At 45.0% G+C, this 57,671-nt stretch carries 46 protein-coding genes and 1 pseudogene (2 of these 47 cut by a window edge); 24 read left to right on the forward strand and 23 right to left on the reverse strand.

The window, feature by feature from the left end; translation table 11 throughout:
- From DRW07_RS01590 to DRW07_RS01605, 4 genes are all read right to left on the reverse strand, one after another.
- Positions 1-211, reverse strand: the beginning of a protein-coding gene (locus tag DRW07_RS01590) for an ankyrin repeat domain-containing protein (RefSeq protein WP_124026133.1). Its footprint begins 506 nt before the window's first position; the window shows 211 of its 717 coding nt (coding positions 1-211); the start codon lies at positions 209-211; its stop codon lies off the left edge, out of view.
- A 496-nt stretch (positions 212-707) separates the two neighbouring features.
- On the reverse strand, positions 708-2,189 hold the full coding sequence (gene ppx, locus DRW07_RS01595; RefSeq protein WP_124026818.1) for an exopolyphosphatase: 1,482 nt from the start codon (positions 2,187-2,189) through the stop codon (positions 708-710).
- Positions 2,190-2,243: 54 nt separating this feature from the next.
- A complete protein-coding gene (gene ppk1 / locus DRW07_RS01600; protein WP_124026134.1) occupies positions 2,244-4,310 on the reverse strand; it encodes a polyphosphate kinase 1 in 2,067 nt (688 codons plus the stop codon).
- 80 nt (positions 4,311-4,390) lie between these two features.
- Complete coding sequence (locus DRW07_RS01605; protein ID WP_124026135.1) at positions 4,391-4,900, reverse strand: glycine cleavage system transcriptional repressor; 510 nt, start codon at positions 4,898-4,900, stop codon at positions 4,391-4,393.
- 89 nt (positions 4,901-4,989) lie between these two features.
- On the opposite strand from DRW07_RS01605, the gene DRW07_RS01610 reads away from it, so the two are divergent.
- From DRW07_RS01610 to DRW07_RS01635, 6 genes are all read left to right on the forward strand, one after another.
- Positions 4,990-7,047 (forward strand): ABC transporter permease subunit, encoded by a 2,058-nt coding sequence (locus DRW07_RS01610; protein ID WP_124026136.1) that lies wholly within the window; start codon positions 4,990-4,992, stop codon positions 7,045-7,047.
- Positions 7,040-8,584 (forward strand): phosphate ABC transporter permease PstA, encoded by a 1,545-nt coding sequence (pstA, locus tag DRW07_RS01615; protein ID WP_124026137.1) that lies wholly within the window; start codon positions 7,040-7,042, stop codon positions 8,582-8,584. The genes DRW07_RS01610 and pstA overlap by 8 nt, the downstream gene beginning before the upstream one ends.
- A 6-nt stretch (positions 8,585-8,590) precedes the next feature.
- Positions 8,591-9,397: a phosphate ABC transporter ATP-binding protein PstB gene (pstB, locus tag DRW07_RS01620; RefSeq protein WP_124026138.1), complete on the forward strand. Its 807-nt coding sequence runs from the start codon at positions 8,591-8,593 to the stop codon at positions 9,395-9,397.
- A 29-nt stretch (positions 9,398-9,426) separates the two neighbouring features.
- Entirely contained in the window at positions 9,427-10,143 is a 717-nt protein-coding gene (phoU, locus tag DRW07_RS01625; RefSeq protein ID WP_124026139.1) for a phosphate signaling complex protein PhoU, read from the forward strand.
- 110 nt (positions 10,144-10,253) lie between these two features.
- Positions 10,254-11,522, forward strand: a complete 1,269-nt coding sequence (locus DRW07_RS01630; protein WP_124026140.1) for an inorganic phosphate transporter — start codon at positions 10,254-10,256, stop codon at positions 11,520-11,522.
- Between the two features lie 5 nt (positions 11,523-11,527).
- Positions 11,528-12,436: a hydrogen peroxide-inducible genes activator gene (locus tag DRW07_RS01635; RefSeq protein ID WP_124026141.1), complete on the forward strand. Its 909-nt coding sequence runs from the start codon at positions 11,528-11,530 to the stop codon at positions 12,434-12,436.
- Here the strand turns inward: DRW07_RS01635 and DRW07_RS01640 are convergent.
- Both DRW07_RS01640 and DRW07_RS01645 read right to left on the reverse strand, forming a co-directional pair.
- On the reverse strand, positions 12,417-13,340 hold the full coding sequence (locus DRW07_RS01640; RefSeq protein ID WP_124026142.1) for a universal stress protein: 924 nt from the start codon (positions 13,338-13,340) through the stop codon (positions 12,417-12,419). The two genes, DRW07_RS01635 and DRW07_RS01640, sit on opposite strands and share 20 nt — an antisense overlap.
- A 217-nt stretch (positions 13,341-13,557) precedes the next feature.
- Positions 13,558-14,574, reverse strand: a complete 1,017-nt coding sequence (locus DRW07_RS01645; protein WP_165870360.1) for a metal-dependent hydrolase — start codon at positions 14,572-14,574, stop codon at positions 13,558-13,560.
- A 132-nt stretch (positions 14,575-14,706) separates the two neighbouring features.
- Here DRW07_RS01645 and DRW07_RS01650 point away from each other — a divergent pair, with 132 nt between their 5' ends.
- Entirely contained in the window at positions 14,707-15,486 is a 780-nt protein-coding gene (locus DRW07_RS01650) for a HesA/MoeB/ThiF family protein (RefSeq protein ID WP_124026144.1), read from the forward strand.
- 52 nt (positions 15,487-15,538) lie between these two features.
- Here DRW07_RS01650 and DRW07_RS01655 read toward each other — a convergent pair whose 3' ends face one another.
- The 4 genes from DRW07_RS01655 to pdsO all read right to left on the reverse strand — a co-directional run bounded on the left by DRW07_RS01655 (position 15,539) and on the right by pdsO (position 22,357).
- Positions 15,539-18,802, reverse strand: a complete 3,264-nt coding sequence (locus DRW07_RS01655) for a S41 family peptidase (protein ID WP_124026145.1) — start codon at positions 18,800-18,802, stop codon at positions 15,539-15,541.
- A 146-nt stretch (positions 18,803-18,948) separates the two neighbouring features.
- Complete coding sequence (locus DRW07_RS01660) at positions 18,949-19,554, reverse strand: class GN sortase (protein ID WP_240630476.1); 606 nt, start codon at positions 19,552-19,554, stop codon at positions 18,949-18,951.
- Positions 19,524-21,602, reverse strand: coding sequence for a marine proteobacterial sortase target protein (locus tag DRW07_RS01665; protein WP_124026146.1), 2,079 nt, complete (start codon positions 21,600-21,602; stop codon positions 19,524-19,526). Before DRW07_RS01665 ends, DRW07_RS01660 begins: the two co-directional genes overlap by 31 nt.
- 11 nt (positions 21,603-21,613) lie before the next feature.
- On the reverse strand, positions 21,614-22,357 hold the full coding sequence (gene pdsO / locus DRW07_RS01670; protein WP_124026147.1) for a sortase-associated OmpA-like protein PdsO: 744 nt from the start codon (positions 22,355-22,357) through the stop codon (positions 21,614-21,616).
- A 204-nt stretch (positions 22,358-22,561) separates the two neighbouring features.
- On the opposite strand from pdsO, the gene pdsR reads away from it, so the two are divergent.
- The 3 genes from pdsR to DRW07_RS01685 all read left to right on the forward strand — a co-directional run bounded on the left by pdsR (position 22,562) and on the right by DRW07_RS01685 (position 26,027).
- A complete protein-coding gene (pdsR, locus tag DRW07_RS01675; protein WP_124026148.1) occupies positions 22,562-23,254 on the forward strand; it encodes a proteobacterial dedicated sortase system response regulator in 693 nt (230 codons plus the stop codon).
- On the forward strand, positions 23,254-25,419 hold the full coding sequence (pdsS, locus tag DRW07_RS01680) for a proteobacterial dedicated sortase system histidine kinase (protein WP_124026149.1): 2,166 nt from the start codon (positions 23,254-23,256) through the stop codon (positions 25,417-25,419). The genes pdsR and pdsS overlap by 1 nt, the downstream gene beginning before the upstream one ends.
- Before the next feature lie 272 nt (positions 25,420-25,691).
- Positions 25,692-26,027: a hypothetical protein gene (locus DRW07_RS01685; RefSeq protein ID WP_124026150.1), complete on the forward strand. Its 336-nt coding sequence runs from the start codon at positions 25,692-25,694 to the stop codon at positions 26,025-26,027.
- Positions 26,028-26,030: 3 nt separating this feature from the next.
- Here the strand turns inward: DRW07_RS01685 and DRW07_RS01690 are convergent, their stop codons facing one another.
- From DRW07_RS01690 to DRW07_RS01730, 9 genes are all read right to left on the reverse strand, one after another.
- Positions 26,031-27,041 carry a LacI family DNA-binding transcriptional regulator gene (locus DRW07_RS01690; RefSeq protein WP_124026151.1) on the reverse strand — a complete coding sequence of 337 codons (1,011 nt, stop codon included), beginning with the start codon at positions 27,039-27,041 and terminating at the stop codon, positions 26,031-26,033.
- A gap of 124 nt (positions 27,042-27,165) precedes the next feature.
- Complete coding sequence (locus DRW07_RS01695) at positions 27,166-28,704, reverse strand: MFS transporter (RefSeq protein ID WP_124026152.1); 1,539 nt, start codon at positions 28,702-28,704, stop codon at positions 27,166-27,168.
- A 17-nt stretch (positions 28,705-28,721) separates the two neighbouring features.
- The gene (locus DRW07_RS01700; RefSeq protein ID WP_124026153.1) at positions 28,722-30,077 is read right to left on the reverse strand and encodes a GH1 family beta-glucosidase; all 1,356 of its coding nucleotides are present in this window, start codon (positions 30,075-30,077) and stop codon (positions 28,722-28,724) included.
- 273 nt (positions 30,078-30,350) lie between these two features.
- The gene (locus DRW07_RS01705) at positions 30,351-31,031 is read right to left on the reverse strand and encodes a hypothetical protein (RefSeq protein WP_124026154.1); all 681 of its coding nucleotides are present in this window, start codon (positions 31,029-31,031) and stop codon (positions 30,351-30,353) included.
- A gap of 1 nt (position 31,032) precedes the next feature.
- Positions 31,033-32,568, reverse strand: coding sequence for a tryptophan halogenase family protein (locus tag DRW07_RS01710; protein ID WP_124026155.1), 1,536 nt, complete (start codon positions 32,566-32,568; stop codon positions 31,033-31,035).
- A 13-nt stretch (positions 32,569-32,581) separates the two neighbouring features.
- Positions 32,582-34,147: a tryptophan 7-halogenase gene (locus DRW07_RS01715; RefSeq protein ID WP_124026156.1), complete on the reverse strand. Its 1,566-nt coding sequence runs from the start codon at positions 34,145-34,147 to the stop codon at positions 32,582-32,584.
- Between the two features lie 6 nt (positions 34,148-34,153).
- The gene (locus DRW07_RS01720; RefSeq protein ID WP_124026157.1) at positions 34,154-35,704 is read right to left on the reverse strand and encodes a tryptophan halogenase family protein; all 1,551 of its coding nucleotides are present in this window, start codon (positions 35,702-35,704) and stop codon (positions 34,154-34,156) included.
- 93 nt (positions 35,705-35,797) lie between these two features.
- Positions 35,798-38,776, reverse strand: coding sequence for a TonB-dependent receptor (locus tag DRW07_RS01725; RefSeq protein WP_124026158.1), 2,979 nt, complete (start codon positions 38,774-38,776; stop codon positions 35,798-35,800).
- Positions 38,777-39,206: 430 nt separating this feature from the next.
- On the reverse strand, positions 39,207-40,961 hold the full coding sequence (locus DRW07_RS01730) for a glycoside hydrolase family 9 protein (RefSeq protein ID WP_205665343.1): 1,755 nt from the start codon (positions 40,959-40,961) through the stop codon (positions 39,207-39,209).
- 314 nt (positions 40,962-41,275) lie between these two features.
- On the opposite strand from DRW07_RS01730, the gene DRW07_RS01735 reads away from it, so the two are divergent.
- The 3 genes from DRW07_RS01735 (at position 41,276) to DRW07_RS01745 (ending at position 43,755) form a co-directional block, all read left to right on the forward strand.
- Positions 41,276-41,491: a hypothetical protein gene (locus tag DRW07_RS01735; RefSeq protein WP_124026159.1), complete on the forward strand. Its 216-nt coding sequence runs from the start codon at positions 41,276-41,278 to the stop codon at positions 41,489-41,491.
- 105 nt (positions 41,492-41,596) lie between these two features.
- The gene (locus DRW07_RS01740) at positions 41,597-42,577 is read left to right on the forward strand and encodes an aldo/keto reductase (protein ID WP_124026160.1); all 981 of its coding nucleotides are present in this window, start codon (positions 41,597-41,599) and stop codon (positions 42,575-42,577) included.
- Between the two features lie 32 nt (positions 42,578-42,609).
- Entirely contained in the window at positions 42,610-43,755 is a 1,146-nt protein-coding gene (locus DRW07_RS01745; RefSeq protein ID WP_205665344.1) for a glycoside hydrolase family 5 protein, read from the forward strand.
- A 92-nt stretch (positions 43,756-43,847) separates the two neighbouring features.
- Here the strand turns inward: DRW07_RS01745 and DRW07_RS01750 are convergent, their stop codons facing one another.
- A complete protein-coding gene (locus tag DRW07_RS01750; RefSeq protein ID WP_205665345.1) occupies positions 43,848-44,123 on the reverse strand; it encodes a hypothetical protein in 276 nt (91 codons plus the stop codon).
- A gap of 221 nt (positions 44,124-44,344) precedes the next feature.
- On the opposite strand from DRW07_RS01750, the gene DRW07_RS01755 reads away from it, so the two are divergent.
- A complete protein-coding gene (locus tag DRW07_RS01755) occupies positions 44,345-45,304 on the forward strand; it encodes a hypothetical protein (protein ID WP_124026161.1) in 960 nt (319 codons plus the stop codon).
- A 302-nt stretch (positions 45,305-45,606) separates the two neighbouring features.
- Here the strand turns inward: DRW07_RS01755 and DRW07_RS01760 are convergent, their stop codons facing one another.
- Both DRW07_RS01760 and DRW07_RS01765 read right to left on the reverse strand, forming a co-directional pair.
- On the reverse strand, positions 45,607-46,935 hold the full coding sequence (locus tag DRW07_RS01760; RefSeq protein WP_124026162.1) for a HAMP domain-containing sensor histidine kinase: 1,329 nt from the start codon (positions 46,933-46,935) through the stop codon (positions 45,607-45,609).
- Positions 46,936-46,946: 11 nt separating this feature from the next.
- Positions 46,947-47,645: a response regulator transcription factor gene (locus DRW07_RS01765; protein WP_124026163.1), complete on the reverse strand. Its 699-nt coding sequence runs from the start codon at positions 47,643-47,645 to the stop codon at positions 46,947-46,949.
- A gap of 148 nt (positions 47,646-47,793) precedes the next feature.
- Between DRW07_RS01765 and DRW07_RS01770 the strand changes: the two genes are divergently transcribed.
- The 3 genes and pseudogenes from DRW07_RS01770 to DRW07_RS01780 all read left to right on the forward strand — a co-directional run.
- Positions 47,794-48,519, forward strand: coding sequence for a hypothetical protein (locus DRW07_RS01770; RefSeq protein WP_124026164.1), 726 nt, complete (start codon positions 47,794-47,796; stop codon positions 48,517-48,519).
- Entirely contained in the window at positions 48,519-49,181 is a 663-nt protein-coding gene (locus DRW07_RS01775; RefSeq protein ID WP_124026165.1) for a DUF2306 domain-containing protein, read from the forward strand. The genes DRW07_RS01770 and DRW07_RS01775 overlap by 1 nt, the downstream gene beginning before the upstream one ends.
- A 44-nt stretch (positions 49,182-49,225) precedes the next feature.
- Positions 49,226-49,381: pseudogene (locus DRW07_RS01780) on the forward strand (IS30 family transposase); the annotation flags it as partial.
- Positions 49,382-49,468: 87 nt separating this feature from the next.
- On the opposite strand, the gene DRW07_RS01785 reads toward DRW07_RS01780, so the two are convergent.
- Positions 49,469-50,074: a hypothetical protein gene (locus DRW07_RS01785; protein WP_124026166.1), complete on the reverse strand. Its 606-nt coding sequence runs from the start codon at positions 50,072-50,074 to the stop codon at positions 49,469-49,471.
- A 91-nt stretch (positions 50,075-50,165) separates the two neighbouring features.
- On the opposite strand from DRW07_RS01785, the gene mobA reads away from it, so the two are divergent.
- From mobA to DRW07_RS01820, 7 genes are all read left to right on the forward strand, one after another.
- Positions 50,166-50,702 (forward strand): molybdenum cofactor guanylyltransferase, encoded by a 537-nt coding sequence (mobA, locus tag DRW07_RS01790; RefSeq protein ID WP_165870361.1) that lies wholly within the window; start codon positions 50,166-50,168, stop codon positions 50,700-50,702.
- 193 nt (positions 50,703-50,895) lie between these two features.
- On the forward strand, positions 50,896-51,414 hold the full coding sequence (locus DRW07_RS01795; RefSeq protein WP_124026168.1) for a hypothetical protein: 519 nt from the start codon (positions 50,896-50,898) through the stop codon (positions 51,412-51,414).
- A gap of 18 nt (positions 51,415-51,432) precedes the next feature.
- A complete protein-coding gene (locus DRW07_RS01800; protein WP_124026169.1) occupies positions 51,433-52,692 on the forward strand; it encodes a hypothetical protein in 1,260 nt (419 codons plus the stop codon).
- Between the two features lies 1 nt (position 52,693).
- On the forward strand, positions 52,694-54,121 hold the full coding sequence (locus DRW07_RS01805; protein ID WP_124026170.1) for a hypothetical protein: 1,428 nt from the start codon (positions 52,694-52,696) through the stop codon (positions 54,119-54,121).
- 3 nt (positions 54,122-54,124) lie between these two features.
- Positions 54,125-56,122: an SUMF1/EgtB/PvdO family nonheme iron enzyme gene (locus tag DRW07_RS01810; protein WP_124026171.1), complete on the forward strand. Its 1,998-nt coding sequence runs from the start codon at positions 54,125-54,127 to the stop codon at positions 56,120-56,122.
- Between the two features lie 130 nt (positions 56,123-56,252).
- Positions 56,253-57,023 carry a MotA/TolQ/ExbB proton channel family protein gene (locus tag DRW07_RS01815; RefSeq protein ID WP_124026172.1) on the forward strand — a complete coding sequence of 257 codons (771 nt, stop codon included), beginning with the start codon at positions 56,253-56,255 and terminating at the stop codon, positions 57,021-57,023.
- Positions 57,024-57,030: 7 nt separating this feature from the next.
- A protein-coding gene (locus DRW07_RS01820) for a VWA domain-containing protein (RefSeq protein ID WP_124026173.1) crosses the window boundary here: on the forward strand, positions 57,031-57,671 show its 5' portion. It continues 427 nt past the right edge of the window; 641 of the gene's 1,068 nt are visible here — the first part of the coding sequence; its start codon is at positions 57,031-57,033; the stop codon falls past the right edge of the window.

Raw genomic sequence — 57,671 nt, forward strand, 5'->3', positions numbered from 1 at the left:
TAAATCGGCCGACAGTAGTGCCCGCCTCGCGATTTACTTCAGCGCCATGATCAATCAGTGCTCTGAGTGACAATAAATCCGCCTTCATTGCTGCAACGTGAATTAACGGTAAATTACTATTTTCAATATAAAACGCATTTGGATCTGCACCGTCATTAAGCGCTTTACGTATCTCAAAATCGTTTTCTATGGGGCCTTTGGCCAATGACATTCGCAGGTTATGCAATGGTGGATTTTCTAGTATTACAAATTGACGCGTAACACTTTTATAAACAGAGTCAAAGAACCCTGAATAGTTGGCTAACAGTAAATGCCCAGAGGTATTTAAAAGTAATGCCCATAAAAGCCACGGTTTTCTTGTTTTAATTACAAAAGTGCCTAGTGCACTCAATAACCATAAGGGTATTGATAAAAATAAGAATAGTAGGAGAAAGATAAAGCCAAGGGCTGTAGCCTTATCTCCAGAACTCTGAGTGGCGACAATCCAAACGATTAACAGAATTATCCATACACACAAGGAAGCCAATGAACCTACCTTGGCTAGTTTGTTCACCTTTGTATTCAATTAAGCTCCGATGCGATTGACATATATTTTTGAATTATTCAGAAGACTAGTGCTATAAAAAAGACAATGCAACTTTGCAGTGGCTATTGCTTTTGCCGCTGTTTATCCAACATAATAATGTGGCATGTACCTCCGGTGTATCTCACCCAACGATGACTAGTTCAATATCACACTCAGCTAAATAAGCAATTTCACATTCTAAGTCAGCATTGATAATAGGTTTGGTATTTAGCCATCCTTTAGGGAAATTCAGGGTTAGCGTATTGTGTTCTGCGGTAATGCTGATCTCCGGGACAAAGTTATCTTGGCGTTTGATATTCAATAAAACCGATAACCGCAATAGGCACAATAACTTAATTACGTCCTGACGGTCATACTGTTCGAACTCTGGTAACTCAGTCAGGCGGATGCGCTTTCTGTGGAATCTGACCAAGGTGGCTAGTAAATCCTGTTGTTCCTGGTTAAATCCAGGCATGTCTATATTTTGCAGTACGTAAGCGGAGTGCCGCTGTACGCCTCGGGAGTTAATTTGCAGACCAATTTCATGCAGCATGGCTGCCCATCCCAGCATATTTTTCAGGCGTTTATTATTAATTGCCCAGGGCTTGGCTACTGCGGAAATGAGTGCCATACACGTGGTCAAAACAAGCTGTGCCTGGTGTGTATCAATGTCGTAACGGGTTACTAGGCTGCCTGCAGTCCGCTCTCTGATATCACTTTCTGCAAGGGCTTCTTCCATGTCATAGAGCACACCTTCTCTTAATGCGGCAGGAGAAAACTGCATCTGTTCTATTCGCAGAGCCTTAAAAATGGCGATTAACACCGCTAAACCTGCACAAAAAACAGGGCGCCTGTCTTCACTGATTTGCTCAAACGGCAGGCTGTTTACATGGCCTGCAGCAATGCATTTTTCTTTTAACTTTTTTAATTGTTTTAGTGTTATTTGCTGCTCGTTCGAACTGTCTTCGGTACGACAAAGCTCAAACAGTGTTTTTATTGTGCCTGATGTGCCAACCACCGATTTCCAGCCTAACTGGGTATATTTGTCCTCTATAATTTCCAGTTCCTGACGGGCGGTGGTTATGGCTTTGTCAAAGTACTTTGCTTTAATCTCGCCCTGGGGAAAGAAGCGTTTGTTATAGCTCACGCAGCCCATTTGTAGGCTACGGCAAAGTAACGGAGTAAAACCTGAACCAATGATAAATTCCGTGGAGCCTCCACCGATATCAACCACCAGTTGTTGTCCCGTGGCATGGTGGGTATGCGCCACACCGGAATAGATAAGCCGGGCCTCTTCTACGCCAGAAATAATTTCAATGGGATAGGGCAAAATGGCCTTTGCCGCTTTTATAAAACGGTTGGCATTTTTGGCTCGTCGTAATGTATGTGTAGCAACAATACGCACAGAATCTGGCTCGAATCCTTTCAGGCTCTCTGCGATAACTTCAAGTGTTGCAAGACCACGCTGCATTGCCTCATCAGTCAGATTTTCATTGCCGTCCAGACCGTCAGCTAATCTGACTTTTTGTTTCACTCGATGCAGAAGTTGAACAGAATCTGCCACAATGCGGGCAACCACTAAATGGAAGCTGTTCGAGCCTAAATCGAGTGCAGCAACTTTCATTGCCTCTCGTGTATTTGCTGTTGCGAGTGTTGTGGAGGGATCTGGCGTCAAATTTTACTCTTCCAAACGTTTTAAATAATCGTATATTTCATATTGTGAGCGAAGTTTCTTGCGATTCCCGCGCTTTACATATTTATTACTCTGCTCGGCGTCTATTACTCGGGCTTTGGTGGTGTCTTGAAACTGAATGTCTATAATGTCAACGATCCGCTGCTGCAGCTCTCTATCATACACTGGACATCCAACTTCTATGCGGTTATCCATGTTTCGCGTCATCCAATCGGCGGAAGAAATGAGTACCTTTCTGTCGCCACCCCCCTCAAATATCATCACGCGGGGGTGCTCTAAAAAGCGGTCAACAATAGATATGATACTGATATTTTCGCTGAGGCCAGGTATTCCTGGGATCAGAGAACACATGCCTCTGACAATCGCGCGAATTTTGACGCCCGCTTGGCTGGCCCGATATAAATCGTCAATGAGTTCCTTGTCAACGAGGTTATTGATTTTGAACGTGATACGCGCTGGGTGACCTTCTTTCAGGTATTGAATTTCCTGACGAATCAGAGACTGGATTTTAGTGCGAGCATTAAAAGGCGAAATTTGTAAATGCTGAAACTTGTATCTGCGATATGGATACTGGATCAGATCAAACACGCTGACTGCTTCGTTGGCAATTTCCTGATTGCGTGTAAACAAACTAAAATCGGTATAGATTTTGGCGGTTTTCTCGTTAAAGTTACCGGTGCCAAGGTGCGCATATTGCACTATCTCACCTTTTTCTTCACGACTGACAATACACAGTTTACTGTGGATTTTAAGCGTGGGTACGCCAAGAACCACCCGGATACCCGCTTCAGTCATATGTTTAGACCACTCAATGTTGGCCTCTTCATCAAAGCGCGCTCGTAGCTCTACGACTACAGTGACTTTTTTGCCGTTGTTAACCGCATCGATTAACGAGTTGATGATCCGCGAGTTAGAGGCCACCCGATAGATGTTAATGCGTATAGCCTTTACTGCAGGGTCAAAGGCAGCTTGACGCAAAAACTCAGTAAAGTGCAAAAAGCGGTGATACGGATAATACAGTAAGATATCTTTTTTGGTGATAGCGTCGAACGCGGTATCGAACGCTGAGAATGCTGACGTACTGATTGCCGGTAATGGCGAATGTTCCAGATAACTTCTTCCAACATTGGGAAAACCAATGAAGTCTTTGAAGTTACGATAGTGCCCCGCTGAATTGACCGTATCGAGTTTATCAATATCTAAACGCTTTCTGAGTTCTTTCACCATATCTGCGGGCATGTCCTCATCGTGAATAACACGCACGGGCTCTGCAATTAGGCGTTGCTTCATGCTCTCAGACATTTTTTCTACATAGCTTTCATCAATTTCATCGTTGATTGAGTACTCAGAGTCACGTGTAACTTTAAAGGAGTACGCTTCTATGGCATCGAATTTCAGGAAGCCACGAAATATTTTTTCAAGGCACAATTCAATAATTTCATCGAGCAGGATGAGGTTCTTTTTCTTGCGACTTTTTTCTGGAGGGATAAGTACAAATCGCGACATTTCAGAGGTCGGCACCTCTAAAACCGCGTATTTCGTTGATTTTTCTTCTCGCCTTAAGGCCACGTACATATGCACAGCGCTGCCGTTTAAGCGGCTGGCTAAGTCGGTTTTTTTATCGACAATAATGGGGGCAATATGCCGCAGTACTTTACTTTCAAAAAAGTCACTGCACCATTCACGCTGATAGGCTGTGAGATCTTTTACCCTGCAAATGAAGATGTTGTAGCGCTCTAATTCCCTGACTACCTCACGGTGTATGGCATCAAATTTTTTAGCTAAAACCTCTACCTTGTCCTGAATTTGTTCCATTAGCTGGATGTTTTGTTCCGCCAACTCAAGATTATCGTCATTTTGTGCAATGGTAATCTGGCGCTTAACATCTGCGGCGCGTACCCGAAAAAATTCGTCCAAATTGTTCGAATAGATGCCTAAGAACCTAAGTCTCTCGACAGCTGGGTTGTTTTTATCTGCCGCTTCCTGAAGTACGCGTTCATTGAAGGAGAGCCAGCTGAGTTCTTTAGGGTAATAAAGTTGTTGTGAATCCATTTAGCCAAACATCGCTTACAAAAATTTACTCAATATGCCATGTCTCAGTGACAGCACAGTGACAGGCACCCAAACCTTCGTTAAGAATACGTCGAAATGTCAACGACCAGGTCATTCGCCACACTTTCAAGCGCTTCTGCAATGGTATCTTTGTCAAAACCTACGGGTACATCAATGACAATATTGGCCTTAAACATCAGACTGCCCCAATTAGGCGCACTTTCGCAGCAGGAGTCCATGCTCACAATACTCAGATTGAACTGATGCAGAATGGCTGTGATTTCCTGAACAATCCCTGGCTTATCATTGCCCATCACATTGATAACCAAAGAATCAGAGGGCGCCTGATTTTCCAAATCACCGGCTACTACAGACTGCACACTTATACCTTCAAGCGCATCCAGACTCTTAATTAACGTGTCATGTTTCTCTTGAGGTATGTGAACTTCGACAAAGCCAGCAAACTGGCCAGCCATCAGTGCAAAATTACTCGCCAGCCAGTTCCCACCCTGAGCATAAATATGTTTTGCCAGTGAATCCACCAAGCCTGCTTTGTCTTTTCCAACCATGGTAATGACGATAGGTTTCATTCTCACTCCATTTCAAGTTGTAAATTGCTTGACCTTAAAATATCACAACTTACACTGCTCAACAGGATTTAAATGCAGCCATTCAATAAATGACAGCGCTCTCGCAGCAATACGACCAAAGAATGCGTAAAGACACCCGAATCCGGCGTTTGGTGACCCTATTTGGCGGTGGTATTTTAGTGTTGTTACTGGTGATTGTGTGGCACCTTGTTTCACAGACTGCGCCCCTCTTTATTTCACCCAGTTTTGAAAAAGCCCAAACCTTTGATTTTCCGGACCGCATTGTCTTAAGTGTTGGTGATATTCTAGAAGATGGTTTGTTGGTCCAGCAAGCGTCCCCGTGCGGGATAGAAACTGCACAGGTTTCTGAGCAGAATAAGGTGGTAGATAGGATTCTGAAACCCTGTACGCATTCACTGTCCATTAGAGAAGAGAGGGACCAACGTTGGCTGTTTGATATTTCAGCCAATGGGCAGGTGAGAATTCAGGGGATAGACGGCGACAACGCTACCTATGCATTTGCGTTGCCTGAGACCGACTGGCAGCAGCGCCTGGAGACAGACTATGCGATTTCCTTACCGCATATTGCTATTCGTGTAACGACGGCAAGTCAGCACCTTATTTTTTGGGTTGATACACGTCGGCTCACTGACATTCACAAAGACGAATACCCTGCAAGCGACGCTGTAGTCTTGTTACCGGGACAGCAAAAGGTTGTAACATTTCAAGGTCGAAAAATAGCGCTGACAGAGAGAGGCAGAGAAAGCCGCCAAACCTATCAACATGACTATCCCATTAATTGGATAGGCAGGATAGAAAACAGCCGTAGTTTGTATGTCTCAGATCGCAGCGGAAAAGTAGAGCGATGGGTAGTGGTAAATAAAAGCGGCCGCTTTGAGTATGTAAAAACCTACAGCTTATTTTTAGAAGACAATGAGCAGCCATTAACGGTTCAAGCTCACGCTAACACGAATGCGGGCTTTGTTTTAACCGACATGGGACGATTGATACTGTTCAACCGGGTGTCTGGTGAGTTGCTTGACATCATTCAACTGGTTGATATTCCCATCAGCTGGAGTTGGTATGGTAATCGCCTGTATTTGGTCTATCCCGGTAAAGTTGATGTATGGACTATTAACAATTTAGCCGGGGTAAATACACCAACGTCGCTCTTTGTACCCCAATGGTACGAGGGCTATCTCGGACCTGAGCATGTCTATCAAACGTCCAGTGGCCGAGATTTTAATGAGGCCAAATATGCACTCATTCCGCTTCTCATGGGGAGTTTGAAAGCCGCACTAGCCGCTTTGGTTGTGGCCATACCTGTGAGTATTGGTGCGGCCATTTACACAGGTTTTTTCACAACGCGAAGGTGGCGCAAAAGTATAAAGCCAGCCATTGAAATGCTCGAAGCTGTGCCTTCGGTAGTGATTGGATTCATTGCTGCAGTCGCGTTAGCACCGGTCGCAGACAAACTGTTAACGTCGCTACTGTTGTTTATCGTGACTCTGCCTTTGCTACTTTTTGTTGTCGCGCTATTTCAGCATCGCATTGCTGTGAAAATGCCAACCCGTTTGCGCTTTGGGGCTGATATTGCTGCGATAACTCTTTGCACACTAGTGTGGGCGGGATTAAGCCTGTATGTCGCTGATAGCGTTATGCCCATCGAGATTTTTTCTGGTTCATCAAAGACAACACTTATCGTTGCTATTGCACTTGGGCTGGCCATTAGCTCAACGATATACACGCTCGCTGAAGACGCTATAGAATCTGTGCCAAGCGGATTAAAAAATGCATCTTTTGCTCTGGGCGCGACGCGTTTACAGACGCTCAGGAACATTGTGTTGCGCGTGGCTATGCCAGGGCTCATTGCAGCTGTTATGTTGGGGTTTGGGCGTGCGTTTGGAGAAACGATGATAGTGCTAATGGTAACAGGCAATACGCCTATTCCCAGTTGGGACCTCTTTGAAAGCCTCAGAGCGTTAACCGCGAACATTGCTATTGAATTGCCAGAAGCAGACACAGGCGGGGCCTTGTATTCAGTGTTGTTTTTCACGGCATTAACGTTGTTTATTTTTACCTTTATTGTTAACACGGTTGCAGAGTGGCTGCGGTATGGCATGCGCGAGAAAGTGAAATATGATTAGGCCGATATCACCACAGCAGCGACAGTCTTTAGTCATCAATGCCTGCGCATTTGCCACCGCGACTTTATTGCTGGCCTTGGTCGCTCTGGTGGGTTATATGACCTGGAGAGGTAGCGCCTTTATCTGGCCAGATCCCATCTATCTTGTGCAGTACAATGAGCCAGACGGGGAAGTCAAACAAGCCTACGCACAGTGGCATAAGGGCGCTGCAGACAACAGTACAGTTCGGCTGAGCGTATCAACCAGTAGCCGGCCCTATCAAACACAATCAATACTGGATGCGTCTCAGTTTTTGTTTTCCGAGGAAGTGGAACAAGCTGCACAGATCGAACTTGTCGACGGGCGGACTATTCTGGCTGTACCTGCCGCGGTAAGCGATGTGAATAATGCGCAGTTACCCCTCTCTGAGTTATCTGTTCAGACACGGTCAGAAGACATCATTGATAGGCGAATAGCGTACATTCGGCGCGTAGAGCTGGCCCGTTTGCATGAGAATATTGCCATTTATAACCGGCGAGAGGTCGAGGCAGAAGCGCCAGGTAGACTACAGCTTGAAAAAGCCTACGCCGCTTTACAAGAAGAGTTACGACTACTAGAGAAGAAGCAACAAGCCTACACGTTAACCGTACGTTTTTACGATGGTGAGACTTTTAGCATTCAGCTGGCTGATATTGCGCGCATTACTTATCCATCAACTATGTCTTTACCCGATAAGGCAAAAGCGGCTGCTATTTCTCTGTGGTATTTCCTGACAGATTCTCCTAAGCAAGCGAATACTGCAGGTGGTGTGTTCCCAGCGCTATTTGGTACCGTGGTTATGGTGTTCCTGATGACGATTATCGTAGCGCCGTTTGGTGTGCTTGCTGCCGTGTATTTACATGAATATGCCCCAAAAAATCCGTTTACGGCAATGCTTAGAATTTGCGTCAGCAATATGGCCGCTGTGCCTTCTATTGTCTATGGTGTTTTTGGCCTAGGGTTCATGGTTTATACCCTTGGCGGTCAGATAGATAGTCTGTTTTTTGCTGACACTTTGCCCAATCCTACCATGGGGGCGCCGGGGCTGTTTTGGGCCGCGGCAACAATGGCACTGCTGACTTTGCCTGTGGTTATAGTGGCGACTGAAGAAGGGCTGAGCAGGGTGCCAAACAGTTTGCGCATGGGAAGCTATGCATTAGGTGCAACTAAGTTCGAAACTGTATGGCGCACCGTACTGCCCATTGCCAGTCCGAGCATGATGACAGGATTAATTCTGGCGATCGCACGTGCTGCCGGAGAAGTTGCCCCGCTTATGTTAGTTGGGGCGGTGCGGTTTGCGCCAGATTTACCCATTGATGGCACCTTTCCCTATTTTCATCTTGACCGTCAGTTTATGCACCTAGGCGTGTTAATCTATGACGGTGCGTTTAACAGTCAGCCTGATACCAAAGGCGCTGCAATGATGTTTGCTGCTTGTAGCTTATTGCTACTGGTTGTTTTAATTTTAAATATTGTTGCGGTCGTGTTGCGAACCCGTTTACGAGAGCGATATCAATAGAACGTTATGCTAAAACTTTTTGACTACGAAAAAACAGATGTCAGTCAGCTTACCGATGAGCAAACTGCTATCAAGGTATCGGGACTAAATTTAAAATTTGGTAAAAAACAGGTGCTGCACAATATCAATCTTCGCATACCAAAAAATCAGATCACGGCGTTCATTGGCCAAAGTGGGTGTGGTAAGTCTACGCTGCTAAGTTGTTTTAATCGCATGAATGATTTGGCCGGTGATTGCAAAGTCAGTGGCAAAATTTTGGTACATGGACGCAATGTCTACAGCAAGCGAGAAAATGTCTCTAAATTGCGAGCCAGTGTAGGCATGGTATTTCAAAAGCCCAACCCCTTTCCCATGAATATTTACGACAATGTTTCCTACGGACTAAAGTTACAAGGGAGAGTGGTAAGGCGTGAAATGGACGATGCCGTAGAGCAGGCACTCAAAGATGCTGCATTGTGGGATGAAGTTAAAGAACGTTTGTTTGAACCTGCGTCTATTTTGTCCGGCGGACAGCAACAACGTCTTGTCATAGCCAGGGCGTTGGCATTGAAGCCCAGCATATTACTGCTGGATGAGCCGACATCTGCACTTGACCCGTTAACCACGTTGATTATTGAAGAGTTAATGGGTGCGCTAAAAAAACGCTGTACTATCGTGATAGTCACCCACAATATGCAACAGGCGGCTCGCGTTTCAGACTATACTGCGTTTCTACATCAAGGAGAGGTCGTCGAATACAGTGACAGTGATTCACTGTTTACGCTACCTCAGAAAAAGCAAACCGAAGACTACATTACCGGTCGCTACGGTTAAGAAAACCCTATCAGATAGCAGGCATGACTATGCAAAATGTGTCGTTCAATACCCACATCTCCGCCAAGTTCAATACTGAACTGGAGAATTTGCGAAATTCTGTTTTAACCATGGGGGGGGAGGTGGAAAAGCAAATGGTCGATACCCTGCAGGCCATCCGCTTAAACCATCCTGGCCTTGCAGAACAAGTTATTCTCAACGACATCAAGATTAACTCAATGGAAGTGCAGATTGACGAAGAATGCATGCGGATTATTGCTACGAGGCACCCCACGGCTACAGACCTAAGGCTTGTGATGACAGTGGCAAAAGCTACTACCGATATTGAACGCATGGGCGATGAAATAGAGCGGATTGCCAAGTTGGTCACCAAAGATAAGTTACCGGCATCAGAAACCATTATCAGTAGCATGATGCTTATTGGTGATCGCGTCGTCGATATGATGAGAGGGACATTTGACGCATTTGCTCGGCAAGATGACTACGCCGCACTTGAGGTCTATGAAAGAGACAATCGAATCGACAGTGAATACAAGCGTTTGTTAAGTCACATTGCTGATGAAATGCAGCGAAATTCTGAAAATATGCAGGACTGGCTGGAGCTGTTGTGGGCAATGCGCTCGCTGGAACGTATTGGCGATCGCTGCAAAAATGTGTGTGAATACGTCGTTTACCTAGCACGAGGGAAAGACGTGCGGCATTCACCGCTGGAAACAATCCATCAAAAACTTGAGGATTTGCGCTGATTGGAAGCGACAAAGTTTCTTGTTTGGATCCGTTTGGTTATGCGCTATCATCGGCAAATTATGTCCATTAAGTCAGGTTTTAACTGACAGATAAGTAGGAACACATCATCATGGAATTGCTTGAAACCTACGGCATGCTGCTCATCATTATGGCCGCTGTCGTGGGCTTTTTTATGGCCTGGGGTATAGGTGCAAATGACGTTGCCAACGCCATGGGAACCTCTGTCGGTTCCAAAGCACTTACAATTAAACAAGCGATAATAATCGCAATGGTCTTTGAATTTGCCGGTGCCTATCTAGCCGGCGGGGAAGTGACGAAAACCATTCGCAAAGGCATCATAGACGCAGAATTTTTTGTTCCTGTACCCGAGTTACTGGTATTGGGCATGATTTCGGCGCTCTTTGCGGCGGGAACGTGGTTAGCGATTGCGTCTTACAAAGGCTGGCCAGTGTCTACCACGCATTCCATTATTGGTGCGATTATCGGCTTTACTGCAGTGGGCATAAGTGTTGATGCTGTCGCCTGGGTCAAAGTGGGTGGAATCGTCGGAAGCTGGGTTGTAACACCGGCAATATCCGGGCTCATTGCTTATATTATTTTTATGTCTGCCCACAAGCTTATCTTTACCACGGAAAATCCCTTTGAAAAAGCGCGTCGGTACGTACCCATATACATGGCCTTGGCTGGCTTTGTTATGTCTTTGGTGACGATTAAAAAAGGCTTAAAACATGTAGGGCTTGAGTTATCAACGAGCACAGGCTACGCGGTGGCAGTGGGTATTGGCATCGCGGTTGCTCTGGTGGGTAAATACTTTATCGACAGACAGCATTTTTCCTCAGAACATGATGCGGAAGAACAAACCAAAAATGTTGAAAAGGTGTTTGCTGTACTCATGGTTGTGACGGCCTGTTGTATGGCCTTTGCACATGGTTCAAACGATGTGGCTAATGCCATTGGTCCATTGGCTGCGGTAGTGAATGTTGTACAGGCAGGCGGTCAGATCAATGCCAGTGCACCGTTAGCTCCTTGGGTTCTCCCTTTAGGCGGTTTTGGTATAGTGGCTGGATTGGCTCTGTTTGGACACAGGGTAATTAAGACTATAGGTCAAGGCATTACTCACCTCACACCTAGCCGGGGCTTTGCCGCAGAATTGGCGGCAGCCACAACCGTTGTACTTGCGTCTGGTACTGGGTTACCCATTTCAACTACGCAGACGCTCGTTGGCGCTGTACTTGGTGTAGGCTTGGCAAGAGGTATAGCTGCACTGAACTTCTCAATCGTTAAAAAGATTATTGTGTCTTGGGTGATCACGCTTCCCGCTGGTGCAGTACTGTCTTTAATTATATTTTATATACTCAGATTGGCGTTTGGTGTCTGAATACAATGAAGTGGCCTAACTTAAAGCATTTGCACTATTTGGTGACGCTGCATCAGGAGCAGCATTTTCATCGAGCAGCACAGCGTTGTAACATCAGTCAGTCTACGTTGAGCACAGCCATTCAAAACCTTGAAGAGCACTTCGGTTCACAATTATTAGAGCGTGAACACAAAACGTTTGTATTCACGTCACTTGGCTTAGATGTGGTGGCCAGAAGTAAAGTGCTCTTGCAAAATGCAGGTGAACTGGTTGAGTTTGCCCAAAATGCCGGCAGTTGGGACAAAGGTCAGCTGAAGTTAGGTACTATTCCTACCATTGCGCCGTTTTTGTTTCAGCAAATGATTGGCGCGTTTGCCAGTTTCCTGCCCGGCATAACCCTTGAACTTCAAGAAGACACCACCGCTAATTTGCTCGAACAAATGGCTGACGGTAAATTGGATCTATTGGTATTAGCCTTACCTATGGCTACGCCTGGTTGCAAGCAAATGGTGATTGGGCACGATCCGTTTCACTTGGTGGCTCATGAAAAACTCAGCAACAGCATTGCTACGCCGGTAGATCTTAAATCTCTGCCTAAACACAGTATTTTTTTGCTGCAACAAGAACACTGTATGACCGAACATGCTGTTAGTGCCTGTAATTTACAGCACACTGATTTAGTGAGTTCTCTGACCGCCAGTTCACTATATACACTGGTCCAGCTGGCCGACAGTAAGTTGGGTTACACATTCGTGCCTGAGCTCGCCATAAACCAAGGTATTCTCAAACAAACGCAGTTAAATGCCTTTCCTGCTGAGGCGAGAGGGTTCCGTGAAATTGGCATTGTGTGGCGCAGTGGCACCACCCGAATGCAATTATTTAGACGCGTTGCTGAAATTCTCTCCCCGTTAATGCCTATCCCAACTCTGTCTTGAATGTCAGTACCGCACAGTTGAGCTGCGAAATAATTGCATCGGCGGTATTGCCAATGAGCAAGCCAGATATCCCCGTCCTAGCCACGGTGCCCATGACTACTAAATCGGCATTAACGTTATTGGCCAACGCGGCCAGTTCACTGCGTGGATTTCCCTGCACAACATGCACCTTTGGGGTAAGAGTGGGCGCGTAGTTTGCGACCAATTCATCCAGTATTTCTCTTTGCTCCGCGGCTATTACTTGCGCTTCATCTTCAAGGGCGTCTTGGGGGATAACGATAAAACCGTCTCCAAGCAGAGCAGGTGGGTAAACGTCAAACACGCTGACAATATGGCACTGTGCATTTTCTCGTTGCGCTATTTGCAGCCCATGAGCAACTAATTGATGGTTAATCCGTTTTCTGGACTCGGCTTCCTCGGGAGGGTAGTGGTAATTGGCATCTACCGCGACCAAGATGTGTTTGTACTGGTGTGGAAGCTTGTGATGGGTGAGTAAAACAGGACTGGCGCAGGTTTGCACAAGGTGCATATCGTCCGTGCCAAATAGACGATCAAGCAGGTCGTCTGACGCTTGTTTTATCACCAAATCAACGCCACCTTGGGTGGCTTCTTCGATATGAGCTAGTGGGTTGCCAATAGTCACTTGCCCATCGATTGGATAACGTTCATTCCACTCGGCCACTTTTGCATTTAGCCAGGTTCTTGCTTGCTCCTCGATGGATATCTTTGAATCAACATAGTTTGCCGACTCCATAATCATATTGGCATTCGGCGGCAGTGAATCCAGCGCCAGTAAAACATTAAGTTTAGCCTGATAGCGTTCAGCCAGATGTACCGCATGGGAAAGCACATCATCACACCTGTGGGTAGCGGTTAATACGCAAAGTAGATTTTTAAACTCCATCTTTTACCTTTCCGGAACATAGCTTGTGATCTAGGTGTAGCATGACTGAGAAAAAGAATCATCTATTCTGACTGGTTTTGCACTTCATTGTTGATTTAAAACAGGAAAACTTGTTGCTGCATTAATGCGCGCTGTGGTTCTTAATAAAAGGGCACCATGCATTCCCCCTTGCTCTAGGTTGGTGGTGTGAGGGCAATTCGGAAGCAAAGCACGACAGCTACGCAGCTGGTGATATCACAACATCGTCTGACCAAATTCTTTCCCACACTTTGGTTAGCACATTTAAATCCCGTTCTGGCTGCATTTGCATTGCATCAATCGCCATCACCTGATTAGCGTTCTGTTTTGCCACAGCAAATTGAAAGACATACGCCGGTTCAAGCCCCATTCTAAGATCGCTGATGATTATCTTGTTATCTTTTAATTTGACGCCATAAAAGCCCTTAGTAAACCACTGTAAACGCTGCACTGACCACTGTGAACGTAGGGACGTAAGTAAGTTATTCTGGCTGGGATAATAGGGGTTCGTTGAAGGTGGCGCATCATCAAACACGGAATAGTATACCTCGTGATAGCCATCCTCTGTCATGGCTACGCCCCGCCATAATAGTGTGTTAAACGGCGCTGGTGTAGTGAACAGTCGTTGATATTCCACTCCCTGCGCAAGCAATCCTTGCTGTATCTTGTGATCAACATGAATTTTTACGCCGATTGACCACATCAAATAAATACTGCTAAGTACTAGCCCTGCTAGATTCCATCGATGCGAGCGGCGCTTGTTTCTTTTCATGGCCAGTACCCCTATTAATCCAACCAACAGGGGAACCGTGTAAAACGGGTCAATGATAAAGAGCGTTGACCATGTCATTGGCGTTGTCACAAACGGCCAAAATATTTGGGTACCGTAGGCTGTAAAGCTATCGAGCAAAACATGCGTTGCAAAAACAAGGTAAATCATTAGCCACCAGCGCTGTCGCATTTTCTGAGGCTGTTGGTGGATTTTCATCGCCAGCCAGGCAACGAGGGGAGTGAGCAATAACAATACAAACAAAGAATGACTGAACGAGCGGTGATAGGTGAAGTCGGCTACTGCATTGCCCATGGGGATAAAAACATCCAGATCAGGAATGGTGCCACATAGCCCTCCCCACAACATGGCTTTGTGGCCAATCTTCTTACCCAACACGGCTTCGCCAACGGCAGCACCGAGCGCAAATTGGGTTACACTATCCACTTTTATTACGGCCTATTTTCTCTGTTTACTTGTGGGCTTATATACCCCAATTAGCACATTTGAGATCGTTTACGGGTTAAGGCTTGTTAACGGTTAACAGGTTGTCATACCATCTGCAGGCAACCTGCTCCTATGACAGTTAAAGGTAAACCGCCAATGGATGATAAGAGTTTTGTTCGTTACTACCGCCACATATTGATGCCACAAGTCGGTGAGGCGGGACAGCTTGCCATCACACAGGCAAAACTAATGGTGGTAGGCGTAGGAGGGTTAGGCTGCCCCGTAAGTCAGTATCTGGTGGCCTCAGGAGTGGGGAGCTTGATCCTCATTGACCACGATAAAATAGAGCTAAGTAATTTGCAGCGCCAATTTCTATTCAATGAGTCAGACATTGGCAAATACAAGGTGGATGTGGCGGCAGAGCGCCTTAGACAGCAAAACCCTAATGTTCATCTAGATACGCGTGTGGCAGACGTATTGAACGTCGATATTGCGTCCCTAGTTAATCAAGTCGATATTGTGCTTGATTGCACGGATAACATACAAACGCGTTACTTCATCAACCAAGTCTGCGTGCAACAACAAAAAGTGCTGATTTCTGCTTCTGCAGCAGGTATGCACGGACAGCTTGTGAGCTTCAATTTTGCCGATCCCACTTCCCCTTGCTATCGATGCCTGTTCTCTGATAAACCAGAATCTGCTGGGAGTTGTGAAAGCCATGGTGTGCTGAGTCCTGTGCTGGGTATTATGGGGAGCTTACAGGCGACGATGGCATTGCAGATCATTTTGGGGCATACCGCCGTTTTCAATACTTTGCTTATGTATGACGGGCTTTCATTTCAACAGCAGCGGCTGGCAGTGACCAAAAATGAGCATTGTCTCATTTGTAACGGTAAACGTTATTTGAGGTAAAAAAATACCCGCAGCCCAAAGGGCTGCGGGTACATATCTTGCGGTGGTTAAATTATAGGTCTTTCAATAATTCTTTTACCGCTCTCTCTAATTGAGGGTCAACGCCATTTGCGCGATAGGCGGGTGGATTGAATACCTCGATGTCAGGCATCGCTGGCACGCGTTCCATGTTATCGCCAGAGCCTTTAACCCACCAACCACGGAACGGCATGCGTACAAAGGAGCCATCCACCAGACGGTAGCCGCCGGTACTGATAACTGCGCCAAAGGTAGGACGCCCTACCAGCTTGCCCAAGCCAAGGGTTTTGTAGGCGTGAGAGAATATTTCAGCATTCGAATAACTGTTTTCATTACTCATTGCGATTGACGGCTTAGTCCATGAAGACAGCGGCAAACGCTCAGAGAACGGATAGTGGTTTTCGAATTTACTGTGGTCGCCGTTAATGTCGTCGATTGCACCACGCGGGATAGTGTATGCGTGCTGTTTAACATTGAGTACCGCCATCAAATAGTCGGTAGTCCAACCACCACCATTATATCTGACGTCAATCACAATACCGTCTTTACCATAGCCTGCGGCCATTAATTCACGTTCAAAGCGCTCGAAGCTGCTCCAGTTCATACCCCGAATGTGAAGATAACCTAAGCGACCTTTTGAATATTGCTCGGTCAGTCTTCTGCGCTCATCGACCCAGGCATCGTAGAGTTCGTTGCGCAGTGATGTGACTGGCCAGATAACCATTTCCTGGCTTTCGCCGCCACGTTCTATACCGAGTAATACAGGCGTTTTCGCTGTACCAGTAAGGGTTTCATAGAAGTTGATATCGGCAACACCCTGTTGGTTTACCGACGTGATGACATCGCCCACCATGAGTTTGCTATCGACTCTGTCAGCAGGACTTCCTGGTAGTATAGACACTACCTCAAAGCCATTGGCGACAGACTTGCCTTCAATACCCAACAAACCCGTGGTTTGTTTTTGTGTCTGCTTTTGGTTTTCTACACCACGCATGCCCATATGACTGGCATTAATCTGCCCTAGCATATTATTGAAAACGCGTTGGAAGTCTTCATTAGTGGATGCTTTTAGTGCCAGAGGCTTGTATTTGTCACGTAGGGCAGTCCAATCTTGGCCGTGGAAGTTAGGGTCGTAAAAACCCGCATTAATCGCACGCCATGCATCGTCAAATATCTGCTCTAGCTCCTCGGTGTAGTTGATTTTAACTTTTGAGGTCACAGACAGCGCGGTGCTTTTGTCATTTTTGGTAGAAATCTGGTTTAGTTTCCCACCACGACTCAGGACATACACGTGCTTGCCGGATTTTTCCAGACTCAAACCGTATACATTGGCGTCTTTGCCCATTACGGTCTTTTTGTCCTCACCATCCCATTTAATTTTGTAAAGGTTTTGATCAGCGTCGAAGTTTTGTCTGCCAGCGCCTCCTACAACATAGTAAATGTGCTCGCCGTCCTGACTAAACACCATCTGTGTTTCATTAGTAGCAAAGCGGGTAACTTGGGTCAGACGCTCATGAATACCGTCGAAGTCAATGGTGATTGCCATCTCTTCTTCTTTGGCTTCAGTGTCGCCTTCAGCCTGATCTTCTGCTTCGTTTGATTCAGCGTCAGCGTCGTCTTTGTCCTTTTTCTTGTCTTTCTTTTTGTCTTTTTTCTTGTCGTCTTTGCCCAATAGCTCGTCACGGCGCCACTCTTCCTGAGAGCGCTGCCAGTCTTCTTCCGTTAGCCAAACGAACCAGATGTCGGCATCACTGTTGTTGCGTGCTGAACTGAATCCAAGCTTGCTACCGTCTGGGCTCCAGACCGGGTTGTAATCGCCTTTTGGATGCATACTCACATTCACTGGGGCAGAAGAGTTATCTGCAGCGTGAATGAATACCTCATCATTAAAGTCTAAATCAGACAGTGAGTAAGCAAGCCATTTGCTATCGGGTGACCATGATACAGACCCTGGCGTGTCCCATCCGTCCAGCAAAGTGACCTGATCAGACAATACCCCTTCGCCGTCAATGCTGGCCGTCAGTAGTTTGCCTCTGCCTTGTAGATACGCGATTTTTTCACCGTCAGGTGACACAACAGGATTGCGCTCTTCTTCGGCGGAATCTGTAAGGCGGGTAACCGTGTGCTTCATGGATGTGAATAGGTTAGCGTCGTTTTCGTCAGCCGATTTCACCATGAAAAGGTCGTTTTGAGCATGGCGATCAGAAACAAATAACAGGGTATCGTCATTTAACCAAACGACGTCTCTGTCTCTTGCTGCACCTTGTGTTAAGCGCACACTGCGCTTGTCTTCTTTATCATTTCGCGTCACGTAAATATCGCCGCGATGTGCATAAGCGGTGAGTTTACCGTCAGGGGAAACCGCGTACTCTTCAAGCTTGTTTGTAACGGTTTTGGTCACTTCTGGGTCAAATCTGAAGTCAGCTTTGATGTCGATATTGATTGCCTGCTTTTGCTGACCTTCTGACGTGAGCTGATATACTTTATCTGCCGCCTGATAGACAAGTATCCCTTCTCTGGATACGCTGAAGTGGTCTACGCCAAATGCTTTTTCATCGGTTATTTGCGAGAATTTTGCCTTGAGGCGGCGGTTCAATGATGCCTTGTGCACATTGTACTTGCCAGAGCGAGATGACAAGAAATAGAGGGTGTCGTTGTCTACCCATTTAGGCAGGAAGTCGTTACCTTCAAAGTCGGTAATCTGTGTGTATTTGCCACTTTCTTTGTCAAAAATCCAAATGTCGCGATTAGCCGGGCCACGGTAAGCTTCGCGAGCAATACGGTTTGTACCCCGTACAAATGCCACTTTTTTTCCATCCGGAGAGACGACAGCATCAAAACCTAGCGCATCCATAAAACGGGTTTCTGTTTGCTTGCCCGCAGTATTAACGGCATAAATCTCACTTTCTCTTTCAACCTGAGCGTAGGTGCGTCGGCTGTTAAACAATACATCACCACTAGCAGTAATGCTGGTTACAGCGTCAAACGACGAATGAAAAGTAAGGCGTTCTGGCCGTCCACCGTCTTTGGGGATAAGGAACACATCAGCATTACCAAACCGGTCACTGCTGAACGCGATCTGTGATCCATCCTGAGTCCAGGCTGGGCGATAGTCATACCCTTCGTGGATAGTCAGCCTGTTAGGCTTACCGCCTTTGGCATCAACGGTCCAGATATCACCTTGATAATTGAACGCGATAGTGTCGCCGTTTGGACTGATCTCCGGGTGAAAGACAAGAGGCTGTGCGGCAGCGCCAGCCGAGAATAGGGCAAAAAGCAAACTTGATATTGGCTTCATGGACATCCTTTTAGTTAGATTTTATTGTTTTGTTATTCTGCTCGTGCAAGCAAAAAGATCTAATCAGAATATCGCCAAACAAGAATTTCTGAAGTAAATAGAGGTTACTTGCCCAACTAATGAGACGACTGACCAAATTATATGGTTTAGGGCATACGCTTGGCGCTGACAACCCACCTGAGATGAGTATTAGGCATAAGACCGTTAAAGGGATAGCAGGTGATCAGCGTCAATGTGCCCTGCGATGTATTCTGAATGACAGAAACGTTGCTTTCATCGACGATGCGGGTAGACACAACATTATAATAAGACACACCCTCTGTGGTCTGCGCGGCGATGACATCATTGACCTGTACGCTGGCCAATACAGAGAAATGTGTGTCTCTGTGCCCGGTGATCACACTATTGCCTTGTTCCCCCGGAAGAGGGGTGCTTTGCAGGTGGCCTGGTGCAAACGCCAGAGTTCTGCCTGTTGCACCTGAAAGCACGTACAGGCGCTCTCCGTTGATGTCCAGTGTTGCAACAGGAAACGTGTCAGCCCATGCCCATGGTGGTGTCTGTTGACCATTTTGCAGCGTGTGTTGCCAAGCGTCTTTTATCAGGTATTGTGCCAGCACGGCTTTGGCGTGTATGTAGCCACTTGAGCCAAAAAAGTACAGGCTCATGGCCAAACAACACACGATGATTTTATGGCCCCATAACATATCACTCAGACGTATTATCAGGGGTTTTTGATAGCGAAAAGTCGACATAACGCCAATCCCATTAAACTGATTGCGATGAGTAGATGCAGCAACGCAGGTGTAGCCGTTTGTGGTAAATGTCCTAGTAGCTGCCCTTTGGGTGTAAGGTTGTGAATGCGCCTGTCTGTGCTTGTGCCGAGAGCCGATGGCGTCACATCAACAGCGACTAAGCTTGTCATAGAACTCACCAGATGATGTGCCATGGCAACCTCAAGGATTTGCTGGTCAATTTCTGACGCCTCCATCCCTTTGTATTTATTGCGTGACAATTGCGCGATTTTTCGCCTAGCCCACAGTGTGTCCAGGCCTGATTGCATCGCCCCTTTTTGCAAGGGCAGACTTTGCTGCCACATGTCTTCAGCTAAATAACCTGTTGCATTGAGAGACGTGACTGGCTCTGATGTTTTGTAGCTAATCATTAATGGCTGACCTTTATATAGGTCGGGCAGGTTCTTGGGATAACTTTCAACGGGGTCAGAAAACGCAACATTAATATCACGCAGGATGGGATACGCCAGATTCTCGAACAGTGCTTGCATGGAATTTGCCACGTCTAACTGGGTATTTATAAAGGTGTAGGTACCTTTTCCCATATTGGCGGCTTCTGTCATAAAATAGCTATTTGGCGCTGATCCAATGCCCACGGTAAACAGGCGAGTTTGCTTGATGTTGTTATGAATGTAGTTAAAAAGCTCAGCTTCATTGCCTATTGCACCATCAGTGATAAAAATGACTTGCCGCAACCTTTCACTATTTTCATGTTGTCGGCCTAAGGCCAATTCGAGGGCCGAGCGTATTTCTGAGCCTCCGTCTGCGGTAAGAGATGCAATAAATGTGTTAGCTTCCCGTCTGTTTGCCGCAGAATTTTGCTGGGATTCTGACCACAATGCGCGTGCGTGTGCATTAAATTGAATAATGTTAAAGGTGTCATTGCTGGAGAGCTTGTTAACGGCAAAAGTTAGGGCTTGTTTTGCCTGCAGTATTGACTCACCGTGCATCGAACCCGATGTGTCTACTACAAAGATCATCTCTTTTGCGATAGCAGATACCCTATTTTCAGCAGTGGGGGGCATAAGCATTATCATGCCGTATTGACCTTGTTCAGTCTTTTGCACAAAATGCGCAGCTATGGGGTGTTGATTGTCTTGGGGCTGCCAGGAAAGCGTAAAGTCAGCGTTGGCCATCATCGCCTGTTCAAGCCCTATTTGATATTGGTTAGGTCTGACTTCTGTCTGTGTTATAGGGTGATGGCGACTGGTAATGCTTGCCACAGGAAATCCTGGATTAAGGGCAACATTAATGGCAACTTTGTTGTTAGTAGGCGTAGGTTGGGTATAGATAGGCTGCGGGATAGCCCAGCCATGTTCATTGACTTCAACCTGTTGTTCCGTGTTGTGCTGTGAAGGCAGATATCGCGTGGTAATTGTGGTCGGAAAGGTCAGGCTGAATGTATTGTCTTCGAAGTGTACTGCTTGTTGATATTCAATCACGACTTTAACCGACTCGCCAGGGCCAATGTTCGCGACAGTGTTAGTAAAAAGGTTAGGCCGAGATTGTGAAACCAGACTGGCTTTTTTACCTGAGAGTCTAGCCTCTTCGTAGAGGGATTTCGCTGTTTCTTTCGGTTTTATTATCCCTTCTATTACCCGTTCACCGATAACCATTTTCATGTGATCGACGGCCGCATTCTCCGGCAAGGGAAACACGTAAACACCGTTTACCCACTCACTACTGGGATTAGTAAACTCTTGTGAAACCACTGCGCGAGAAATCAAGCCTGTGACAGTAAAATCTACCTGAGTGTGCAGCAGCGGTGACAAGAGATAACCACTGTCACCGGCCTCTTTAACAAAAAAGCTGCCTTGCTCAACATCATGGTAATGACTGACACGTTTTGGGGGTGGGGCATGCGTGGAGGCCTCATATGACAGGTCGATTTTAAGATGTGAGTGAGATGCCTGAGCGTCGCTGCTTAGCAGTAAAGGCGAACCGAAACGGAACGCCCCTGCCAATGCTAATAGCGACAACACGACAATAACACGTGTGCGCTTGGTCATGCCTTCAATCCTCAGTGATTTGATGCAGTCATGGCTTTCTGACCTTGCGCTACATGCACCAGTACCCTGCGGTCAAAAAAGTGATCTTCATGATTCTGTTGCGCTGAAACTGGATCGGATTCGCCGAAAGAAGTGGTGATAACTTGTTTCGGGTCAACGCCCTGAGAGAGAAGGTATTGTTTAACACTCAAGGCGCGTTGTTCAGAAAGTCCCTGATTGTAGGAATCATCACCCCGGCTATCAGCGTAGCCAGACAATGTGACCACCAGTTCCGGGTTGGTTTTCAGTCCATTCGCTACCAAGCTGAGTTGTGGTTTAAAGTGAGACTCTATGGTTGAAGAAGCCGTGCGAAAAAGCACATGCGAGGCGATCTCTTGCATGACTTTTTCTACTTGCTGGTCAAGGCTTACCCGCTGTATCGCGTTATCCGCTAGCGCTTTCTCATAACGCGATTGCAATGAAGCCAGTTCCTGATGCTGCTGCGCCATTGCGTCCTTTTGCTGGGCCAATGCATTCTGACTGTTTTTTAATGCCTTGGTATCATTTACATCATCGGCGATCAATAAGCCAAAAATACCGCCCACCATGGCGCCAACTGGTCCGCCTACTGCGGCACCCACAGTGGCGCCAGAGCCAAAACCAATGAGTTCATTGGTTTTAGCATCACTCACGTCTTTTTCAGTGGGCTTGGCTAGGGCGTTAGTCGACAGAGAGAGTGCCAATGCGGAAAGTGAAAATATAAGTTGTTTTTTCATGGTAGTTCTCCAATACGAGTTTAGGTTTGCTTGACACGTATTAAAGCGCTGGTTTGTGGCTGTTTTTGCAGCAAAAAATGGCAATCTGGCGAGCAAATGTGGCGAAAAAATGGAAATTGACACTTTTGCGTTAAAAGCACTATGGGGTTAACTTTTTTGCGATATAGTGACGGCAAGTAAGTTTTTTAACGCTGTAACTGTTTTATGTCTAAACGCATTGCGATTGTGGAAGATGACCCCGCTATAAGAGACAACTATGCCTCGGCGCTGCAAAAGCAGGGCTATGATGTGGTAACTTATAGTACCCGAACCCAAGCAGAAAGTGCCTTTAAACAGCGCCTACCTGATCTTGCCGTGATAGACATTGGTTTACACGATGAGATAGATGGAGGATTTGCGTTGTGTCAGCAGCTTCGTTCGCTATCAAACACACTACCCATTATATTTTTTACTGCCAGAGACAATGATTACGACACCATTTGTGGGCTACGGATGGGGGCGGATGACTATCTGACCAAGGACATCAGTTTGCCTCACCTGTTAGCGCGCATTGCCGCATTGTTCAGGCGAACCGCATTGCTCAATCAACCGCAAAGTCCACAGGATTTAATCCACACTGGCGATCTTAAGATGGATGCAAACAGAATGACGGTAAGCTGGAAAGAAGCGCCAATTGATCTCACAGTGACAGAATTTTGGATGCTGCACGCCATTGCAAAATATGCGGGCCATGTGAAAAGTCGCCAGCAACTGATGGACGAATCAAAAATGGTAGTGGACGACACTACCATTACCTCACATATTAAACGCATTCGTAAAAAGTTTGTTGAGACAGATGCACAATTTGACCGCATTGAAACCGTGTACGGCATGGGCTATCGCTGGAAGTCGAGTTAATGCCAAACGTTCGTTTCAGCATCCGCCTTAAATTATTGGTATTGTCTCTATTTCTGTTTGCCATTCCCTGGCTGGGATACAAATATGTGTGGGAGCTGGAAACCTACCTTCGGATTGGTCAGGAACAAACGATGGAGGGTACTGCCCGGGCAGTCGCAACGGCTTTGCATGAAAGACCTACCTTGTTCGATAGCCAGTCATCCTATTTACAAGACGTCAGGCCCGGTACCGATTTGTATGCGCATAAGATTGTCGACCCCATCCAGCTAGACGGACGTTTGGATGATTGGGCAGACTATCAGTCTTTAAGCTTGCAGTACGGCGAGCGCCATCTCGTCGAACAAAATACGCCCTATTCGCCGGACAGCCTACAATTTCAGCATATGGTAGGGCAGTACAACCAGTTTCTCTATGCCAAGTTTGAGGTGCTGGATGATGTACTGGTTTTCAGGCCTTCCACCAGCCTAAGGGTCGATCGCAACGATCATTTAGTCATCGCTATTACAGACCCATCCGGTGACTTTAAGCGTTATATAGTGGCACCACAAACGTCGGGCTGGGTGAACGCATTTCGCCTGGACGACAATCCTGATTCATATCGGCCACTGGCACCAGAGACGGCAATACAGGGACACTGGCTGCAAACCGCCACTGGGTACAATTTAGAGCTGCGCTTTCCGCTTCAAATAATGTCCAGCAAAATAGCGTTTGCCATTGTGGATGTTGATGATCCAGTGAGTCGGCAAAAAAAATACACTATTGGTACAGCCAACCCTAATCAATCCGATGCGTTAGGCACAGTATTGGTGCCATCACCAGAAATTGAAAAAATTCTGAAAGGCTTGAAGTATTCTAACGCACGAGTATGGGTGGTTGATAAACACAGACGCGTACTAGCTCGCTCCGGGAGTATACAGGACGCGACTGGTATTAGGACCAGCCCAGTGCGAAGCGATGCTTCCTCCTGGTGGCGTCACGTAGAAGAAGCCTGGTTGTTCCCGCTGTATTACCAAATCCTCACTAAACCGCCCGCAGATTTTGTGGATGCCCTCGAGAATGCCTTCGCACTGGAGGAGCTCGAACTCGACAACGCGCTTAGTGGTACGGCAAGTTCACAATGGCGACTTTCGCCTGACAATAAAGCGGTAGTGTTATCCGCCGCGCATCCAATTTTTATCGACGAACAGGTAATGGGAGCCGTAGTCGTTGAGCAAACTACCCACGGCATCAGAACGCTTCGGAACCAAGCGCTTGAACAACTATTCCACGTGATCCTTGCTGTCGTTGTACTCGGCACTGCGGCGTTGTTTTTGTTTGCCACTCGCATTTCTTTTCGCATCCGTAAGCTACGCAATGAAACGGAATCCGCCATCGACGATAGTGGCAAAATTCTGGCCAATATACCTCGTTCAAAAACCAAGGATGAGATTGGTGACCTTTCCAGAACCTTCTACAGTGTGCTGGATAAGTTACAGCAATATAACCATTACCTTGAAAATATGAGTTCGCGGTTATCGCACGAGCTGCGCACGCCTGTAGCGATTGTGAAGTCATCGCTTGAGAACTTAGCCATGGAAACACAGGGCGAGAATAACGAAGCAGAAAAACAGGCTTATATTGAGCGGGCACAATTGGGTATACACCGACTGAGTAAAATTCTGAGTAATATGAGTGAAGCCACGCGCCTCGAACAGGCTATGCAAACCTCTGAACGGGAGCGCTTCAATTTGGCTGAAGTGGTATCCGGGTGTGTAGAGGGGTACGGCATTGCTTATCCATCACACCGTTTTTTGCTTGCTGACCAGACGAGTGAAAGCGCACTAGACGGTTCCCCCGAATTGTTGGCGCAAATGCTCGATAAAATCATAGCCAATGCCGTTGAATTTAGCCCTGTCGAGTCGACGGTTCAACTGTCTTTGTCGCAAGTTTCCAGTCACCTTCAACTGGTTGTTTCTAATCTAGGACCCTTGTTGCCCGAGAATATGCAGGACCAGCTCTTGGATTCGATGGTATCGGTAAGGGAAGACAAGCAAGAAGCGTCAGCGCATCTCGGGCTGGGCTTGTACATTGCAAAAATGGTTGCTGAATACCACAGAGCCAGAATTACTATTCAAAACCGAACCGATAATTTGGGTGTTGATGTTATTGTTGTGTTTAAACAGTAACCTCTTCATCATCTGGATACTAATATCCCTTTCCAATGTTATTCAGAACAGCACCGCTCATTCTATTACACTGACCATTTATGCTCTTACTGTGATATTGCCATTGTATAGTTCGGTATAGAACCTATATTTTTTCAGCGTAAGCCAAATATTTAAGGTGTAAACATCTCATGCCAGAATCGGCTAAAAAGTGGCCGAAAGAGCATTTAAAAAAGTAATACATTTTGTGCTCTGCTCGTATCAATAAAAGTAAAATCAATTAGGATAACTCTATGACCAAGTTCCAAACCTTTGCTGTTATCGCTCTAAGCTGTTCGACCTTTACTGCAATTGCCGGTAATGCCAAGTCCAGTGATAACGACGTGCCTGATATTAGCGAAGCGACCTATAGCTCGCAAAAGGTGTTAAAAAAGACAATTGAGCGAATGTCAGCAACCATTGATGCCCCCAATGAGGAAAGGGTAGGTCCGCCCGATATCAGCGAAGCGGCTTTCAGTAAAGTCGGTATGAAAAAGGGCACAATTTTCAGCCAGTCCTCACAAATAGAAACTAATAAGGTGACGGCATCGGAGACACCCGATAAAAGTGAGTCGGCTTTTAGTGGTTAAAAATTAAACTTGGGCATCAAAATGGCAGACTGATTCTCGAGGCACAAGCACGGGTTCAAAAGACTTGCGTATTGTGCCGAGTGACTTTTTGTATACGTTCTCCATGATCATACGTGCTGCCATTTTACCCATATCTGTGATCGGGTTTTCTATAGTGGTTAAGCGTGGGTAAGTGTATTGTGAAAACAATACGTTGTCGAAACCAATAATAGACAGGTCTTCTGGTAACGATAAGCCGTATTCTCTTGCGGTTGCCATCACACCCGTGGCCATTTCATCGTTACCACAAACAACCGCACTGAAATTCAAGCCACTTTTATGAAAATGCTTAAATCCATTTTGGCCACCAGATTGGAGATAGTCCCCACTGAAGATACGCGCTTCTTCTACTGGGATATTTGCTTCCATTAGTGCTCTTCTATGACCTGCTAGGCGTTGCATTGCATCTTTTTTATGTTCAGGTCCAGCAATATAAACAATATCCCGATGCCCATATTGCAACATCGTTTTCGTCGCTAAGTATCCACCAAGTTCATTGTTCAAGCTTATGCAATGGTCACTTATTTGAGGAATTTGGCGATTGAGAATAACGACAGGTACTTTCCCACGACTCAATTCAATGAGGTACTCATCGGAAAGACTTTCAACGTGCAGAATCAAAGCATCGCAGTTCCGACTGATCAGAAATTCAATACCTTCTTTTTCGTGTAAGGCATCATTTTCACTTGAGGTCACAACAATGTGTTTTTCAAATTGGCGACATTCTGTATCGATTGCTCCCATCATTCTGGTAAAAAAAGAGCTTTTTAGTTCGCTGACCAGTACCCCAATGCAATCAGAGCGATTCGACGCAAGAGACTTTGCTGCAGAATTAGGCGTATAGTTAAGCTGCTTCATTGCACGCTCAACTTTGTCTTTTGTGGTTTTCCTAACTGCATTGCTATCGTTTATTACACGAGAGACGGTTGCCAAAGAAACTCCAGCCAGTTTGGACACTTCGTATATTGTTGCCATAAATTACTTAGTTAACGTCGACACTCTCTTATATCACATCGACCTAAATCAAAACCACTCTTTCACTAATTGTTATGATAGGACGTCATTTTTTTAACGTTTTCTATTGTGATACTTTTTAAGTTTATGGCATGAAATGTTCTCGACGAGAAATTAAATCTGCGGTCATCTTCGATTGCATTTGACTATCGATAGGGTAGGCCAGCATTACACATGCACCAATAACTGCAAACAATGAAGGAATAAAACTCATCAATAGAAGCATTCCGGGTACCGCGTGTGTTGTTGTAACGGGGTCCATGCCATTGTATCCATACGATGCCAATACTACTAACACTAACGCCCCTGCAAAGCCACCCCCCGTTTTTTGCACAAAGGTTCCTGCTGAATACACGAGACCAGTAGCGCGTCGTCCAGTCTTCCATTCAGAGTAGTCAGCAGCGTCGCCTAGCATGGAAAAGAAAAGGGTAGGCATCATCGCAGCAAAAAACTCAGCAGCACACCCCAGAATGAAGAGTAAACCGATTTGATCAGCACCGACCCAATATAATGCAGAAGTTAATATTGCGCTTGCTAACAAAGCAATGATAAAAACATATTTTCGTCCCCAAAGCTTGACGAAAAACTCAGTGCATAAGGCACCGACAACAGAAACGACTAACAGCGCAACAAAATATTTTCCCGCAAGCAGCTCATCACCGATAAAATATTTGAAATAATAAGCAATTACGCCGTATTTAATACCGTTAAACATCATGGTCAAGAAACCCATTGCGAGCAAAATTAACCAAGGTTTATTCATCAACAAATCCACCATGTCTTGTTGTGCTCGTGAGCGTTGCTCATCAGGTTGATGCAACAACTTTTTGATAACCCAGGTGGTGCTAATTCCTACCGCTATTAGGAAACCAAAAGTTGGCAAGCTGCGGTAATAGAAAAATAGCGTAATTGCCAATAAAGGAAGCAAGATAAAAGGCAGTTGTTTGCATAAGTCAGTAATTTCGCGAGACAGAGGCAGGGAGCTCGAGCTAACGCAATTCACACGTTCTTTAGTGCCTACTACAGTCACTAACATCAAAAACATTAATATGCCAGAGAATACATACATACTGTATTGATAACCTTGGGCGTCATTACCGTTGCCAAAGTAGGCAACCATATCTGGCAGAAAACCCATTACAAAAAGACCGCCAAGAAATGCTCCGGCAAAACGAAAACCAGAGAGTGATGTCCGCTCAACATCTGAGCTAGTCATAACACCCATCAATGCAGAATAAGGAACGTTATTGAACGTGTATGCCAACGTTAAACCAATGTACGTGACATAAGCATAAATGAGTTTGTCTTGCTCTGACCAGTCTGGTGTGGTGAAACACAACACCATAAATAAGCCGAGAAATGGTGTTGAAATGAATATCCATGGTCTAAATTTACCCCAGCGGCTGTTAGTGCGATCGGCAATCATTCCCATAATAATATCGGTAATCCCATCAGACAGGCGCACAACCAAAAACAATAATGCGGCAGCACTTGCAGAGATCCCGAAAGTATCGGTATAAAACACAGCTAGATAAGCTAAAGCGCCGCGCCAAACCAAATTGGCTGCGGCATCACCAAGTGCATAAGATACCTTCTCTTGCAGTGTTAATTGTGGTTTTTGCATACTAAGCGTCCTTAGGTTTATGCTTCGCTGGCAAGATTTCGCTTTGCAATTAATCTTTTATAGGCGTGTGCACTGGCTTTAAATGTGCGTTTTTGAGTAGCGTAGTCTACATATATCAATCCAAATCGCTTCAAGTACCCCTCTGCCCATTCAAAGTTGTCCATTAAACTCCACGCAAAATAGCCTTGTATGTCGACGCCGCTTTCCGCAGCTTCATGTAGTGCCTGCAAATGAGCTTGAAAGTATTCAATCCTATCTGAATCCTGTACTTTTCCATTCACCATCTTATCGTTCATTGCTGCTCCATTTTCAGTAATAAAAACCGGAGGTAATGGATAGCGTTCATGTAATGTTTTTAGAAGCTCTGTTAAGGCTTTAGGATAAATTTCCCAACCAATATCGGTTTTTGGTGATAAATGAGGGTGCTCGACATATAACTCGCTAGGATCTTTTGCCGCAGAATAAGTTAGCCGCGTATAAAAGTTTACACCTAGGAAGTCTAATGGCTGTTGCATGATATCAAAATCACCCTGTTCAATTGGTGGGCGGTATTCTTCGGCCAACTCGTCAATAACGCTGGGATAGCAGCCATCAAACAGAGGCTTGATATACCATTGATTAATGTAATCATCGGCATTGTTCGCAGCCTGTATGTCAGAAAGCCCATTTGTTTTGGGATAGCAAGGCGTGAAATTCAGTACAATACCGGCTTTTGCTTTCTTTGCATGCTTGCGGATAGCTTTCAAACCAAGACCATGAGCAAGTAAAATATGATGTGCTGCAGTGCGTCCATTAAGTCTGCCTGTTTTACCCGGCGCGTGAACCCCTATCTCATAGCCCAAATAGGCAGAACAATAGGGCTCATTAAACGTCGCGTACGAAGCAACTGTGTCACCTAATCGTGCGGTCACTTTGTCTACGTACTTTTCATATTCATAGACAGTTTGGCGATTAAGCCAGCCTCCTTTGTCTTCAAGATGCTGCGGCAAGTCCCAATGATAAAGAGTAACAAAAGCGCTTATTCCCTCAGCACTGAGAGCCGCAATTAGCGCCTCATAGAATGCGATCCCCGACTCATTCAGCTCGTTATTTTTTGTGATGACTCTTGGCCAAGAAATTGAAAAACGATAAGCGTCCACACCTAACTCAACCAAAAGCTTTACATCTTCCCGAAAGCGCTTCACATGCTCGCAAGCAACCAAGCCATTGCTGTTATCAGCAACTTTTCCAGGTGTCTCGCAAAAGGCGTCCCAAATTGACGCTAAACGTTGATCTGCACTCCCCTCAATCTGAAATGAAGACGTAGCCACACCGAAAATAAATGAGGGGCTCATCAAGGGAGACTGAGAAGGGAGTTGCAAGTCTAGGTTCATTGGTTTCGCCCATTTTGGAAATACAGAATGCACAATGCGCATAGCTAAGGTTAGAACTCGTTTATTTATAGCATATGTAAAGTCAAAATGTAAGCGCTTTCATGGTAACTAAGTGCTTAATTGACTCTGGCTTTTATTTAAATTTCGGTCAGTTTAATAAAACAGTGCAAAGATTAAGTTGAATGAGGCAGTGCCTAAGGTGTTACCTACCTTACATACTTTTTATTAGTGCGTGCTGTGGACTCCGCAGTTGTGGCAGTCAGCAACCGCTGTCTATTTTAAAAAAGGCAAGGTGTCCAATGTAACTTTATCGCTTAACTTAAGCACGTATACAGGCCCGATTGCTATTTGTTGTTGCGCTGCGGCAAGTTGAAAGCTGATCTGTGCTTCATAACTAGCGTAGTCAGTGTGTGCTTTACCGGCAAAAGTGTAGGATGACCAATCTGGCGCTACGGTGAATGACTGGGCAAAACTTTGAGTATATGGATGCTCGCTGAGTTGAAGCCCAACTTGTCGAACTGCACCGCCGACGTCACTCAGCAAACGTGCGAAGAACAGCACATAAATGACTTCTCCCTTTTTTATTTCACCACCAATAGGTAAATATGCTCCTGCATCGTAAGCATGTTGGCCAGCTTGACTGACGGTGATTTCGTATGCTGTACCACCTATTGCATCACTGTTAGCATTTACCCTTCCCGTTGCAATTTTGCCATAGTGATTAAGTCTATCTGCATAGGGAGCGGCAATTAATTTCGCCTCTTCAGGCATTGCCGCAATTAACTTGGCAAATACAATATCGATTTCCCTAGTCTTGTCTTGTGCAACACTGCTTATGGAAAATAAAGTGAAGCAAAAAAGCATGGCGGCTGAGCCAATTGTACGAAACAACGTTGCTGCAAAAGGGATTCGTAGATTCATTGCATAATTCAAACGGAAAATGCCAGAAAACATATTACTCTCCCATCTTGTTACGTGGCCATGACTCGCTAGCGCAGTGCCTAGAAATGAAATCAGCATGGGTCGGCAAACTTTCAGCACAGTGAGCAATGACTTGCTGCATTTTGGTCAAATGTTGATGTAAGCGTTCAGCTTCGCGCGACTCAGCTAATGGGTGGTGACCGGTAGCATGTGCGTTTTGACCTTCCATCACGGCTAGCCAACTGGGAATGCCAAATAATTCCTCGTTATCTCTGAAAATGTGTCCACCGGTTATGTATAAATCTAATTTATTTTGCAGTTCATCAGGGATGGGCATATTACGACATTGAATCCAAAAATCTGAATCAGTACGTTGATTTACCTTATAGTGCAAGATTAAAAAGTCTCGCACACGCTCGTATTCCCACGCAGTGATTTTGTTGTAGCGCTCTACTAAACTCTGGCTAAAGCGTTTGTCAGGAAACAAACTCAACAGCTTGGTGATCCCGGTTTGAATCAAATGAATACTGGTACTCTCTAATGGCTCCAAAAATCCACTGGACAAGCCAATAGCAACACAGTTTTTATGCCAAAATGCTTTACGCCGCCCTGTTTTGAAACGCAGCGGTTTTGGATCTGCAATTGGCTTTCCATCAAGGTTCTTAAGTAAGATGTTGGTTGCTTCATTGTCAGTCATATATTTACTGCAATACACATGACCATTTCCAGTTCTATGCTGAAGAGGGATACGCCATTGCCAACCTGCGGTATGAGCAGTCGCTCGTGTATAGGGAATTGGCGGGCCATTTGATTCACATGGCACAGCAACGGCGCGATCACATGGCAGCCAGTGCGACCAGTCTTCATACCCTGTTTGCAATGCTTCTTCTATCAGTAATCCCCGAAAACCAGTGCAATCAATAAATAAGTCACCGTGGATTACTTGACCAGAGGCTAAAGTAACAGATTCAATAGAGCCATCCGTTTGGCTTAGTGCGACAGAATCAACTTTTCCTTCGATTCGCTGTACTTCGCGTTTTTCAGCGAATTCACGTAAAAATTTTGCATACAAACCCGCATCAAATTGAAAGGCATAGGCCATCTGTGCTAACGGCGAATTTGGGATATTTTGGGGGCGCGAAAAACGCCCGCGTTTGGCCGCGGCAATTGCCAATGAAAAGCTACTTAGTGGCCTGTCATAACCTGCGTCTCTGAGCTTAAGCCAGTAGTGATGAAAAGGTATGTTGTCAGCCATTGGTGATCCATACACCCCAAATGGGTGGATATATTTTTCTCCTATGTTCCCCCAATTGACAAACTCTATGCCAAGTTTAAACGTTCCTTTTGTCGCACGTACAAACGCGTTTTCGTCGATGCCTAATACTTCATTAAAGGTTCGAATTGCAGGAATAGTTGCTTCTCCCACGCCTACAGTACCTATTTCGTCAGACTCAACAAGGCGGATCCGACGTCCTTTTTTATAGAAGCTCTTTGCTAGTGCAGCTGCCGTCATCCAACCTGCTGTGCCGCCTCCTACAATGACAATCTCTCTGACTTGTTCATCGGTCATGAAAGCTCAACTCCTATTTCGCGCCACAGTAGCGCTGTAAAAACATATAGTGAGATGGCATGTCACTGCACATTCTCTGGATAGACGCACCAAACTTTTCGCAAGCAACCAAACTGTCATTAATTGAGCGTTGCCCGACATCCAATAAACGATCATATTGCATAGGCCATAGCCCTAAACCCAAAAAGAGTGACAACCATGTTTTCTCCGAGAACGTTTCCCGCTCATAAAAGGGCAGGCGCCCTGTGTGCTTGAAAAGTGTCATTTTGTGTGTCAGCGAGTCTGGCCATTCAGTCGATTGTTGTTGTTGCCAAAAGGGGAGGTTACTTAGCGAATCATGCTTCGCTAATAGTGCGAAATAGGCGCAATGATAGTCCAAAATTCTGGCGTACTCTTCCTCGCATAAATGGTTATATTCATCACGGCTGGGGCACTCAGCATTGCGGTTTAGCGTGTTATCTGGCAACAGGTCAACCAATCGCAATACGGCAGATTGTACAAGATGAAAGTTACTCACTGCATTGCGCCCAAGTTCCCCCGCGGCTGAACCCATTGCAACGCAATTTGCGCTCCAGAATGTATTGATCTGTCTGGGTTTGTGTTGCTGATGCGTTGCACTTTTGCTTTCCTCCTTACCAAGATTCAATATACCTAGCACTTTTTCATGAGTAAGGTAGTCGCCACTGTAGTGATACTCACATACGCCACGGTCTTGCAGTGGAAAGCTACGCCAATAGCCAGCGCTATGAGGTTTAATCTGAGTCGTAGCGCGAGGGTCATGTGGCCGCTGGGTTGAAAATTGAACACTATGATCGCAGGGGAGAAGAGTATCAAAGTGTTGATAATTGATTCCCAATGCTTGGTGAATAAGGCGACCATCAGCAGAGCAATCAATAAAAAGATCTGCACTGAAGGTTTGGTTTTTGTTTATCGTTATAGATTGAATAAACTGAGACGTGTCTTCTTCAATATTAGGATAAGAAAGCTGAGTAGCTGTTATAGAACCTTCAACATGTTTTACTCCCAACTTATAGGCAAAGTCTTGCATGCCGGCTGCATAGCGCTTTGTATCTACATGTAAAGCATAAGAAAAGGGTACATCGAGCTCATCACAAGAGGGAATGCCAAACTTGCCTTGTTGTGCAGCCATAGCGGGCAAGGAAAAGCGATTTAAGTCAATTGCTACACCCGCTAAGTGTGCTTTGGTCACATGATGCTGAAAGGCAATATTGTCAAAAGCAGCCCCATAGGGACTCATCGCATGAAAGAAACTGTTTCTTGCTAGGTGTTTGTCATTCTGATAAGCAGTATCGATGGGCGTATATTCAGTGGCTAATTTATATGTTCCTTTTGTCACCGCAACAAGTTGGCGTTCATTGAGGCCAAGTATGCGATGAAAATAGTTGATTGCTGGTAATGTCGATTCACCAATAGAGTCTGGTACTGCGTTTGGGTCTGTAATGACCACTATATCTGTAGGCGCTTTCTGAAGTTTTCTTGCCAGACAGGCTGCGATCGTCCATGCGTGTAGACCATTTCCTACAATAGCAATCGTATTTAGTGGCAAGTTGGTTTGCATTTATTTTCAACCTCCATACAAACTAAAACTTGCGCGTGGCGGTGGAGTCCGCCAACTCTTGGCTAAAGCACAATGTTGAGCAATGCTATCTGCGTGACTTGGCATTTGATGTACCGCCGAATTGATGTCTGATTCAATATCATCAAGCTGCTTCACAATGTGTTCTGTTGGAATGGTGTCAAGTTGCCAGTCGTAATGTGTGGGTATAATACCTTGACCGAAATACACCGCTAACCAACTTGCTTTGAGAAACAGACCTTCGCTGTATTGCACTACGCGACCGCGCTCTTTAAACAATTTTATTTTGTGGTCTAGCCCCGCTGGTAAAGGCATCGTGCGGACATAATTCCAAAATGCGCTGTCGCTTCGCTGTGTGGCGTGATAATGCAGAACAAGAAAATCTCGTAAACGCTCAAATTCTAATTGCATCATTCGGTTGTATTCATTCACTCGAATTTCATCGCAATTTCTATCTGGAAAAAAGTCGAGGAGTTTCATAATACCCAGTTGTATAAGATGAATACTTGTGCTTTCCAAGGGTTCTAAAAAACCTGCAGATAAACCAATAGCAACACAGTTCTTGGACCAGGCTTTTTTTCGTTTTCCGGTCGTAAATCGCAAAAAGTTGGGCTCCGAAATAGGCTTTCCATCTATATTTGCAAGCAAGGTTTCTAGTGCGGTATCGTCATTCATATAGGGGCTTGAGTATATGTGCCCATTTCCTACCCGGTTCTGCAATGGTATCCGCCATTGCCATCCCGCATTACGTGCTGTGGCTTTAGTGTAAGGCAAGGGGGCTGACGTTGCTTGAGTTGGGATAGCAATAGCGCGATCGCAAGGTAGCCAATGGCGCCAGTCGTCATAACCTGTTTTTAAGCACTGTTCGATTAATAGTCCTTTGAAACCAGAGCAATCGATGAAAAAATCCGCATCAAATTCAGTCTCATCATTGAGCGTCACTGATTTTATAAACCCACTTTCGTTACATTGATTAACGCGTGTAACCATGCCTTCAAAGCGGGTAACTCCACGCGTTTCTGAATAGTCACGTAAAAAATTTGAAAATAACCCCGCGTCCATATGAAATGCATAAGAATACGTCGACAATATCGACTTTTCGTCAGTACTTGGGTACGCAAATTTTTTCGCTTTTGACGCCATTACCGGCAAGGAGTATTGCCCAATTGGCTTATTAAGACCTTGTTGGTGCAACTTGACATAGTAGTGATGAAAATCGATGCCTTTGATAGGGTGCCCGAAATCACCAAAGGGATGAATGTAAGCATCGCCAATTTCCCCCCAATTGATAAACTCTATGCCCATTTTGTAAGTCGCATTGGTCGCACGCATGAAAGCGTGTTCATCAATACCTAAACGTTGTATAAAAAAACGCAGATGAGGTAGCGTTGCTTCTCCAACGCCTACGGTGCCAATTTGATCAGATTCAATCAGTGTTATTTTGGTGTCTTTAAGCAAGTTCGCCAACGCGGCAGCTGTCATCCAGCCTGCAGTGCCACCACCAACGATTACAATTGATTTAATGGAATTGTCTTGCATAACACCTACTTTGCAGTTTTTGAACGGCAATCTAAAGTCATTTTTTTTGGTAGAAGAGGGGCGTTGTTACGCCCCAAAACCAAACTGTCTTAATTAGAATGAGCCTCTTAAGATAAACGCAATACGTCGGTCATTAGTGAAAGAGCTTCGTACGACCGTATTCCCCTCCTGATCGACCTGCATTCGTGTATTTGACTCGGATTTAGTGAGATTTTGCCCTTGAATACCAATTTGAAAATCTTCTGTTAGGTTGTAGAAAAAAGATGCGTCTACTTGACCACGAGATTCATTGTAAATGGGTACTCCTAGGTTGACCTGCCGAATTGTTAATAAATAGTCAGAACGATAGTTGTAAGCAATACGAGCCTGAATACTCTCATCTTCGTACATGCCGACGAAATTGTAAGTTTGCTCTGAAAGACCTTGTAACGGCAAGTTATCAAATGGCAACTCAGACCTGGAAACATCCTCTGTACTTCCTGATTGGGTTGGTCGCGTATTTTGGTTAGGCACTCCACTTTCTTTTAGTAATGTAGCGTTAAACTGAACCCCTAAATTAGAAAGCAAACCCGGCAATTCATCGAAGAATTGTTGGTATGACAATTCGAAACCACTTAAATTTCCGTCGCCTACGTTAATCGTTGTTGACACATTGACTGGCAACGTCACGCCATTATGAGTGACATCCTGCACGAAAGTATCGTTAGAAAAGAAACCTTCAATCGACTTATGGAATAAGCCAACAGATAACGAATCTGAATCGTCAAAGTACCATTCTAGTGATACGTCAAAGTCTAAGGATTCCATTGGTTCCAGAAAAGGGTTACCGCTGCGACGTTCAATATCATCGAGTACAACTGGCGACTGCGGATCGTCTGGATCCGTATTTTCTACCAGTGCAGAGTAATTATAGTTGTAACGTAAGTTTCCAGAATCAGCAAATGCAATAGATTTTGAAAACGCAAATCGAGCTACTAAATTATCACCGAAAAGATATTTTACATTAAGACTCGGTAGAACAGTCGAGTAGCTGCTGTTAGTTGACGCGACAATACTGTCGCCGTTGAAAAAGGCTTCTTGTTCTGGCGTCAATAGCAAATTGGCTGAAGTCTGCAAAGGGTAGTTCTCTCCCCCATCAACACTTGTGTCAACATTAATATAGCGTAAGCCTACATTGCCCGACCAGCGTGATTCACCACCAAAATTAAGCTTTACGTACAGTGCTGTATTTTCTTCTACAACACGATTAACTTCACCTGGCAAATAACTTGTACCTTCAATAACTCCCGCACGGGCAGATAAAGGTTGTCTTGCAAAACCTGACAGACCATCAATAAAGCTGCCGTAGCTCGCTACTAGACTTGGGTTAGCAAAGAGTGCATTGACGGCGCCGCCTGCATTTCCATTGTGGAAGCCGTTGTAACCAAATTGAACTGGCGGTGCCATTGCAACGTCCCCAATGTCACTAAAGGGAGCTCCGTCCCATGAAGGCGCGCGCCTATCACCATTGAAATCTACCCAACCGCCGGCCCACTCTTCGGAGAGGTTTTGCCAATTATAAGTTGACCAGCGTGTTGTTTGATCGCGTTCAGCATATCGGGCACCGGCTTCTACTGAGTCTAAGTAGTCGTGTTCAAGCTCATAGTCAACGTCAAATTGAAAAGCGGTTTGGTCACCTTCAGACTCTTCCAAGTGGTCCATCGCTGCTCGATAATAGTAGTTGCTGGGGTCACTAAAATATTCGTCTAAGCTTTGTGATGACGTACTAGGTTGCAAAAAATCTACAACGGGAGTGTCGCCCTCAGCGTCAATAAGGATATTGATTCCACTTCCTGAGCTCGGGATGAAGCCTCCAAAAATCGACAAATCAACAATGTCGGTAGTGGCCTCAACATGTTGAATGTCAAACTCTACGCGTAACGCATCGGTTACCTGGTATTGGGCATTGAAGGTAAACTCCTCGAGCAGCTCCTCGGCTTGACTCTGGCGAGTCTGAGGTCCAATGCCACTTTGAATATTAAGTAGAGTGCCCCCACGGAATGACACGTCATCGTATGAAGCATCTTCTCCTATACTTCCATACGCCTGGTCATCAGAAAAGAATGCAAATTCCTGCCAGTTTGTCTCCGAGTTCGAACGTATATATTCCGCCGTTAACACTAGCGTTTCTTCTGTGTTTTGATATTGAATTGCTGCAGAAGAGGCCTCACGTTCGCGGTCCGTGGTTGTGGTACGCACCCCTGCGTTTATGGGTACATAACGGTCTTGACCTGCTCCAGCAGCGTCAGCCACAAGGTTATGCTGGCCTAACTCTGAGCCGTCAGCACGAAAGGTTAAATCAACGTCACTGTGGCTGACCAAAAAACCTATCTCACCACCCTTAACATCAAAAATGTCTGAATACAGTCCAGAGAATCCAAATTCAGGCTCTTCAGATAAATTGCCTTCACTCCGCTGGATTTCAAAACTCATGAGACGAGAAGAACTGTCAAATGGCTTACGTGTATTGAGATTGATAGTACCCGCAATGCCGCCTTCAATCATGTCAGCAGTTTGATTTTTAAAAATCTCTACGCTACCCAGCAGTTGCGGTGAAATATCATCGAAACCCAATCCATTAGACGAGTCTGCTGCCACACTATCACGACCATTTATGCCGGTTCGCGTTTGGGGTAGACCACGCAGCGTTGCGTCACTACCCTCTGTCGAGAAGTGGTCAGGATCTTCAGGTGCCGCAAAACGCTCAATGGCAATACCTGGGACTCGTTGCAATGCTTCTACAACACTGGCGTCGGGAAGAGCTCCGAGGTCTGCTGAAGAAATAGCATCCACAAATGTATCAGCATTGCGTTTGATTTCTTGAGCTCGTGTCAAGCTTAAGCGTTGTCCCCGAACTTCTATGCGTTCTTCAACATCATCCGATTTTTCTTGCTGTGCGTTTTGAGCTTCTTGTGCAAAAACTGGTGCATTCACAACAGCAGCGCCTATACACATTGCTAGCAGTGACTTTTTAAACGGTGACCATTCAATACGTTGAGCGTGAACGGCATTGTTGCTCTTGCGGTGTCTCATTTCATTGCCCTTCCTAAAGTTAAGGTGACTTGCAAACAAGGTGCTGTTGAATGCAAATTATTTCTTTCCCGTAAAGTAAGCGCTTACATTTTTGTGCAAAAGAACAAACGCTGACCGTGTTTTTAGTTGTAACTGCTATTGCGATTCAGGCTGCGGCTAAGTCCAGCCTAATAGGCTAAATAGAATTACATGAACGATGATATGTGCTTCAATGCGATAATGCAACAAATAATTAACAAAAATGTAAGCATTTACATAAGGCTTTTTACAATGATTTGTTTGACTTGATTTAACGTGGTAGGTGGTTGAGCATTTGATTTTAGAGGCTTTGGCTAGCAAAAGTATCCTTCAAAGAGCATGCTTTTAGAGATTGTGATGTTTAGCAATGTAAGCGTTACGCAAAACTTGAGGGCGGCCTTTTATTGCATCCCTATTGCGAATTGTGTAATGCAGCCAGAACATAAACCAAGGGAGCATTCCAGTTAATTGTTACTTCGTTGGTTGCATAACTGCACCAATCATCCAGGTAAGTATCCGCTGGTTGAACACCTGTGTAATTGCAATTATCTTGTTTTCCGGCATGTGGGCCGCCCACAAGAAAACCAGGTATTGGTTTTTCCACCGAATCAGCATAAGACTGACGATGATGAGGATCCATGGGCGACTTTGAGCCAAAACCTGTCACGTACGAGTAGTTGGTCGGGTTTTTACCTAATACGTAATCAATTAAACCTACTGCTGCATTCAAGTAACGTTTATCTCCTGTCAGGCGATAAGCTTGAATCACTACCATTGCTTTATTCATAGCGACGGAATTACTTCCCCAGACAAAGTCGTCTACCAGCATGGCTGTGCGGTAAGCGGAAGTTTCGTGAGATTCAATGATGTTGTTTGTAAATGCCAAAAAGCGCGCCTTCAACGTTTCATAATCTTTTGTTGAGAGAACAGTCTGCCCATTTACTAGTATTGAAATGTAGCTCAATGCCATCGTATCTTGCCAGCTGGGCACTGTTGGTGATGCCACAAATTGATTGAATTTGTCTAGGTATTTTTTTTCTTTGGTGAGTAAAAGTAGTTCAGCTGCGGCCCAAGCAAATTCACCTGTAAAGTCATCATCATCGTATTGCCCTGTATGAATATCTGAAGGCTGTTGATAAATGACATAAGGGTTGAGTAACGCCCACTCGAAAGCGCGGATGGCGGCTTGCCGGTAACGCTTAGCCATTGATGTAAATGTCGGGAAAGATTGATAGACCCGGCTAGCCTTCGCCATTACAGCTGCATAGTTCAACGCAGCCCCTGTGCTTTTTTGCACAACATAGCGTTGTGCAGTTGCTTCATGAGGCATGACTTTACCTGAAAATCGTTTCGTTGTGAGTTTGTGATAAACACCACCATCACTGGGATCTTGCATGCTTTCTAGCCAGCTTAAATTCCACATCACTTCGTCGAGAATATCCGGTGTTGAGTTGTTTGATTCTGGGATGCCGCCGTGACGTGTTGCGTAAAATTCATCAAAATCTTGATAAGCCTGCAGCAATGTATATGTTGATATTCCGCTGTTCACTACATACTTGTTGTAATCACCTGCGTCATACCAACCTTTTTGTGAAGCTATCACAGTGCCTTCAGGTCTCTGTTTGTTTGCTGCAGAATGATGCACAAGAACTTGGTTATCAGGATGCCCAAGTGGCCTATGCCAATCACTAGCAAACTCTGGTTTCAGTTCAATACTAGCTCGATTGAAATAGTAGGCCTTCAGTACAGAATCATGAAGGGAAAGAAAGCCATTAGAAGAGATGGTGAATTTTGGTGAATCGGCTGTGCCTTCCGCAGTGACTTTGTATGTGCCCGGTGTACTTATTTCAGAAAAGTCAGCAACCTTAACTGCTTGATGTGCAGGCTCCCAGTAATTTGGTTTATACAAATCTTTTGTAATGACCGAGGCACCTGTATCGACGTTTATTATGCTAAAAGCATTAGCGTGTGTGCTTGGGACAACTGCTATTTTTTGAAAAGAGGGTAAATACGCAATTTGATTGACTTTAATTGTTTCAGCACGCGTTTGTAATTCGTTTTTCTGAACTTCCTGACCAGTACTGTATGCAGCGAGTGATGTCACCATCAATGTGAAGCCAGCAATGCCATTTTTTCCAATAGGTAAAACCGAATTACACTTTAACACTATGATGCTCCGTTTTATTCAATCTGCAGGTCTGGAATGATATCTAAACATGTAATTGTAAGCGGTTACAACTTTTATTTTTGTGTTTTTTATTTACCTGTAAATTAACTAATGAACATTCTTTTGACGCATAACGCTTTTTAAAATTGCACTCTCTAAATTTTACAAGTTACCAATTGTAAGCGCTTACAATGTGTTTTATGATGTCTGAGTGTGGTAGCAAACCTGCTTAAGAATAATGTTGAATCTCAATACTCGACAGCACCTGTAGACAGTTGCCTCAATCACACACAGCAAATGGGTCAGGAGATATTATGAAAAGATCGGTAGTGATTGCTTTATGCGCTATATTGATGGCTTGTGGTGGCGAGGCCACATATGTCATGGCAACTTATCATCATTACAGTCAATGGGAATTTCATGGCAATGGTCAAGGTGACTTCTCTGACCAATGGTCGGTACAGGAACACATTATTGACGGAGATTGTGATTGGGATGGTAGCGAACGATTTAATGAAGGTAGCAGTTAAAAATAGACAAAGCCCTGACAATAACGCTTGCGTCAGTATTTTTATAACCTTTATGGCTACTCTTGAAGCAATAAACATATTTGAATAGATAAAAGTGACTTACAAATGAAATATCGGCGGTTAGGTAACAGTGGACTTAAGCTAAGTGAGGTCGGTCTTGGTTCTTGGGTAACTTTCGGCAAGCAAATTGATTTGTCAACTGGAAAGCAAATTATGCAAGAAGCTTATGATGCAGGTATCAACTTCTTTGACAATGCCGAAGGATATGAAGAAGGAGAGGCAGAGAGATTAATGGGGGATGCTATTGCATCGTTAGGGTGGAGTCGTGATACGTTTGTTTTATCTAGTAAGGCTTTTTGGGGCGGTGAAAAACCGACTCAAAAAGGATTGAGCCGAAAACATATATTTGATGCTTGCCATGCTGCATTAAAACGTCTGAGAGTGGATTATTTAGACCTCTATTACTGTCACCGTCCTGATATCGACACGCCTATTAGAGAAACTGTTTGGGCAATGCATGATCTAGTCTCACAAGGAAAAGTGATGTATTGGGGGACGTCTGAATGGAACGCTCAACAAATTACGGAAGCAATTTCTGTCGCTAAGGCCGATAAGCTGCACATGCCAATAGTAGAACAGCCTGAATATAATTTACTTAAACGAGACAAAGTTGAGGGTGAATATAGGCCACTTTATGCATTATATGGATTAGGGCTAACCACATTTTCGCCATTAGCCAGTGGCCGGCTAACAGGAAAATATTCAAATGGTATTCCCAAAGGCAGCAGGCTAGATTTACCCGAGTATGCTTGGCTTAAGGAGTTGTTCTTCGAGGACGACAGTTGGGTTCAAAAGGTTAAGTTATTAAGTCAACTCGCCTCTCAGTATGATATTCCTCTTCACCATTTAGCGCTCAAATGGGTCTTAGCTAATCCTAATGTCAGCTCAGTAATACTTGGTGTCTCTAAGTTATCCCAATTAACCGATAATTTGTCCGCGCTGGCACGAGAACCATTGGATTCGGGACTTATCAATAGCATTGAAAGTATCGTTGATAATAAGCCCAATGAGCCGCAACGATTCTGATTAACTGAAAATCTCAGAGGAAGTAAACAGCTATGAAGCTCGCCATAAATCGCGGAATATTTTTACTATTGATGGCAGTGCTTATTGCAGGTGGCCTAATAGGCTGTGCACAAGTCACAAGTCCGTCTCTAGAGCCGAGCAAACAAACATCGATTACCGCCAGAGTTGCAGCTGATCAAATGGGTATGGGGTTTAACATTGGCCAGATGTTTGAAAATGAACAACACACACCCTCCTTTGAGGAAGCTAGGCCGAAGATTGATGCCTACTACGCATTAGGTCACCGCAATGTGAGAATTCCAATTACCTGGACAGAGAGTATGTATGGGTCAATGATGGTTAACGATCCTGATGTGGGAGACGTTAATTTTGATCATCCCAGAGTAAGGGAACTCATTAAAATTGTTGACTACGCTTTGTCCTTACCGGGCATGTATGTGGTGATAAACGCCCACCATGAAAAGACACTCAAAAGAGACAATAAGTACAAGGTGATTGAGCGCATCTGGGCTGATCTGTCAAATTACTTTAAAGACCGAGATTTTCGCTTATTGTATGAAATACTCAACGAGCCTCACATCGATACGGACCCTATGCCGGTTGAGCATATTCGTTATATGACCGAACTGGCTTACAAAAGAATTCGTGCCGTTGATCCTCATCGAATTATTATCATTGGTGGAAACCAATGGTTTGCGGCAAAGGAGTTAATGGTCACTTGGCCCGACTTAGAGCCGATAGGAGGGGGTAAAGATGCCTATATTATGGCAACTATCCATCATTACGAACCCTGGAGCTTCCACGGCGAAGATGGCGACAAGTCGGCCCCATGGACGCTTGAAAACATCGTTGAACCTATGGAACAAGCAGAACATTGGGCAGCGACTGTTGGGAATAATATGCCAATTTATATTGGTGAATGGGGTAATGGTTGGGGTAAGCAGTTTGATAAATTTGACTGTAATCAGACTCGTGAATGGTATCGCCTTTTTGACAGTACATATGCATCTCAGCGAGAGCAAGGTGTAATGCCTACGGCAGTGTGGGATGATGGAGGTTGGTTTATGATATGGAGTCACGAAGAGGACGCATTTAACAATAATCTTCACCAATGCATCAGTGGTAAGTGTGTTATGACCGGAGAGGCAATGATTAATGCAGGCTGTAGAAGTAAGTAGTACTAGCTCAAATGGTGACCCTGCAACTATTTGGGATTAGTGTGATTACCAAGGGAACTTGACGGTCTAATTACCAAGCGATTTTGACGTAGTCACACTACCAGTGTTTGTTGCTCTTCGGCAAGTTTTGCCAGTCGTAAAGCCATTGTATTCATTTTCTCCCTTAGCCAGACATTACGAACACCACTGGCCGCGATGTCGATGTTTCGTTCTGATTTTAGGAGCCGCGACACTTGAGATTGGCCAAGGTGCGGATTAGCTAAAGAGAACTCGATAACGATTTGCTCAATGGCTTTGTCAGTGCGCTTCTTATCTTTCTTACACTCACAAAGAACCCTCCATTGATTCGAGGTAAGGTAAGTATTCATCCTTGCCTGACGAAAGGCCTTAAAAACCCCATAGAGACCTTTTAATAGAGACAACGCTAATCAAAAACAATCCTGTAGTCTTTTTAGAAAGCATACTAGCATTTTGTTTTTTCTTTGTTAGCATCAAATTGCACGCTTCGGATCCGGCTGCTTACACAAGGTCATTTAAAAGAAAATTCTAGTTAAATGCTCGTGTCAATCAATTTTTAATGGAGTAAAACATGACAAAGTCTTTTAATTTTAAATCGTTATTTAAATTTCTATTTTTCACCTCCACAATTTTTTATTCGTTGACTTTTAGCTCATTGGTATTCGCACAGTACAGCGTTGGTGTGGAATGTTACGACTGTGATAGTTCTGCAACGAAAGCAAGGCTAACTGCGCAAAGTATGGGGTTAGAAGAGAACGACCTAGTTAGTGTGCTTGATTTTTATTCTGGTACGATAGAAACGTTTCAGGTGAAAATTACGGTAAATGAACGTAATGGAGCCTCAATTTATTTTGCTGTTGCTACACAGACTCCTAATGCTCTTCAGAGAAGTTTTAGTGATTTAGTTGGAAAGTTTAGTCAACTTCCCCAGCGTGCAAAACAAGCTCATAATGTTACGCTTTCAGATCACGACAACCCGTGCGTAAAGGCAGGGCCTAATGGCAGTACTTTTCAGCCTCTAAAGTCAGTATGGGACTTGGTTGGCTGTCAGCCAGCGGTGAATTTCCTGCAGGAGTTAATAAAAAATGATGTAAGTTTAACTACCAATCTTTGGCTTGGAGCTTCTAACCTAACGAGCCAATTTGATACCCCTATATCCATCAGAGTTCCTGTTGCGATAGAGCTAACCACTGATGATGGTGGCAAACTGCATTTCGAACTCGTTTACAACGTAATTAGTGAAGACACGTTTATTATTTCAGCTCAACTTGACATAGCAAAGTCTAGAGATGGGCTTGGCAATAGTCTTGATGCTTTGGAGAGTATGGCTGGCGGGGCTGCCACCGGCGGTGGCGCATATTTCGGTGGTCATAATAATTCTGCTATTCGTCAATCAACTTTGGTGGCGTTTTTGCAAGCTGCTAGTAGAATGGGTCTTACTGTTAGAACACCGCAACATGCTCCAGAGGATGGGCTGCAAACAAAATGCACTGTGAAATCAGATGGTGTTTTGGAGTGCATTCCAATCTAGCCTTACGTTGTGGAACCCAAAAATGGGCGTTGATTTTATCAATCGCCCTTTTATCCTACTTACCGTAATCAGTTTGGCATTTTATAATGTGTAACAACTATTTGGGATTAGTCGTCACTTAACCTGACATTTTCACAGATAGAGCTAGACCAAATCTGACAGTCTCTTGTGTATTGCTGCCGGTCAGTTTTTATTGAGTCAACTGCACAGAAGGGCATTAAGCGGTCATTCGGCAGACACGTTACTGGCTCAATGCTAATGAACATTTATTCGCCATCGGAAGAGCTTTAAAGATTGGGAGTCTAGGTATTTATTCCAACAATCGGCAATATAAACGTAAACTCACTACCTTTATTTAGCTCGCTTTTTACTAGCAAATCACCGCCATGGGCCATCGCGATCCGTTTACATAGGAATAACCCCAAACCAATGCCATCGTTGCTTCTATTATTCACGTTATCTGCTTGCGAAAAGGGCTCAAATAGTCTTTCTAAAAACTCGGGTTCTATTCCCGTACCAAAGTCTCTTACCGCTATGGCAACTTGGTTTTCATCTTGTTTACAGGTGATCATAACCGGACTCGAATTTGCAGAGTGTTTTATGGCGTTTTCGATTAAGTTGCGAACCACGAATGTAAACCGACCGAGATCGATGTTAATTACGATCTCTGGGATGACACCTTCTACGCTGATCTGTTCATTTTCATCAAAACTTCTAATGATGTCGTTCATTACGTTGGGGAAAAAGTAGGACTCCAGGTTGAGTAACTTGTGTGAGTCTCGAAGCCGCTCACTTTCCAACAGTTGCTCGACAATAGCATCCATTTTATTGATTTCTAGACCTAGCTTGGAGACCGTTTCTCCACTGTCCAAAATTGCCAATAATACCTTCATTCTTGCCATTGGCGATCTCAATTCATGGCTTACCGACAGCAACAGTTCATTTTTTGAGGCAAACAATTCTTCTAAATTCTCAGCCATTCCGTTTAGTCCGTTAGTTAATTTGCCAAGGTCATTAGCTGGGTGTGATTCAATTCGGTGCTTGAGGTTGCCTTTGCTAATTTGTGACGCACTTTCTATAGCGTTTTGTATCGGACTTAGTTGAGCGTTAAGAGCTTTGTAGCTAATGAGCAACACTATTAAAACGGCGAACCATGGCCAAAGCACTAACCAGTTAGGGTATACAATCAGATTGGCAATTTGTGACGTGACTGAAATGGTAGTGTCGTTGGACGTGGCAGACACAAAGTATTTAGAACCCACTTTTGAGAAAAACAGTTTGCCAAGGGGAACAGCATTTTCCATAAGTTCCGAGGGTTCTGGCAGTGGGCTTCCGGTTCTCCAAACTTCCTCTCCTCTTTTAATTTGAATCGTGACGCGATTTTTCTTGGCCTCTGTTTTAAGGTTTTCAATGTCTATTTGCCCTTCGACTAGTTTTGACATCATTTCATACAAGGCCTCGTGGCGATCAAGAACAATCCTTTGAGCGTCTTTTTCTGACAGTGAAAAGCTGCCTAATACAATTAAGATAACCAGCAAAATAGTGGTGGCGGTAAATAATAATAAGAATCGCGTATAAAGATTCAGGTTGGGAAACCGCACATTTGCAATGCTCGTGTTTGGAAAATTCATAATGGATGACTTTATAAGGGGGCAGCAATAAAGGTGTAGCCTATACCTCTAATGGTTTTGATAAACCTTGGGGAGGCCGCTGAATCATTGAGTTTTTGTCGAAGTCGGCTCAGCAATATATCAACAGCACGCCCATATAAATCGACTTCAACGCCTTTTAGGGCACCTGTGATTTGTTCTCGGTTGAATACTTTCCCAGGGTGAGTTGCGAGCGCATGAAGCAAGTGAAACTCCATGCCAGACAGGTTAATTTCACAACCGTCAACCTTAACCAATTGTTGAGCAGGAAGAATGTCTAACCCTGAAAACTGAATAGCTTTGCTTTCAGATGGTTCGGGCCTTGGTTGACGCTCGCTTCGCCGCATTAATGTTTGTACTCTAGCCAGCAGTTCAAGAGGTTCAAAAGGTTTGGGTAAATAGTCATCAACGCCAATTTCAAAACCTTGAATTTTGTCTTCTAATTTACCTCTGGCGGTCAACATAATGATCGGCAAATTCGACTTTTCTCTGATTTGCTTACATAAGGTGAATCCATCTACCTTTGGCATCATCACGTCTAATAGCAGGAGCTTTGGCTCTGATTCTTCTATCAGTTTTAATCCAACTAGTGGTTCATTGGCAACAACCAAATCCAAATCATATTTTTTAAAGAAAACCGACAAGTTGTCTGTTAGGTCCTTGTCGTCATCAATCACTAAGATGTTGTTCATTTACTTATACGTATCTGTTGGTTAACAGCAATAGTGGTTTATTGAAAAGCTAAAAACAAATTATTAGATGCGATTGTTACACTATGTTACCCAGCGTCCTATCTTCACTATGTAACATAGCTCCTGAATAAACTAATGGGAGCTTATTATGCAGATGCTGAAACAAGAAAAAGATATGCGTTTAGCGCGAGTATTAGCGAGTTTGATGCTCGCTCAAATGGTCATAGGCATACTTTTGAACTTTCACTTTTTAAAACCCTTGTTGAGATATGATGGTTCAGTACCCGCAGAGCAACTAACCTTTGTTTTGGGGTGTGCGACCCTGTTGGCAATGTTTGTCAGCTCCCTTAACGTAGCGTTTGGTTTGTTGATGCCAAAAGCGAAAGTAAAAGAGCATCAAGGTATGTTCATTGCTCTTATTGCATTTGCATCAATTGGGGTTGCAATGAGCGCCAGCGAGTATGCAAAGCTTTCTGAATATGTAGCCTTTTTATCGTCAACTTATTCTGTAGATCCAGTATCAAGTGATACAACGCTAGAGCACTTGAAACAAATGCTGGCTACGGGGCGAAATGAAGCACACTTTTCCGCAATCTTTGTTTCTAGCATAAGCTTGTTATTTTTTTATGGCTTGTTGTATCGAGCTGCAATGCTACCCGTTTATCTAGCTGTTTTTGCTCTTTTTTCCACACTATTCCAGCTGGTAGCAGTAGGTTATACCTTCTTCGAGTTGTCGATTCCAACCATCATTCAACTGCCTCTCGTGGTCACTCAGATTGCTGTACCTGTTTATTTTTTTGTCGTCGGTTTTAAGAGTGAAACTATCGACGCAGATTGTCAGATTGAACAATCGAGCCAGCAGGAAGCAAACTGATGATGTCATCCATATTGATATTTCATATTTGCGCCGGAGCAATTGGGCTATTGGCAGGATATGTAGTGATATTTATAAAAAAGGGACAGGTTGGTCACAAGTACCTAGGCCGAGTCTATGTTGTTTGCATGCTATCCCTCGGCTTAAGTGGGACATACATCGCTGTTTTTAGAGAAGTGCCGCTATCCATTCTGAACGGACTGGTACTCTGTTACTTTGTTTTATCCTCTCTAAACACAATTTGGCAAGCCCCAAAACGCATCAATTATCTCGATAAGCTGCTGTTTGCATTCGTAACTTTCATAATCCTTGGGTTTGTTTGGTATGGCTATCAAGCCACTCAAGCGGAAGGAGGAAAACTTGGTGGCTTTGGTGTAGAGGCTTATATCGTATTCGGCAGTGTGATGTTGTGTTGCTGTATTGGTGACTATCGCAACCTCAATCAAGGCGGTTCGGTGGGTAACAGCCGCTTGGTAAGGCATCTATGGAGAATGTTTTTTCCGTTGTTTATGTCTACAGCTGCATTTTTTCTAGGACAAGCACGGCTCTTACCAGACCCTTTACAAAAGACCGAAATCTTACTTGCGCCAGTGCTTTTAGTCATCTTATCTGGGATTTATTGGGTTTTCAAAGTTCCTAGGTACGGCTTTAAACCTCGTTAAGACATTTACTTTTAGTATCTGATACTGCTTAAAGTAGAGATAATTATCTTTGCGATCCTTACTCACCGTGGCAACGTGGTACCAATGAAAACACCAATCGATGACTGCGGCAGTATTTTCCAAAAAGTACCGACTTATCGGTACACAGCCAACAAAAACTTAGCAGTGTAGCGAGACAACTTAACGAAAGACCAAAATAGTTGAAACCTGGCAACTGCACCAGTGGGAATAGCCAGGCTCCATGTCGGTAGGATAACGTTGAGTTTCTTTGCCGACAGTCTATGCGTTTACCTTTCGGTTACTATTTCAACAATTTTCGCTGCATGTTTTTCGATAGCCGCACTGATTTTTTGAGTATCGCCAAGCACGTCCTTCTCAATTTTTTTGATGAGCGCCTCGTTTTCACGGAGCGCCAACTCTGATGTACGAAGCTCTTTTTCATGCAGCCTCACTTTTTCTTCCACTTTTTCTGCTTTCAATCTGATATCTTTAAGTGTCAAGTTTTCTATGTTTTCTAGTGCTTCCAACTCAGGCTTCATTTCCTCCATCACAATGGCAATCTCATGGCTACGACTCTCAATCTCTTTTAATACAGGTGCCATGGTCTCTTCAAATTTGTGCAGCTTTGCTTCTTCAATGGCCATCTCTTCGTGAATGACAGAAAGTTTAGCCTGTTGCTCTTCAGACAGCTCATCCCATTCATACTTTGTCCCGTTGATATAGTAAGTGGGGTGGTCTGTGTCATTGTGACGAATAGTCAGGCCGTTGCCCTTTATTTTGCTCAAATGCACACTGTGAACATCGGCCTGCGTTGTTGAACTAATTAAGACAAGCGCCGCAATAAGGCTTGATACGAAAGTGGAGATAAATATTTTTAACGTGGGTAACGACATGATAATTCCTGTTTGTACTGTTCTTACTATTTTTAATAGTCGAGAATGCGTTTTAAATAGTTTGGAAATATTGAAAAAAAGGCTAATGCAAATGGCGTTTTTGGGAGTCATTCTTGCTGGTGGAAAAAGTGAGCGGATGGGGCGAGACAAGGCGACCATGCAATGGCAAGGGGAAAGCTGGTTATCTCATATGGCCTCGCTACTCAAGACTGCTGGCGCAAAAGAGGTGATTGTGTGTGGCCGAGAAGCGCCACCCTACGTATTTTTGCCCGATATTTACCCCAATGCAGGCCCCCTTGGTGGTATCCACGCAGCCCTCCGATATTCGCTTTCTGTGCACCAACTTCCCTTGCTTATTGTGCCAGTAGATATCCCTTCTGCCACCGCTGAAGATCTTGTAACGCTAGTGCAACACAGTAATAAAGCGGAGGCAGTGACTTACAAACGCTCCCCTTTACCGATATACCTAAATGCTGATGCTAGTCAGTTGACAAATTTGGAAGCTATTCTTAACAACGACACCATGAACAATGCGATACATCATTGGCTAGAAAACGTCTTGCATTTTGAATTGCCCGTGTCGCCGCCGTTTAAAAATATCAACCGCCTGTCTGACTTGGAGGCGTGAAAGTCGGAGTAGAATTGCCCAGGGAATTGTATAATTTCGTCAACGAATAAAGCGTGCCTCTATGGCTATTATATGTTTTAAAACAAGAGGTTAAGTTGATTAATGCGTCTCCAATAAAACGTAAAAAAGTGTGTTTCACATTGCTTTTCACCGAGGAACACGCAGAATACTATAAATAAGATAAGGGGGAAGCATGACACAAGTTTTAAAGCTGGCGCTTTGGTTTGCTGTTTTTTCTATGGCTTCAACCTCCGGTGCCATGGCTACGTCCATTAAAGGGCTGGCGTTTGACTGCACGGGCGTCGAATTATCACAAGCGAATCAGGCCAATTTAACTGACGCGGAAAAGTTGCTGTTAATGCAACAGGCACTCATTGACAGTGTCGATCAATACAGTTCATGCATGAAAAAGGTGCAGGATGACATGGTCAACAATGGCTCTGAAACGGGTAGTGATGGCGGTGCGGCCACTGCAAGCCAAGCCAAGGACGGTTCGGTAGTATCACAAACAAACGATAATAACGTTGAGCAAACCCCGTCAATACCGCCACCTAAAACGGTTACGTCGAATGGCCGCGGACCCAAGGTTATCCCGCCAGCAGACAATGCCAGTGCAATATGTAAATTGTTGTATGAAGAAATTAAAAGTGAACAGGACAGCACAACTCAACAGCGTTTATCTGAAGAATACAAACGCTATGGTTGTCAGTAAGTTGGTCGAGGAATCATTATGAAAAAAACGTGGCTTTGGATGATCGTCAGTGCCGTAGTGGTGTTGGCAGGGTGTCAGAGTACAAGTCATCGGGGCACTACGCTCTCAGTCGGACCAGGCTCGGGATTGTCTCAATCTCAGATTGGAAACATCGAGCGCACTTACGCCTACAACAGTGATATCTATTTAGACGTCGCTATTCCTGTTTTTAACCCTGGTTTTCCGCTGGACGCTGCGGGCGAAATCGACTTTGAAGCGCTGAATGACATGGATATTTGGCCACAATTGCGTCGGGCCGAAGCAAAGCGATTTGCTATTCAAACGCGCAATGCGCTGCAGGACACCAAATCGTTTGGTGCGGTGTCAGTGGTTCCAACAGCCAATACAACCGCAGACATTTTTGTATTGGGTACCATATTGCATTCTGACTCTGAAATTATTGAGCTTGAAGCTATGGTGCTGGATAGCTCGGGAGAAATTATTGGCTCAGAAACCTTTGAACATCAAGTTTCAGAAGGTTTTTTTCGTGATGCTTATAACCAAGGTAAAAACCCCTATGAGCCTGTGTTTAAAGACATTGCTTACTATGTTTATCAGTTGGTTAAACGGCTTCCAGATGCACAAAAACAACGCATTAAAGACACGAGTTTGGTGAGATATGCGCATTATTACTCACCGGAAGCCTTTGATGGTTACCTTACATCTTCTGTAAAGCGAAAAGGCGGAGTCAGATATAACAAAGTCGAGCTTACCGCTTTGCCCGCTGAGAATGACCCTATGCTGAAGCGTATCGAAGTGCTGCGACAGCAAGACATGCTGTTTGTCGACAGACTTCAAGATCAGTTTGATGTGTTTGATAAGACCACAGAATCTCCATACAGACAGTGGCAGGAAGAAACCCTACCTGAAGTGATCCGTGCCAAAGAAGCCCGTTCAGAGCGCAATACAAAAGTCGTTGTGGGTGTGTTGGGATTAATAGCCGCTGCCACCTTAGGGAACAAAAGTAATTCGACGGGAACCAATGTTGCTAAAACAGCGGGTGCACTGGGCAGTGCTTGGCTGTTAAAAGATGCTTGGCAAGCCAATCAAAACCTAAAAGTAGCGTCTGCGGTAATCGAAGAAATGGGGCAGGGCTTGGACATTGCCGTTAGCCCGACAGTGATGGAGTTTAATGAACAAGAAGTGGTACTAACTGGGTCTGCTTCACAGCAATATGAGCAATGGAAAGCGCAGTTAAAGTCGATGTATGAACTAGAAACCGGAAACATTCAGGATTAGCGTGTCTCAGCAAAGTCTCGATCAACAACTCGCTGAGCAGCAAAGACGTCTCAGGCTGCGCCGAAGGAATCGTCTTGCCTTGGTTTGTCTTGCAGTGACGGGGCTGGCAGTGGCTGTATTTGCCTCACAATTACTGTTTACCGAGGGCCAGTCTGCTGGGCAATTTGCGCGTGAGCCGGTATTGACCGCAGAACAGAAAGAAAAATCCAGAGACGCTTTTATGCAGTCATTATTAGAGTTTGAGCAGAGCCGAGAAAGCATGCTTGCTGAGAGTCATATCCAAAGCTTTGACCGGGATGAATATAACCGTATTAAAAATACCAAGGAGGCAGCACTGGCTGCTTTTGCTCGTGGTGAGTTTAAGGTTGCCAATCGGGCGATTGATGAAGCTGATAGCAAAGCGCAAGCTTATTTATCACAGTGGGAAACGGCATTTGAGTCGCTTTATCGGGACGCGGCACAGGCTTTTGTTAACGGCGATATTGATACCGCACAGTTTGCATATCAACAAGCCAGACAACGCAACCCTGGTTCGGAAAAGCTAAAAGCACTGGGTCGACGCATTTTTGCTTATGATCAGGTAGAGCAGCTGCTGGCGCAGTATCGTGCAGCAATTGCAGAAAACAATACGGGTAAACAGATTCAATTGTTAACTCGGGCTTTGCAGTTAGATCCGGCACGGGTAGAGTTACAACCGCTTATCGATGAATTAACTGCTGCTGAGCGGACAGACAAAGTGGCGGCTTTGGTGGAAGAAGGCAACAAGGCTCTGGCCAACAATCAGCTGGAAAGAGCCCGGCAACATCTTAGTCAAGCGAGCACGTTGGACAGCAAGGATGCTGGCGTGCGCGCCGCCATGCAAGCACTTGAGCAACGCACTAAAACCGATCAGCTTTTTCAGTTGCTTGCTGAACTCGATGTCAACGTTAACGCTGATGACTGGCAAGCAGTTAGTACATTAGCTAAGTCGGCGTTGACCACTTATCCAAATAATAAGGCATTAAAGCAATTGGCAAGCACGGCCAACGACATTGTGGCTAAAAGCGCTGAGTTTAAGGGGTTTATGGCCCGCTCCACTGCGTTTTACGACAGTGGATTCCGACAACGGGTCCGACAAGCGTTGATGAGCAATGAACACCTACTTTCTCACTCCGCAATGCTAGCCGGTCAGGCTGAAGCTATACGGGATAAATTAAAAAAGATGGAAACCCCCGTAATGGTTACACTGACATCAGATGGAAAAACCCATGTCACTATATTTAAAGAAGCCAGTTTGGGTAAATTTGAACGGACAGATAAGACAATGCTACCCGGTACCTATCGTGTTGAAGGCCGCTGTGACGGATATCAGACTATACAAAAAGACCTGCGCGTTGAAGCCACATCTGACCCTATCATGCTGCACATAGCCTGTGAAAAAAGGATATAAACAATGACAGGTTTAGACAGGCAGCTTAAAGCGCGACAAAAAAGTGGTTTGGGATGGCTCATCGCTGGTGGGCTGGGTTCTGCATGCGTACTTGTGGCTTTTGTACTTTGGCTTTTTGTTGTCAAAGGACACAGTATTACGGTGTTGCCTAAAGAGGCTGCAGACGCTGGCAGTTTTCAGGTGAAAGCAGGGCTGGCAACCATGTTAGGGAATAGTCTCTACCGCATTGGTACTAACGTCGAGTTATTGATTTCTTCACCTGAATATTCCTCGCAAACAGTCAAAATTGGCACCGATTCACCGAGTGCTGTTACCGTAACGCTCACACCAAAACCAGGGCGAGTAAGGGCCAATATCGCCTCTTTACACGACAGCAACGTATCTTGGTTTCTCGATGGCGCACCGCTCGCGAGAAGTAACCCTTTAGACACCTTCATCCCGCCTGGCGAATATACTCTGAGTGCCGACCACCCTCATTACCAGCCATTTTCAACTGCCCTAGTAGTAAAACGTGCCAGCCAGCAATCGCTGGATGTCAGTTTAAAGCCGGTACAAGGTGGCATTGATGTCGCTTCTGTACCGTCGGGTGCGCGCTTATATCTCAATGGACAGGAAGTGGGAACAACGCCCATACAACTATCGTTAGAGGGGGGAAAGTATGAAGTGGCTGTGCAACTCAAGGGATTTGAAACCTCGCAGGAAACCTTGTCTATTAATCAGCTTACGCCAATGCAAACACGTAATTATCAGCTGCTCCCCGAGCAGGCCAAACTGTCCATTAGGCTTGAGCCTGAGGGTGGGGATCTACTGATCAATGGGGTTTCTGGGCAACCGGGAACAAACAGCATTGACGCCAATCGAAATCACCTTGTTCGCTATAGCAAGACGGGGTACACCTCGTTCGAGAGACAAGTTAACCTAGCGCACAAAGCAGAACAGGCACTCGATATTGTCCTGAAGAAAAGTGTTGGAGAGGTCAGCATCAATGCTAATGTGCCAGCGCTTATCGAAGTAAATGGCGTGGCGCAAGGAGAGTCTCCGCTGCAATTAACATTGCAAACCCTGCCACATACCTTACGCATTAGCCGGCCTGGGTACAGGGCACAATCAATCAAGGTGACGCCAAATGCGCAAAAGATGCAAAACCTTGATATTAAATTACTGACCGAGTTTGACGCGCGCCGTCAGGAAGGACAAGCTTTGTTCGCTGACGTTTTAGGCATACGAACACGCTTAGTGAAACCTGATGCCTTTACCATGGGATCTCCTCAGAATGAAGCAGGTAGATTGCGACATGAGCACCCCGTAAATGTCGATTTTGATTACCGTTTGTGGGTTGGGGTGACTGAGGTTACTGAAGCACAGTTTGCTGCCTATGACGCCAACCGGCCCATTTCAAACCTGCCAGTGACTAACGTAGATTGGATCGATGCTGCGAAGTACTGTAACTGGTTAAGCGAGAAAGAAGCATTAACGCCTGTGTATGCGATACAAGCGAATAGGGTGGTAGAGGTTAATTACAACGCCGATGGTTACCGTTTGCCAACAGAGGCTGAATGGGAATGGCTTGCTAAGAAATCTCGCCGGGCGACGGAAACGCAGTTTGTATGGGGAAGCAGTGAAAGGATACCTGAAAAGGCGGGAAATTTTGCTGATCAATCAGTAAAGGGGCAGCAGTTGTTTTTCTTTGACACCATTAATGATGGATTCGCGGGGCGGTCACCCGTGGGTAGTTTCAAGCCTGATCGTCTTGGCCTTTACGATCTGGCCGGCAACGTAAGTGAATGGGTTCAGGATTTTTACACGACTGCCCCTCCCGATTTGGACAAGGTTCACTTGAACTATACCGGGCCGGCAAGGGGCCAGCAGTTTGTTGTCAAAGGTAGTAACTTCAACTCTGGCAGACTGAAAGCATTGCGCAGCGCTATGCGTATTGTGGGAGAAGGGCCAGCAGACAACATTGGCTTCAGAGTGGTGCGCAAAGCTAGAGGAACCGAATAATGAAATCAATAAATAAACGTTGGATATTCGTCATTCTGGTGTTGTTGATTGTTGCAGGAAGTGCAGCAGCAGTCAGTATTAGCCTCAACTCCCCTGCACCTTTACCTATTGACATTTAGGAGACGAGAAAATGGGCACAGAAAGTACAAGAATGAACTTCCCGCCTTTAATGTCTTTGGGCGTATTTCTGGCTGTTTTATTGATTGTTCACCTCTTCTACCAAGGGCTGGTACTGCCACTGTCTGAAGCGGCTATTGCAGCTCAAGGTGCCGGAGCAACAGTAAACCTTTGGGTCATCCTTAAAGACATGGAACAACAAATCGTGCTTTCTTTAGGGGTGTTTTGCCTGATTTTAATGGGCTACAAATACTACCGTATTGTGGCTAAAGAAGAGCCTGTATTTACCTTTGATTATTTGAGTCACTTGCCAAAAGACCAACCGCTTGATGTAGAAGAAGCTATGCAGACCTTGCAAAGTAGTGCTCATGCCAGTAACAGCTCAATCGCCACCTGGATAAACTGTTTGCGCCGCTATCAAAACACGAAAAATGTGCAACATGCCGCAGAGGCAATTACCGACAGTGTAGAATCCTTGGCCGCACAGTTAGAGTCGGGCAACAGTCTTATTCGATTCTTTATTTGGGCGATTCCGAGTATTGGGTTTGTGGGCACAGTGCGTGGAATAGGTGCCGCATTGGCACAAGCTGAACAGGCTGTAAATGGCGACATTGCTGGTATGGTTGACAAGCTAGGTGTGGCGTTTAACTCTACGTTGGTGTCTTTGGTTGTGTCCATCATCCTTATGTATATGCTGCACTTGCTGAATAACCGTCAGGATGAGATGGTGCTGAAGACAAAAATCAATTGTGAAACACATCTGCTGACGCACTTGCACAAGTAATCATCCAATGGTCAAGCGAAGACAAGAAGAGGGCTTTAATCTTTCTTTTCTGGATGTTATGGCATGCGGACTCGGTGCTGTATTGATGATTTTGATCCTGGTGAAGTTTCAGGGCCACTCCAGTATGCCTGACACTGAGGTCGAGCGATTGGAACAGGCCTTAGCGGCGCAGTCAGCAGAAAAGTCTCAACAGCAAAGCGCATTAACATTGCGTCGTCAAAGCCTGAAAGAGGCCACTGCTACTCAGGATGATCTTACTCAAAAAATAACGTCTCTAAGGTCAAAACTGCAAGATACTCAAAACGCCATTAACGATGAAAAAGCCATAATCGCTGAATTAGAGCAAGCTATTGCCGCTGCCGCGCCCGAACAAGCTGATGACCCGATAGAGCTTGTCAGCAAAGGAGAGGAAAAATACCTGATTGGCTTAAGTATCCAGGGAACAAACATTGGCATTTTGCTCGACACCAGTGCGTCAATGACCGACGACGATGTCGTGAGTATTATTCGGCGAAAAATTGCCAATGATGAGGTTAAGAAACAGGGGCCAAAGTGGAAGCGTTCAGTGAATGTTGCAAAATGGATGTTGGCCAGATTACCTACGCAAGCGAATGTCAGCGTTGTGTCCTTTAACAAAGAAGCAAAGGT

Origin of the sequence: Paralteromonas sediminis, from assembly GCF_003820355.1 — a bacterium.
In the GTDB taxonomy this organism is placed as follows: domain Bacteria; phylum Pseudomonadota; class Gammaproteobacteria; order Enterobacterales; family Alteromonadaceae; genus Alteromonas_F; species Alteromonas_F sediminis.

What these genes read in the sequence shown, in the direction of transcription:
- ppx (WP_124026818.1), bottom strand. Translation starts at nt 2,189, where the DNA reads ATGAAAGTTGCTGCACTCGATTTAGGCTCGAACAGCTTCCATTTAGTG.
- ppk1 (WP_124026134.1), bottom strand. Translation starts at nt 4,310, where the DNA reads ATGGATTCACAACAACTTTATTACCCTAAAGAACTCAGCTGGCTCTCC.
- DRW07_RS01605 (WP_124026135.1), bottom strand. Translation starts at nt 4,900, where the DNA reads ATGAAACCTATCGTCATTACCATGGTTGGAAAAGACAAAGCAGGCTTG.
- DRW07_RS01610 (WP_124026136.1), top strand. Translation starts at nt 4,990, where the DNA reads ATGACAGCGCTCTCGCAGCAATACGACCAAAGAATGCGTAAAGACACC.
- pstA (WP_124026137.1), top strand. Translation starts at nt 7,040, where the DNA reads ATGATTAGGCCGATATCACCACAGCAGCGACAGTCTTTAGTCATCAAT.
- pstB (WP_124026138.1), top strand. Translation starts at nt 8,591, where the DNA reads ATGCTAAAACTTTTTGACTACGAAAAAACAGATGTCAGTCAGCTTACC.
- phoU (WP_124026139.1), top strand. Translation starts at nt 9,427, where the DNA reads ATGCAAAATGTGTCGTTCAATACCCACATCTCCGCCAAGTTCAATACT.
- DRW07_RS01630 (WP_124026140.1), top strand. Translation starts at nt 10,254, where the DNA reads ATGGAATTGCTTGAAACCTACGGCATGCTGCTCATCATTATGGCCGCT.
- DRW07_RS01635 (WP_124026141.1), top strand. Translation starts at nt 11,528, where the DNA reads ATGAAGTGGCCTAACTTAAAGCATTTGCACTATTTGGTGACGCTGCAT.
- DRW07_RS01640 (WP_124026142.1), bottom strand. Translation starts at nt 13,340, where the DNA reads ATGGAGTTTAAAAATCTACTTTGCGTATTAACCGCTACCCACAGGTGT.
- DRW07_RS01650 (WP_124026144.1), top strand. Translation starts at nt 14,707, where the DNA reads ATGACAGTTAAAGGTAAACCGCCAATGGATGATAAGAGTTTTGTTCGT.
- DRW07_RS01655 (WP_124026145.1), bottom strand. Translation starts at nt 18,802, where the DNA reads ATGAAGCCAATATCAAGTTTGCTTTTTGCCCTATTCTCGGCTGGCGCT.
- DRW07_RS01660 (WP_240630476.1), bottom strand. Translation starts at nt 19,554, where the DNA reads ATGTCGACTTTTCGCTATCAAAAACCCCTGATAATACGTCTGAGTGAT.
- DRW07_RS01665 (WP_124026146.1), bottom strand. Translation starts at nt 21,602, where the DNA reads ATGACCAAGCGCACACGTGTTATTGTCGTGTTGTCGCTATTAGCATTG.
- pdsO (WP_124026147.1), bottom strand. Translation starts at nt 22,357, where the DNA reads ATGAAAAAACAACTTATATTTTCACTTTCCGCATTGGCACTCTCTCTG.
- pdsR (WP_124026148.1), top strand. Translation starts at nt 22,562, where the DNA reads ATGTCTAAACGCATTGCGATTGTGGAAGATGACCCCGCTATAAGAGAC.
- pdsS (WP_124026149.1), top strand. Translation starts at nt 23,254, where the DNA reads ATGCCAAACGTTCGTTTCAGCATCCGCCTTAAATTATTGGTATTGTCT.
- DRW07_RS01685 (WP_124026150.1), top strand. Translation starts at nt 25,692, where the DNA reads ATGACCAAGTTCCAAACCTTTGCTGTTATCGCTCTAAGCTGTTCGACC.
- DRW07_RS01690 (WP_124026151.1), bottom strand. Translation starts at nt 27,041, where the DNA reads ATGGCAACAATATACGAAGTGTCCAAACTGGCTGGAGTTTCTTTGGCA.
- DRW07_RS01695 (WP_124026152.1), bottom strand. Translation starts at nt 28,704, where the DNA reads ATGCAAAAACCACAATTAACACTGCAAGAGAAGGTATCTTATGCACTT.
- DRW07_RS01700 (WP_124026153.1), bottom strand. Translation starts at nt 30,077, where the DNA reads ATGAACCTAGACTTGCAACTCCCTTCTCAGTCTCCCTTGATGAGCCCC.
- DRW07_RS01705 (WP_124026154.1), bottom strand. Translation starts at nt 31,031, where the DNA reads ATGTTTTCTGGCATTTTCCGTTTGAATTATGCAATGAATCTACGAATC.
- DRW07_RS01710 (WP_124026155.1), bottom strand. Translation starts at nt 32,568, where the DNA reads ATGACCGATGAACAAGTCAGAGAGATTGTCATTGTAGGAGGCGGCACA.
- DRW07_RS01715 (WP_124026156.1), bottom strand. Translation starts at nt 34,147, where the DNA reads ATGCAAACCAACTTGCCACTAAATACGATTGCTATTGTAGGAAATGGT.
- DRW07_RS01720 (WP_124026157.1), bottom strand. Translation starts at nt 35,704, where the DNA reads ATGCAAGACAATTCCATTAAATCAATTGTAATCGTTGGTGGTGGCACT.
- DRW07_RS01725 (WP_124026158.1), bottom strand. Translation starts at nt 38,776, where the DNA reads ATGAGACACCGCAAGAGCAACAATGCCGTTCACGCTCAACGTATTGAA.
- DRW07_RS01735 (WP_124026159.1), top strand. Translation starts at nt 41,276, where the DNA reads ATGAAAAGATCGGTAGTGATTGCTTTATGCGCTATATTGATGGCTTGT.
- DRW07_RS01740 (WP_124026160.1), top strand. Translation starts at nt 41,597, where the DNA reads ATGAAATATCGGCGGTTAGGTAACAGTGGACTTAAGCTAAGTGAGGTC.
- DRW07_RS01745 (WP_205665344.1), top strand. Translation starts at nt 42,610, where the DNA reads ATGAAGCTCGCCATAAATCGCGGAATATTTTTACTATTGATGGCAGTG.
- DRW07_RS01750 (WP_205665345.1), bottom strand. Translation starts at nt 44,123, where the DNA reads ATGAATACTTACCTTACCTCGAATCAATGGAGGGTTCTTTGTGAGTGT.
- DRW07_RS01755 (WP_124026161.1), top strand. Translation starts at nt 44,345, where the DNA reads ATGACAAAGTCTTTTAATTTTAAATCGTTATTTAAATTTCTATTTTTC.
- DRW07_RS01760 (WP_124026162.1), bottom strand. Translation starts at nt 46,935, where the DNA reads ATGAATTTTCCAAACACGAGCATTGCAAATGTGCGGTTTCCCAACCTG.
- DRW07_RS01765 (WP_124026163.1), bottom strand. Translation starts at nt 47,645, where the DNA reads ATGAACAACATCTTAGTGATTGATGACGACAAGGACCTAACAGACAAC.
- DRW07_RS01770 (WP_124026164.1), top strand. Translation starts at nt 47,794, where the DNA reads ATGCAGATGCTGAAACAAGAAAAAGATATGCGTTTAGCGCGAGTATTA.
- DRW07_RS01775 (WP_124026165.1), top strand. Translation starts at nt 48,519, where the DNA reads ATGATGTCATCCATATTGATATTTCATATTTGCGCCGGAGCAATTGGG.
- DRW07_RS01785 (WP_124026166.1), bottom strand. Translation starts at nt 50,074, where the DNA reads ATGTCGTTACCCACGTTAAAAATATTTATCTCCACTTTCGTATCAAGC.
- mobA (WP_165870361.1), top strand. Translation starts at nt 50,166, where the DNA reads ATGGCGTTTTTGGGAGTCATTCTTGCTGGTGGAAAAAGTGAGCGGATG.
- DRW07_RS01795 (WP_124026168.1), top strand. Translation starts at nt 50,896, where the DNA reads ATGACACAAGTTTTAAAGCTGGCGCTTTGGTTTGCTGTTTTTTCTATG.
- DRW07_RS01800 (WP_124026169.1), top strand. Translation starts at nt 51,433, where the DNA reads ATGAAAAAAACGTGGCTTTGGATGATCGTCAGTGCCGTAGTGGTGTTG.
- DRW07_RS01810 (WP_124026171.1), top strand. Translation starts at nt 54,125, where the DNA reads ATGACAGGTTTAGACAGGCAGCTTAAAGCGCGACAAAAAAGTGGTTTG.
- DRW07_RS01815 (WP_124026172.1), top strand. Translation starts at nt 56,253, where the DNA reads ATGGGCACAGAAAGTACAAGAATGAACTTCCCGCCTTTAATGTCTTTG.